A 56135-nucleotide genomic window follows, 5' to 3' on the forward strand; every position below is an offset into this window, starting at 1 on the left:
CCGAGACGCCGTCGTGGCGGGAGCGGCTGGCGCTGGCCGACCGGCTGCTCACAGCCCGCATCCATGAGGAGCCTCCGCTGGGACCCGAGGTGCCGTGGGCGTGGGCGCGGCTGCTGGCATCGGGCGGCCGGCTGAGCGCCGCTTCGCTGGCGGAGTCGCTCGGCTGGAGCCACCGGCACCTCGTGGCGCGTTTCCAGGACCAGATCGGGCTGCCGCCGAAGACGGCCGGGTGATCAGGTTCGGGCGGGCCATGCGCATGCTGCACTCCGGCACCCCCATCGCGCAGGTGGCGGCGGAGTGCGGCTTCTACGACCAGGCGCACATGAACCGGGAGTTCCGGGTGCTCGGGGACACGACGCCCGGTCAGATTTATCCAAGACCGGAGGGCGCCGGCCGAGCATCCTGAGCGTCATGGAGCGAACCGTTTACGCACTAGCCCGTTACGAGAACTGCCAGGCCGCGATCGACTTCCTGACCAGCGCGTTCGGGTTCCGGGTGCACGAGGCGTCCAAGAACGACGAAGGCAAGGTCAACCACGCCGAGTTGCTCGTCGGCAACGACCTGATCATGATCGGCGAAGGGCGGCCCGGCGGGCCCGGCATCTACGTCGCGGTCGCCGACGTCGACGCCCACCATGACCGTGCCAAGGCGGCGGGGGCCGCGATCACCATGGAGCTGGTCGACCAGCCGTACGGGTCGCGCGAGTACGGCTGCACGGACCCGCAGGGCAACTCCTGGTGGTTCGGGACGTACCGGCCATGAGCCTGCTCAAAGCGGAGGCGTTACTCGGGCGGACGGCCGGGCGGATGGAGGGGTCGTTCCTGGTCGCGGAGTGGAGCGACCCCGGCTCGACCCCCGGATACATCGCCCCGCCGCACCGGCATTTACGCGATGACGAGATCTGGTACGTGCTGGAGGGCACACTGAGGTTCCGGCTGGGCGACGACGAGGTGGAGGCCGAAGCGGGAGCGGCGGTGGTGGGGCCCGCGGGGGTGCCCCACACGTTCTGGAACCCGTCGCGCTCGCCGGCCCGATACCTGGTGGTGATGTCGCCGGGGACGGTGCGGCTGATCGAGGAGGTCCACTCGGTGCCGGACCGCTCGGGGGAACGGCTGCGGGAGCTCTTCGAACGGCACGGATGCGAGTACCTGCCGGACCTGTGGGCGGAGAGGGGCTAACGCGGGAAGACGATGGTCTTGTGGCCGTCGAGCAGCACCCGCTGCTCGGTGTGCCACTTGACCGCCCTGGCCAGGGTCACGCACTCCACGTCCCGCCCGATCGCGGCCAGGTCCTCGGGCGAGTGGCTGTGGTTGACCCTGGCCACTTCCTGCTCGATGATCGGCCCCTCGTCCAGGTCGGAGGTCACGTAGTGAGCGGTGGCGCCGATCAGCTTGACGCCACGGTCGTAGGCCTGGTGGTAAGGCCTGGCGCCCTTGAACGACGGCAGGAACGAGTGATGGATGTTGATCGCCCGCCCGGCCAGCTTCTCGCATAGGTCCTGCGAGAGCACCTGCATGTAGCGGGCCAGCACCACCAGGTCCACCTGATAGTGCTCGACCAGCGCCAGCACCTCGGCCTCCTGCTTGAGCTTGGTCCCCGCGGTGATCGGCAGGTGGTGGTAGTCGATGCCGTACGACTGCGTGAGCGGCCGCAGGTCGGGATGGTTGGACACGACGGCCACGATGTCGATGTCGAGAGTCTTGGCCTTGACCCTGTAGAGCAGGTCGTTGAGGCAGTGGTCGAACTTGCTGACCATGATCAGCACCCGCGGCTTCCTCGCCACGCCGCGCACCGTGAACTCCATGGCGAAGTCGGGCGCCAGCGCCGCGAAGGCCGCGTTGAGCTCGTCCTCGCCCAGCGGCCCGGCGAACTGCACGCGCATGAAGAAGCGCTGCGCGCCCCTGTCGCCGAACTGCTGGCTCTCGATGATGTTGCATCCGTGCCGAGCCAGCAGGCCGGAGACGGCGGCCACCACACCGGGCCGGTCGGGGCAGGACAGCGTCAGGATGTATTCGGCTGGGCTGGTCACTTCGTTCACTCTCGCGGACATGGGATCGTCGGGTGCCTTGCGGCTGATCTGGGCAGATTACCGGTCGCCCGGCCCGTCCGTCCGCCGCCTCCCCCGTTGAGCACCGGCGGTGGCGGCACGATCGAGCGTACCGGGCGCGACGCGGTGTCCCCGGCCATGGCGCTGATCTCCCGGATCTTGGGTAGTAGTCGGGCATTACGGACACTCACCGGGATTTTGGCGTGCCTTGCCACAACCGGGCGGGCGGGAAAGGAGCGCATGCTTGTGGAAGCCGCCGTTCTGATCGTGGTCGCGGGCTTGTTCGCGGTCGTGTCCGGGGTCAACGACGGGGGCGCCCTTCTCGCCACCGGGCTCAAGCTGCCCACGGTGCGCCCGGCCACCGGCATCCTCGCCCTGGTGGTGATGGTGGCGATCGTGCCGCTGGTCACGCACCAGGTGGCGCGGACATTCGTGACCAGGCTGGCGAGCTTCCAGGAGCCCGGCGGCAAGATCGCGACGACGATCGCGGTGATCGCGGCCCTGGCCGTGGCGGCGGTGCTCAGCGCGAAGGGCCGCCCGACCAGCCTCACGCTGGCCATCGTGGGCGGCCTCACCGGGGCCGGGCTCGGCTGGGGGCTGCCGGTCTCGCCGGGGTGGGTGGCGCTGGTGCTGGCGTTCGGCCTGGCGGCGCCCGCCGTCGGCGGGCTGCTGGCCTGGGTGCTCATCCGGGTGCTGGCGGCGGTGGCCACGGCGCGGGGGCTGGGGGGCTGGCATCGGGCGGGGTTCCTGCTCCAGACCCTCGCGTACGCGGCCAACGACGGCCAGAAGATGCTCGCCGTGTTCATGATCGCACTGGGCTTCCCGGGCGCGCCGATCGCGTACACGTCGCTGGTGGCCGCCCTGTTCGCGCTCGGCACCCTGTACGGGCTGCCCAAGGCCGGACGCACGCTCAGCCGCGAGATCATCGTCTTCCGGCCCACGCACGGGGTCGCCGCGGAGCTGGCGGCAGGCGTGGCGGTGATCGGCTGCGCGGCCGTGGGCATGCCGGTGAGCATGACGCAGGCGGTCGCCGGAGGACTCGTCGGCGCGGGCATCGCCCAGGGCGGCGGACGGGTCCGCTGGTACGCCGCCGTCAAGATCGGTACGGCCTGGATGCTGACCCTCCCGGCGAGCGCGCTGCTGGGCGGGGTGGGGGCTTTCGTGGTGAAGGGGATGACGCAGGGGTGAACGCGTACGGGAAGGTAGGCAGGCGATGAAGCGGCTCCGGCGGATCAGGGATCTCATGGCCGGCCGCATGGACAGCGCGGTCACCGAGGCCCTGCTCGGGCAGCTCAATGCCACCAAGGAGGGAGCGTGGCTGGCGATGGCCATGATCGGCGGCGAGGTGGGCCGTACGGGGGCGCACGAGCAGATGCGCTCGATCGAGCACCTCGGCGACGAGGAGCGTGCCCGCCTCATCGACGAGCTCAAGACCGCTCTCGTCACCCCCATCGATCCGGAGGACCTGTTCCGGCTGTCCCGGTCGATCGACGACGTGCTCGACTCGCTGCGGGACTTCGTCCGCGAGTCCCACCTCTACCGGGTGCCCGACCAGATCCGCTTCTCTCCCCTGCTCGACCAGGTCATCGTCGGCATCGACGCGCTCGAGAGCGCGGTCCGCGGCCTGGCCGCCCGGCCCTCCGGGGTGGCGGCCGACGCGCTGGAGGCGAAGAAGGCGGGCGGGGCCATCCGGCGGATGTACCAGTACGAGATCTCGCGGATCTTCTCTGGGGAGCTGACGGCGGACGTCATGAAGGAGCGGGAGCTGGTGCGCCGTCTGGAGATCGTCGGCATGGCCATCGGCGACGCGGCCGACGCGATCGCGGATGGGGCGATGAAGCGGTGAACCCCGTGGTCAGCGGATTGGGGCGAAGGCGTCGACGCCGGTCAGGCCGGCCGAGAGCCGCCACAAACGGGCCGCCTCATCCGGGTCGATCGCGTAGGGGCGCACTCCCCGCCCAGGGTTGTCTTCGATGGTCACCTCCGCGATCTCGCAGTCCTCGCAGTAGACGCCGCCCATGCCGGCCAGCTGCGGCGAGGTGGCCGCCCATACCTGGGTCGCCGCGCCCTGCTCGGGCGTCTTGAAGCTGGGGTCCAGCGCGTTGCCCGCCTCATCGATCCACCCGGCCGCCACCATCTCCTCCTTGGGCAGATGCCGCTGCAGCGGTGTGAGAATGGCACCGGGATGCAGCGAGAACGCCCGCACTCCCGCGTCTCGCCCGAGCGCGTCGAGCTGCACGGCGAACAGGATGTTGGCGGTCTTCGCCTGCCCGTATGCCAGCCACTTGTCATATCCCCGCTCGAACTGCACGTCGTCCCACCGGATGCCCGAATGGCGGTGACCACCGGACGAGACGGTCACGACCCGGCCCCGGCCGCGGGCGATAGCCGGCCACAGGCGGTTGACGAGTGCGTAGTGCCCGAGGTGGTTGGTCGCGAACTGCGCCTCCCAGCCAGGACCGACCCGCGTCTCAGGGCAGGCCATGATGCCCGCGTTGGCGATGACGAACTCGGCACTGCGACCGGTGGCGAGGAAACGCTCCGCGAACCGCCGTACGCTCTCCAGGTCAGCGAGGTCGAGCTCGTCCACCTCGACCCCGTCGATGCCCCCGACCGCCTCCTGAGCGGTGCCGGGACGGCGGGCGGGAACGACGACGCGGGCGCCGGCCCGGGCGAGCGCACGTGTGGTCTCCAGCCCAAGGCCGGAGTAGCCGCCGGTGACGATCGCCAGCTTCCCGGACAGATCGATCCCCTGGAGCACGTCGTCCGCGGTGCTCCTGGCGCCGAAGCCCGACCCGATCTTGTGTTGTGGCGTTGTCATGTCCCCACGCTACGAAGTGGAGCGCGCTCCAGGTCAACCCGCATGGCTCTACAGGGGCAGCGCAGGGGCGAGGTGAGCGAGCTGGGTGAGAGCGTCGGCGAGGTCCGGGGCGTCGGGCGACAAGGGCTGGATGGCGACGTGGTCGGCGCCGGCGTCCAGGTGGGCGCGGACCCGCTTGACGACGGCGTCCGCATCGCCCCAGGCCACGATGGCGTCTGCCAGGCGGTCGCTGCCCCCGTCGGCGAAGTCGGCGTCCGTGAAGCCCAGCGTGCGCAGGTTGTTGAGGTAGTTGGGCAGGGTCAGGTAGTAGGCCATGTGGGTGCGGGCGATCTCGCGGGCGCGGGCCGGGTCGGACTCCAGGACGACCGCCTGCTCGGGGATCAGGAGGCGGTCGGGCCCGAGGATGCGGCGGGCCTGGGCGGTGTGCTCCGGCGGCACGAAGTAGGAGTGGGCGCCGGCCGCCCGGTCCCGGGACAGCTCCAGCATCTTCGGGCGCAGCGCGGCCAGGATCCTCGGCGAGCCCGCCTCAGGCAGGCTCCGCGCGGCCTCGTCCATGGCCTCGAGGTAGGCCCGCATCGTGCTCAGCGGCTTGCCGTAATCGTGCCCGCGCCGTCCCACCAGAGGGGCGTGGCTGACGCCGATGCCCAGCAGGAAACGGCCCGGGTAACCATCGGCCAGCGCGACACCCGCCGCCGTCATGGTCATGGCGTCGCGGGCCCAGAGGTTGGCGATGCCGGTGCCGACGACGATGCGCTCGGTGGCGGCCAGCACGATGGCCGCCACCGTGAACGGCTCCTTGCTGCCCCAGCCTTCGTTGACCCAGACGGTGCCGTAACCCAGCTCCTCGATCCGGGCCGCCGCCCGCCGGGCCTCCTCGGCGGGGGCCTTGCCGATCATGGGATGCCAGACTCCGACGCGGCCGATGTCCACGGTCGCTCCCCTCGCGTAGGATGTTCGATCGAGATGGAACACTACACGAGTGTTCGACCGACGTCGAACAGAGCACGCGCCCTCACGCACACTTCTCCACTCGAGGTCTCCCTCCAAGCCGTCCTCGACGCCCTCGGCGACCCCGTACGCCGCAGCATCGTCCGCGAGCTGGCCGGCGTGCCCGACTGGACCCGTCCCTGCGGCACGTTCACGCACCTGCCGGTCGCCAAGTCCACGCTCAGCCACCACTTCGCCGTCCTGCGCAACGTCGGCCTGCTGGAGCAGCGTGACGAGGGCAGCCGCAGACTCAACCGCCTGAGGAGGGCCGAGTTCGAGGAGCGGTTCCCCGGGCTGCTGGCGCTGGTTCTGAGCGAGGAGCAGGCTCCCGATGACTGACCCGAGCGACCGCCCCGCAGCGCGCGTCGTCTGCCTGGACCGGGACGGCAGGGTGCTGCTGATGCACTGGTACGACCACGTCAGCCGCAGCGACGTCTGGGAGCCGCCGGGCGGCGGGATCGACCCTGGCGAGACCCCGCTGGAGGCGGCCAGGCGGGAGCTGGCCGAGGAGACCGGGCTGCCCGGCGAGGCCGTCCTGGACCACTGCGTCCAGGTCGAGCGGGATTTCACCTGGCTGGGCGTCCGTTACGTCAAGACCGAGCCCTTCTACCTGGCCAGGTTCGGCACACCCCGCCCGGCGGTCGATCCGGGAGAGCTCACGGAGGAGGAGCGTCAGGCATACCGGGGCTACGCGTGGGCCGAGGAGCTGCCCGCGGCGGTCGACCCGCCGGAGCTGGCGAAGGTCATCGACATGCTCACCCGAGATCGAGGGTGAGGCCGCCGGAGGCGACCGACAGCGGGCCGGAGTAGGAGCGGCCCGCCGCCGCGAGCGCGGGCTCCGCCGGAGTGTCCGGCCACAGGTGGGTGAGCAGCAACCGCGCCGCTCCGGCCGATGACGCGGTACGCCCCGCGTCCAGCGCGCTGGACAGGTAAGGCGCGTCCTCGTCGGGCACCTGTTGCGGGTAGGTCGCCTCCGCCACCAGCAGGTCGGCGTCCTTGGCCAGGGAGAGCAACTCGGCCGACGGCCCGGTGTCCCCTGTGTACGCGATCACCCGCCCGCCACCGCTCAGCCGCAGCCCCGCGTTGGGCACGTGATGCGGCAGGTCGAAGACGTCCAGGCGGAAAGGCCCGATCTCGACCGGCGTGCCGGGACGGAGCTCCTGTGAGGAGAAACTCCCCGCCAGCATGCGGCGGTTGTCCAGCGCGAGCACGGCGTCCAGCGCGCCCGGCGGGGCGTGGACCGGCAGCCTCGCCGCCGGCGCATCGGCCAGGGCGCGGGCGCGCAGCAGCGGGTTGAGGTCGGCGCAGTGGTCCGGGTGGCCATGGGTGACCAGCACCGCGTCCACCTTGCCGGCCCTCATCCGCTCCAGCAGCCGCGGCAGCACGGCGTAGCCGGGATCGATGAGGACGCGAAAGCCCTCGTGTTCCAGCACATATCCGCTGCACGCCTGACCGGCCGCGGGCCAGGCGCCACACCCGCCCAGCACGGTGAATCTCATCAGCCCCCCAGCTCCGCCAGCGTGGTCGCCATCAGCTCGCGCAACAGCGTGCCCGCGAGCTTTTCATGCGTGTGCTCCACGGACAGCCCCTTGGCCACGCGCTCGCGGTAGATCTCGCGCTCGCGTGCGTCAGTGTAGGGCAGCGCGGTCATTCCGACGATCACGGTGACCCGGGTGCCGCCCTGCGGCAGGACGGCGACGGCATGTGTACGCAGGCAGGTCTCGTCGGGCGCGCCGAACCAGCCGCACTTGATCCCGGCGTCGGCCGCCCCGAGCGCGTCCCGCACGCCGAACGCCTGCTCCGCGCCGACCTGCCGCATCCACTCCAGGACGGTCGCCGCCACCGGATCGCCCGCGACGGCGGACTGGGCGAACGCCGCGTAGGCGGTGGCGACCTCGTCGGCGGCCACCTCGACGGAGCCGAACCGCGACGGGTCACCGTTGGGCGGCGACCAGGCGACGCCGGTGCGCCGGCGGATGCCGTCGAGGATGACGCCGGGCCCGACGGCGAGCCAGAGGTTGAGCGTGTCGGCGTTGGACGACACGACGACGGCGGGCTCGGCGTGGCGGCGCCACCGGTCGGCGTCGGGGATGTGGTCCGCGCTCACCCACGCGTACAGAGGCTTGAGCAGCGAGGCGCAGCGCAGCCGCGCCAGACCGGATCTGACGCCGACCGTGCGGGCGGGCGGCCCGCCGTAGCCGCGCCTGATGCCGGCGGCCTGGACGCCGGCGCTGTGATCAAGGTCGTCGAGCAGCTCGTTGAACGCCACATACCCAACCGTAGACCTACGGGTGCCGTCCCCAACGGCCTTCGTACCACTCCAGGCTCGGTGGGTCGCCGGGCAGCTCCGTCCGCGCCGGCGCGCGCAGGCCGTCGAGCGCGATGGCCAGCAACCGCTGCTTGACCTGCTGGTGCTGCTCACTGGGCGGCCCGGGGGCCGGGCGGCTGAACTGCTCGATGAGCAGCGAGACGTCGAGCATGGTCACGTCGTTCCTGAGCACGCCGGCCTCGCGCGCCCGGCTGATCAGCCGGCCGGCCAGCTCCGTGGCCTTCCGCGAGGTCCGCCACATCTCGTCGGTGACCTCGATGGTGCCCGCGACGGGCGCCAGCGCGCCGGACCTGAGGCCCACGCAGGTGCGGACGTAGAGCTCCAGGCCGGCCCACGGGCTCTCCTCCGCGAGCGCGGCTTCGGCGGCCTCGACGACGCGTTCCATGGCGATCAGGCACAGGCGCTGGAGCAGCTCCTCCTTGGTCCGGTAGCGGCGGTAGAGGCTGCCCATGCCCACGCCGGCCCGCTTGGCGATGGCCGACACCGGCGCGTCGAACCCCTGCGTGGTGAACACCTCGTGCGCCGCCTGCAGCAGCCGCAGATCGTTGCGCGCCGCCTCGGCCTGCCTGCCGCGTGTCGCCATGCCGCTCAGGATAGCCCGGTTGCGGAGCGATCCGCTCCGATATAGATTTCGGAGCGGATCGCTCCGGATAACTGTGGAGGTATGTCATGCGTGCGGTGGTCTTGAGGCAGTACGGCGGGCCGGATGCGCTGGTCGCCGAGGAGGTGCCGGATCCCGTCGCCGGGCCCGGGCAGGTGCTGGTGGAGGTCGCGGTGGCGGGTGTCACGTTCGTGGAGACGCAGGTGCGCGCCGACCGGGGGCCGCGGCGGGCCGAGCTGCCCGCGATCCTGGGCAACGGGATCGCGGGCACGGTGCTGGCGGTGGGCGAGGGCGTGGAAGCGTCGCTGGTCGGCACGCGGGTGGTCAGCACGCTGGGCGGCTCCGGGGGTTACGCGGAGCTGGCGGTGGCGAGCGCCGGCGACCTGATCCCCGTGCCCGATGGCTTGTCGCTGGAGACCGCGGTGGCGCTGCTGGCCGACGGGCGTACCGCCGTGGGCCTGTCCAGGGCCGCCGCGCCCCAGCCCGGCGAGTGGGTGCTGGTGGAGGCGGCGGGCGGCGGCGTAGGCAGCCTGCTGGTGCAGCTGGCCCGCGCCGCCGGAGCGCGCGTGATCGGCGCGGCCAGCAGCGCGGGCAAGCGGGACCTGGCCGCGAGCCTGGGCGCCGAGCTGACCGTCGACTACACCGACCCGGAATGGACCGACGTGGTGCGCGCCGCGACCGGCGGCCTGGACGTCGTCTTCGACGGCGTGGGCGGCGACATCGGCGCGGCGGCCCAGGGGCTGCTGAAGGACAGGGGCAGGCTCAGCGTGTACGGCATGGCCGGCGGCCCCATGACCACCCCCGGCCCCCGCGTGACGGCCGTCCCCTGGCCTCAGACGGACCTGCGCGAGCTGTCGCGGGCAGCGTTGGCGGAGGCCGTGGCCGGTCGCCTGCGTCCCACGATCGGCGCCGTGCTCCCCCTGGAGTCCGCCGCCGAGGCCCACGCGGCCATCGAATCGCGCACGGTCACCGGCAAGACCCTGCTGCTGCCCGCACGGGCGCGGACCATCCTGGTCACCGGCGCGACCGGCAACCAGGGCGGGGCGGTGGCCCGTGAGCTGCTCGCCCGGGGCTGGTCGGTCCGCGCCCTGGTCCGCGACCCGGACTCCGCCCGCCTCCCCGCCGGCGTCTCACCAGTACAAGGGGACCTGAACGACGCGGACTCCGTACGCACGGCCCTGGCAGGCGTCCACGGCGTCTTCAGCATGCAGGCGTTCGCGTGGACGGAGGAAGAGCTGGCCGGAGAGGTCCGCCAGGGCACGACGATCGCCGACGCGGCCAAGGAGCTCCACGTGGCACACCTGGTCTACAGCTCGGTCGGCGGCGCCGAACGCGACACCGGGATCGCTCACTTCGCGAGCAAGTTCGCCGTCGAACAGCACATCGCGGCAGCCGGCGTGCCCGCCACGATTCTGCGCCCGACCTTCTTCATGACGAACCTGCTCTACTACGCCGACGCGCCGGACGGCGAGCGGGTGATCGAACTGCCGTTCCTCCCCGGGCAGCGCATGCAGATGATCGCACCCGAGGACATCGCGTACTTCGCGGCCGAGGCGTTCGACCACCCGGCCGATTACGTGGGCAGGCGGCTGGAGATCGCCGGCGAGGCCCCCACCGGGGACGAGATCGCCGAGGTGTACGAGCGGGTCACCGGCGTGGCCACCAGCTTCGCGCCACAACCGGCCGGCGGGGAGCGGATGTACGAGTGGTTCCAGGAGAGCGGCTACCAGGCCGACCTCGAGGCTCTCAGGAAGGAGCACCCGGGGCTCACGACGTTCGAGTCATTCCTCCGGAGCCGCCTCTGACCGGCGTTCCCCGGCGCCTCAGAGACCGGACCTCGCCAGCGACACGGCGAGCGCGACCGGCCCCAGGGCCACCAGCGCCACGGCCGCCGCCACCTTCCAGCGCCTGGCCACCCCCGCCTCCGTCACGAACGCCGCGACGGCCCCCGCGCCCGCGAACGCCGCCCCGGCGGCGACGGCGTCCGCCACCTGGGACGTCCACGACGGCAGCGTCTCCCCGGCCAGCCTGAACGCCACCAGCGCGCCGGCCGCCACCAGCGCCACCCGCCGCCCGGGCCGTACGTCCACCCGCTCCAGCACCAGCGCGGCCCCGGCGAGCAGGGCAAGCGAGATCACCATGACCACCCCCACGGCTGGGATCAGGCACCCCCAGTCCTCGCAGCCCACGCCCGCCCAGGCCAGGCGGACGGTCGCCCACCACAGCATCCCCAGGGCCGCGCACACCGCACACGCCCGCCCCATCCGCCCCGTCATGCCACCAATACTCCCACCAGCCGAAGCCCGGCACTCTGCTCTGTGCGGCCAGGCAGCCGCCGGCACCGTCAGGAGAACAGGCTCGCCCGGCGCTCGTCCGCGTCGGCATCGGCGTCGCGGCCCAGCGCGCGCAGGGCGATGGCCCGGTTGAGGAAGAGATCCGGCTGCGGCTGTACCTCGATGGCGCGGCTCAGGTCGTCGATCGCGCCCTCCAGATCCCCGGCCGTGTACCGCAGCACTCCCCGGTTCCCCCAGGCCGCCGCCAGCGTGGGCGCGCCCTCCACGGCCAGGTCCAGCGCCGCCCTGGCCTCGGCGAGCCGGCCGGACGTCGTCTCCAGCTGACCCAGGACCGTGAGCAGGTGCGGGTTACCCGGCACCAGCGCGAGCCCGGCCGTGACGTCGGCCATGGCCTCCTCGTCCCGTCCCACGGCGGCCAGCAGCCCGGCCCGGTTGATGTAGGCGTCCAGGTAGTCGGGGTCCAGCTCGATCACCCGGCCGAGGTCGGCCAGCGCGCCGCCGGTGTCGCCGCGCATGATGCGCAGCTCGGCCCGGTTGTAGTGGGCCTCGGGCAGCGGCGGCCCGGCGCGCATGGCCCGCTCGTAGTCCGCCAGGGCCTCCTCGTGCTGCCCGAGTTTGAACAGCAGGTTCCCGCGTTCCAGGTAGTAGTCGGGGAAGGCGGGGTCGATGGCGATCGCGGCCGCGTAGTCCTCCAGCGCCTCCTTGGTGTGCCCCAGCGCGGCCAGCAGCTGGGCCCGGTTGGCCAGCAGCACCATCCGGTGCAGCGGATGCCGCTCCCCCAGCTCACGGGCCAGCTCGATGGCCGACTCGACCAGCGACAAGGCGGAGCCGAGGCGCCCGAGCCGCAGCTCGATCAGGGCCAGCCCGTTGCGGTCGAAGCCGAGCTTGAAGGCCCGCTCGGCGGGGTCGGGCAGGATGGTGGAGATGGCGATCGCCTCGTTGATCCAGCGTCTGGCCCTGGCCAGGTCGCGCTGGGCGGGGTCGGGGTGGCGGGCGTCGAGCATGGCGGTGCCGTACGCACTGGCGGCGTGCATCGCCGGATCCTGGCTGACCGCGCGCACCCGGTCCCACACCGCAAGAGCCTCCGCGGTGCGTCCGAGCCCGCCGAGCGCGGTCGCGGTGCGCTGGGCGAAGGCCCACCACCGCGCCCCGCCCGGCTCTGTGCCGGCCATGCCGCGCTCCCCCAGCTCGACGACGGCGTGCAGGTAGCCCTCCCGCATGGAGCGATCCACCGTCGCCCACAGCTCGTCGGCGCCGCGGATGTCGGGGGCGGGCTCGGGTCCGTCCGAGTACAGCATGATCGCCAGCGTGGCCGGTGTGATCCGCCGCACCATGACATCGAGCAACTCCATGTCGGTCGGGTCGGCCTCGGCCACGTTGCACACGGCCAGCGCACGCCCCGGGGACACGGCGTCGCGGACGAACTCCGTGATTCCGTTGGCCAGCCGCAGCGTACGGCGGGGCGCCGGCACGAGGATGCGCTCGTCGTCGGCCAGTCCCGCGTCGATCGTGACCCGCCCGGCAGGGACCAGATCGGCCAGCTCGGGCGCCGCCGCGAGGATCTCGATGTCATGGGCCCGCACCAGATCGGCGGATCGTTCCAGGACCTGCGGAACCAAGCGGCGCAACAGGGCCGCGGCGACGGTGTAAGGGCCGCGCGCCCGCCGATGCCCGTCTATCGGTGGCATCAGCAGCCGCGCGGCCCCCCAATTGGAAGGTGGTTCGCCCTGGACCCTGAGATGGGACCTCGCCTCAGTCACCCCTTGTGAATGACGCTGGAGATCCCTGCGAGCCTCGCGGTTCCAGGCTTGCGGACGACGATGCGCTTCATGACGCGTACCTCTCCACTCGGGGGTGATTCCCCATTATTAGGGCACCCCTACGAATATCAAGGTTCGCGGTGAATAAGCCCGAGGCGCATGGATAAGAAGCAGTTGCCTTTTGATTGGATAATGTAACCTATTTGGTCCGAAACCAGCGGAGCAATCCGGTGCTACGCCCCTGGTCGGATTCTCCCATCAAGTCGCACAGGCAGCGACCCAGCAGCGTGACCGACCGGCAGCAGCCGGGCCCCGGCAGATTCTTGGCGCGGATGATGAGGGTGGCCCGTTCGATCAGCCGCTCCACGCTCGGCTCCCCGCCGCCCTTGAGCGAGCGGGTGTTCCAGGGGCACGACGCGACGTCCGTGCAGGCGCCCTTGGCGACATGCGGCGCCGCCGTCCCCCTGTCGAGCCGGAGCGGGTCCGTACGTTTGACCTTCAGGTCGGCCAGCGCCTTGGCGGCCGCGCGGGAGACGACGAGAAGATCGTGGTTCTTGCGCTTGCGTTCCGTGCCGCGCGCAGTTTCCCGGGACGGCAGCGCGAGCAACATCGCCCCCGCCATCAGCCCGCCGCCCACCATCATGCTCCAGCCCACCTGCTCGTTGAACCAGATCACGGCGATCATCGCCACCCAGAGGGGCTGCGACGACATCATGATCGCGCTCGGCACGGGAGGAACGTGCGCCTGGCCGTACGAGCGGGCCAGGAAGCCCAGTGCGCACGAGATCACGGACAGATGCGCCAGCAGCAGCCAGTCCGGCGCGTCGGCCGGCAGCGTGATCCCGTCGCGCGCCCCGACGACCCCCGTCAGGAGCCCGATGGTGAAGAGCTGGATCACGGTCAGCGCGTAGGGGTGGAACGTGCCGCGCTTGGACAACTGGCCGAGCATGAGCGTGTGGCCGGCGTAGAGCCCCGCCGCGAAGAGCGTGGCCGCGAGCGCGATCAGTGAGAACTCGTGCTGTTCGACCCCGCGCATCAGGGTGAACGCGGTCATTCCGGCCAGGGCCAGCGCCACGCCTGCCCAGATCCGGCGCGGCACCCTGGACTTGAAGAGGATGAGCGCCAGGATCGGCGTGATGACGACACTGCACCCGACGGCGAACCCCGACACGGCCGACGGCAGGCTTCCCAGCGCTATGGCCTGGGCGGTCTGCCCGATCCCGAACATGACCCCGAGAACGGCCCCGTTGATCCACGTGCCCCGTGGAAGCCCCCGAAAGCAGTTTGGCTTGATGAGGAGAAGCGTCAGCGCGGCGATCAGATAGCGCTCGGCGAGCAGATCCTCCACTGGTAACCGCTCGATGAGATCCTTCATCAGTGGGAACGCCGACCCCCAAGCGGCGCTGACGAACAACAGAAGCACGGCTCCCAGGAGGGGGCGGGGAGCAGGCACGACTGTCATGCGCAAAAGCATCTCACTACAATTTGCAGCCGGTGATGTACAGGGAGCAGCCGGTGAGGTTCCTCTACCACTCGGAGTTAAGACCCTCACCCACGGGCTTGCACATCCATACCAGGAGACGGCCTGAGCCGCGGATTTTCCATCATGTCCCGTAAATGGGAAATGAGTTCTTCCTGCGGGAAATGCACCGAGAACAAGTCACGCCGTCTGACGGCGGAGATCGGCGGGGACGTCACGCCGGGGGTATCCGGGGGTGATCACCGGGGGTGCGGCCCCAGGAGGGGGTCAGTGGGGCCGTTCGGGAACTGCGGGGATCCCGTCCACAGACGTCGTCTATGGGCGGTCAGAGCTCGAGGACGGCCGACAGGACCAGACGTTTCTCGAGGTAGACGACGGTCAGGTCGCCCACGCGCCGCCTGGACAGCTCTCGCCAGCCCTGGCGCTCGTACAACGCGAGCGCGGCCTCCTGGTTGAGTGTCGTGTCTCCGATGACGGTGTGAAACCCGAGCTCCACCGCGCGCTGCTCGAGCGCGACGAGCATGGCCGCGCCGAAGCCACGCCGCTGGAACTCGGGATGGACTCTCAGCCGGCAGATCTCCGCCGTCATGGTGTCCACGGGTTTCAGGCCACCCATGGCGACGACCCGCGAGGACACCTCGCCCACGAGGAAGTCCCCGCCGCATGCCAGGTAGATCTCCTGGATGCGCGGGAAGTCGTCGTCGTAGTAGACGCCGTCGCCGGGGACCAGGCCGACCTGAGCGAGACAGATCTGATGGAGCGCGAGGATGGTGTCCAGATCGGACCAGCGATAGCGCCGGATCGTCACCTTCATGCACCGCCCCCTTTCACTTGGTTCTTGGACCGCCGCAACGCGGACCGGAAATCTTCGAGTCCTGGAGCGTTGGCGTTCTTGGACAAGATCGCCTGCTCCAGCGCCAGGGCCGGACGCACGATGAAATCGGTCAGGTATTCGTCGCCCACCAGCCGCAGCGCCTTGGTGCCGATGGAGAGCGCCTCGTCGACGTCGCCGTCGATCAGTCGGCACTGCGCCTGGTCGAGCCTGATCAGCGTCTGGTCGACGATGTGGTCCTCGTATTTGGTCAGGGCCTGGTCGAGGACCAGCTCCGCCTCGATCGTCTGGCCCAGCTTGGTGAGCACGTCGCCCTGGTAGAAGAAGAGCTGCTTCTCGGTGTAGCCGAACGCCACGTCCTCCTGGTCCTCCTCGCGCATGTGCGAGAAGGCGTTCCTGGCCCGGGCCAGCGCGCGCTTGGCCTGGTCGACGACCTCTTTCTTGCTGTCCGCCCCGGACATCATGGCCAGCGCCCTGGCCTCGACGACCGGCGCCATGGCCTGTGCCGGGCACGGCATCGAGCCGGCCAGGTCCCGGCTCTTCTTGGCCAGGTGCAGCGCCTCACGGGCGTCGCCGAAGTAGAGGGGGACGAGGGACTCGCGGGCGCACACCCACGCACGCAGCGCGCGGTCGCCCGTCTCGTCGGCCGCGGTGCGCCCGGTGCGGAAGAACGCCCGGGCCAGCCGATGATCGCCGAGGTTGATCAGAATCATGCCGCTCAGCCCGGACAGCTGGGCGGCCATCCTGCACAGCCGTTCGGCCAGGTCCGTCGGCTGGCGGCGGGACATGGCCGTGCGCACGGCGCTGAGCTCCAGCAGCACGTCGCACAGCAGTCGCAGCGGGGCCGTCGTGGTGTATTGGCGGCCGAAACTGCTCGTCGCCTCCTCCCACTGGTCCAGCATCGCCGCCGACACGGTGGCCGACACGAGGGTCTCGTCCATCCGGCGCCTGATGCCCTCGCAGGCTCCGAGAACGGGACCGTCGAGCTCCGCCAGGGGGGAGGTGTCCACGTTGAGAAGATTTAAGAGCATGCGGCGAAGAATGTTCTCGTCTTCCTGGGCGTCCGGGTCGGGCCCCATCGGATGGATGACGAGCTCGCGCTCCATCGGCACGAGCGGGGCGCGTTCGCGCACCTCACCGTTCAGGGCAGGCATCCGATGGCCGTGGCCGCAGATGCACGGCCCCTCGTAGCCGAGCGAGGCCGGCTCGACGCGGTAGACGGTGCACAGGTAGTGCAGGTATTCGGGTCCGGGACGCTTGAGCCCGCTCTCGTACGCCGACAGGAGCGTCTCGCCGATCCCCGGCATCGGCTTCTTGTCACGCTCGAACAGGGCTCTGACCTGCTCGATGACATCGGCCAGCGCGATCCCTTGGGACAGACGGTGCGCCTTGATGCGGGTCGTGCTGAAGTGGGTCGTGCACGCCTCATGGATTTCATCAGCTATCTGGGCCGACGTGCGCCCGGCGGCCAGGCCCGCGGCCCGGATCCGTCGCGCGATCTCCGTCTCCCTGTGCTGCCTGCCGGTCATCCCGGCCCCTCTCAACGCAAGTCTCGACCGGTCCACAACTGGTGACTGATGGTAGTCGCCAGGTTGCTGTGCGCCTACCCATGACTATGAAGCAATGAGGGCGGCTTGGAAACGCCGTTCTCCAGATTACGGTTAAGGATCGTCCTCCGAGGGGCTGTTTCTTACAACCTACGAGGGAAAAGCAACTCCCTGTAGCGAAGAACCACGCGTTGCGTCCGCCGCCGACATGAGACATCTTGGGCCCACCAGCAGCGATCGTAGGGAGGACGAGAACGGTGGGGGACGACGACTTCGAGCTATTGGAGCGTCTCGTGGCCGAACTCGGCGCGCTCGGCTTGCTCGCACGAGTGGTCAGAGCGCAGAGCGGGCGCCGGTTCGTACGGGTGATCAACCCGAACGCGACCAGCCTGTCCGAGAACGTGACCTGTCGGCCGACAGCCGTGTCCGACATCCCGGACTGGTGGTACTGCTGGTCCTGGGGCGAGCGGATGCACACGGCCGACGACCCGGCCGGTGCGGCGACGAAGGTCGCCCGCGTGCTCGCCGCGGTGGGAGAGTGACGACGCGGTGATCCGGGTGGAGCGCAGCCACCGCGGCTCACCGCACCCACCGCGGCCATACGGAGCCGGCGGGGTGACCGGTGCGGAGGGTCCTGGTATGCCGGGGCCCTGGTCACTCCGCCGGTTCCGCTTTTCATCGCGTCACCTTCCGTACGGCTCGCACCCGTACGCACCAAGCCACCCGACCGGTCCGCCGGGCGGGTGTTCGAGGGATCCCTCTCGGAACCGGCGCAGGACATGCTTCCGGGTGTGTGTCCTGCTCCGAGCCGTCCGTCACCGGAGCGCCGGCTCTCTCCCTCCGCGGCCCAGAGAGCAGGCGACCCCGTCTTCCCCGGCGTGATGTGACGGCGGGCGGTTCGGCCGGCGGTATTTTGGATCGAGATCGAAACGGTCCAAGCAGCCGGGCCGAACCGCTTCCGGAGGGGGATCCACTCAGTGTTACTGCTGGTGACGCCGGCGCCACCGCCCGAGTCCACGCCATCAAGCCTCGACATGGACAAAGTGGCTCAGCAGATGGCCATGACCTGCACAGACGACCCGCTTTGCTCTAGCCTGGTCGGGATGTTTGGGAATGCGCCTTGGGCGGGGTTGGTGTCGAGCGCGATCGTGATCGTGCTGATCGTCGTGCTCGCGTTCGTGATCCGCAAGATCGCCCACAAGGTGATCGCGCGGGTGGTCAGTCGCGCGGCGACAGGTGGCTCGCTCACGAACAGATTCCGCAGAGCCGCCGCGACCGACGGCATCGACGCGCTGCTGCACGAGCGGCGCAAGCAGCGGGCCGAGACGATGGGGTCGGTGCTCAAGCACGTCGCCTCGATCGTCATCATGGGCACCGCGGCGCTGACTGTGCTCGAGCGGCTCACCGTCCCGATCGCGCCGCTGCTGACCAGCGTCGGCATTCTCGGCGTGGCCATCGGCTTCGGTGCTCAGGAGCTGGTCAAGGACTTCATCGCGGGCATGTTCATGTTGCTGGAGGACCAGTACGGCGTCGGCGACGTGATCGACGTGGGGCCCGCCGTGGGCACGGTCGAGGCCGTGACGCTGCGCGTCACCAGGCTGCGCGACGTGGACGGCCGCGTCTGGTATGTCCGCAACGGCACGATCACCAGGGTCGGCAACGAGTCGCAGGGCTGGTCGCGGGCGTACATGGACGTGCCTGTGCCCTACGACACCGACGTCGTGACCGTGAAGGTGCTGCTGGAGCACGTCGCGGAGGAGATCTGGGCCGACTCCGAGCTGCGCGAGGCCAAGATCGTGGAGCAGCCGCAGGTGTTCGGCGTGGAGCAGCTGTCGGACAGCTCGCTGGTGTTCCGCATCACCGCCAAGACGTTGCCGTCCGCTCAGGCGGAGGTGGCCAGGCAGCTCAGGCTCAGGGTCAAGGCCGCGCTGGACGCCGCGGGCGTCACGATGGTCCCCACGGCATAAGCTAATGAGCGTGACTGAGACCTCCTTCTACGACGCCGTCGGAGGCGAGGAGACCTTCCGCCGCCTCGTGCACCGCTTCTACGAGGGAGTCGCCGAAGACCCGGTGCTGCGGCCGCTCTACCCGGAGCCCGACCTGGCGGGCGCCGAGGAGCGGCTGCGGGGCTTCCTGATCCAATACTGGGGTGGCCCCAAGACCTACAGCGAGCAGCGCGGCCACCCGCGGCTGCGCATGCGGCACATGCCGTTCGTGATCGGCGAGCCGGAGCGGGACGCCTGGCTGCGGCACATGCGGGACGCGGTCGACTCGCTCGATCTCCCGGACGAGCTGGAGACCAAGCTCTGGGACTATCTGGTCTACGCGGCCCACAGCCTGGTGAACTCAGCCGTATAACGGGGCATGAGACGCCACATGGATATCCCCTGGTGGCGTGATGCCGTCGTCTACGAGATCTATGTTCGCAGCTTCGCCGACGCCTCGGGAGACGGCGTCGGCGACCTGGCCGGGGTGCGGCACCACCTGCCGTACCTGCGACGGCTGGGGGTCGACGCCATCTGGCTGACGCCGTTCTACCCCTCCCCCATGGCCGACGGGGGCTACGACGTGAGCGACTACCGCGGCGTCGATCCGCTGTTCGGCTCGCTGGCCGACTTCGACGCGCTGGTCGCCGACGCGCACGGGCTGGGGCTCAGGGTGCTGGTGGACATCGTGCCCAACCACAGCTCCTCCGAGCATCCCTGGTTCCAGGCGGCGCTGCGGGGCGAGGGCCGTGACCGATACATCTTCCGCGACACGATCAACAACTGGCAGTCCACCTTCAGCGGCCCCGCCTGGACGCGGGTGGCGGACGGCCAGTACTACCTGCATCTGTTCGCTCCCGGGCAGCCCGACTTCAACTGGCGCAATCCCGAGGTGCACCGGGAGTTCCTGGACATCCTGCGGTTCTGGCTGGACCGGGGCGTGGACGGGTTCCGCATCGACGTGGCGATGGGCCTGTACAAGGCGGCGGGCCTGCCGGACGTCGGCGACCAGTCGTTCAAGGCGGTCTCCCCGGTGTGGGGGCAGCCCGAGGTCCACAATGTCTACCGCGACTGGCGGCGGCTGCTCGACAGCTATCCGGGCGAGCGCATGGCCGTGGGCGAGGTGTGGACCGACAGCTCCGAGGACCTCGCCCTCTACGTGCGTCCCGACGAGCTGCAGCAGAGCTTCAATTTCGCCTGGCTGCAGGCGCCGTGGTCGCCGACGGCGTTCAAGAAGGTCATCGACGACACGCTCGGCACCGTGCCGTTCGCGACCTGGGTGCTGTCCAACCACGACGTCGTACGGCACCGCACCCGCTACGAGACGGCCGACCCCGGCACCGGCCTCGCGCGGGCCAGGGCGGCGCTGCTGACCATGCTGGCCCTGCCCGGCTCCGCCTATCTCTACCAGGGCGAGGAGCTGGGGCTGCCCGAGGTGACCGACCTGCCGGAGGAGGCCAGGCAGGACCCGGTGTTCTTCCAGTCGGAGGGCAAGCTGCCCGGGCGGGACGGGTGCCGGGTGCCGATCCCGTGGACGGTGGACACGCCCTCGTACGGGTTCGCCCCGGGCGGGGTGGAGCCGTGGCTGCCGCAGCCGGCGACGTTCGCCGAGCTGAGCGTTGAAAAGCAGGAGGGGGACGCCGACTCGACGCTCGAGTTCTACAGGCGGGCGCTGGCCTGCCGCCGGGACTTGGTGAGGGAGATTCCTTACACCCTGGAATGGCTGGACTCTCCCGAGGGTGCACTTTTCTTCATCCGCGGCCGGTTGATCTGCGCGATCAACTGCGGCACCCGGCCGGTACGCCTGGTCGGGCACGACACCGTGCTGCTGGCGAGCGGGCCGCTCAAGCGGGACCTGCTGCCGCCCGACACGGCCGTGTGGTTGTCGTCATAAGCCCTTCGGGCGCTCGCCGCGGACGGGGACGACGGGCACGGACAGCAGTGTGAACGCCAGCCCCGCCGCGAAGCCCGCCCAGAACCCCACGCTCTCCATCAACACCCCGGCCAGCGGAGTGGCGACCAGGGAAACGGAGTTCTGGATGGTGTTGTGGGTGCCGAGCACCCTGCCCGCCGACGCGGGGCCGGCGAGCTCGCCCGCCGCCAGGTAGGCGAGCCCGTTGCCGGCCACGGTCATCACCGCGGCCAGCGCGAGCATCGCGGGCCCGAGCCAGGTGCGGGTGAGCGTGCCGCCGGCCAGCAGCGCCAGCACGCCGACGTTGGCGAACGTGATCAGCAGCAGGGGCCGCATGCGCAGCCCCGTCCGGTCGGACCACCGCCCCGCCGCGATGCGGATGACGGCCCCGCCGATCGCCGCCACGCCGAACAAGCGCCCGGCCTCCACATCGTCCCAGCCGTAGAGCTCGACCAGGCAGCTCACGCCGTACGTGCTGACCACGATCTGGGGCACCACGTGCAGCGCGCTGGTGGCGTGCACCCGCCACAACGCCGGTTGCCGGTACGGCGAGCCCGCCGGCGACGTGCCGCGGCCGGCGAGCTCGTGCGGCGGCTCGGCCAGGAAGATCGCGGCCAGCACGGCGGCGAGCAGGCTCGTGCCCGCACAGACCAGGAGCACGCCGGGCAGGCCGTGCGCCCGGGCGACGGGCGGCAGCGTGAACGCGCCGACGGCCATGCCGAGCGTGAAGGAGACTTGGCGCAGGCCCATGGCGACGCCGCGCTCCGGGGGCTGGAACCAGCGCAGCACGATCCGCCCGCCACCGACCATCGCGGCCGAGCCCGCCGCACCGGCCAGGGCGAGCAACACGACCACGGCCCATGCCCGGTCGACGAACGCGACGGCGGCGAATGACACGGCGGCCAGACTCACGCCGATGCCCAGGACCAGCCGCTCGCCGTGCCGGTCGGCGAGCGCTCCCCAGGCGACGAGGGCGAGCAGGATGCCAAAGGCCGGGGCGTTCGCCATGATTCCCGCCACCGTCAGCGACACACCGAAATGTCGCATGATTTCCGGCATGACCAGGGGCAGGGCGAACAACCCCAAGGTGACACTGGCATGGGCGTTGACGCCCAGCGCCAGCATCCACCAGCGCCTCATACGGAGAAACGTTTGAGGTAAGCCAGCTCACTCTCGCTGAGCCTGCGCGGGGCGGCCCGCTCGACGTCGTAGGCGGCGATGACCGACATGGCCGTGACGTAGACCTGGTCGTCGTCGCGGATCTCGTAGCGCAGGGTGAACCGTACCGGTCTGATCTCCTCCACCCAGGTCTCCACCCGCACCGGGTCGGGGCGGAAGCCGAGCGGGCGGCGGTAGTCGATCTCGTGTCGGGTCACGACCAGGCCTTTGAACGGCTCCTCGCCCGCGTTGTGGAGGTCGATGGCGAACATGCCGAAGCGGGCGTCCTCCAGGTAGTCGAGGAAGCGCACGTTGTTCACATGGCCTTGGGAGTCGATGTCGGCGAATCTCACCGTGCGGGGATAGATGTGCCGCTGGGCCGGGGTACGTTCAACCACGTCCGCCACCGTACCGGCCCTCCACCCTCGGCCTTCCCCCGCCTCCCCTGCCCTCGCGCCCTCGACCCTCGGCTGCCCGGCCCCGGCACTCCTCCCGCCTAGTCGGTGCCGAGCCCCGTCAGCGGCGACCATGCCGCCCCCGGCGCCTGACCGTCCCCCTCAGCCGTGAGCGCCTCAGCCCAGGAACGCCGCTGTCCTCCAGCTGGGCTTGGCCGTGCCGGCCGCGGCCACGCCGGCCCGGGTGGGCGGCGGGGCGCGGGAGCGGCGGTCAGCCGTCTTCGAGGACTTTCAGCGGGTCGAGCCGGCGGATCAGGGCCATCGCGGCCTCGATGACCTCGCGTGCCTCGCCCTCCGTGTCGGAGGTGGCGACCTCGCGGGCGGCCTCCCCGATGATGCTGGTCAACACGGCCACGGTGAACCGGTCGAGCGGATCCCCACCGGCCCCGAGCAGCACGGCGTTCTGGCGTACCCACTCCCGCCCTCTGGTCCGGCGGATCAGCTCGAACCCGGGCGGCCCGTCCCCGTCGATGAACAACCTGACCAGGTCCCGCCGCTCCCAGGCCCCGTCGAGGTACGCCCTCGCCCCCGCGATCAGCAACTCGACCGGATCGTCCACCCCGGCCTTCTTGGCCGCGGCCACGCTGGCCGCCGACGCCTGCTCGTGCGCCGCCTGGTGGTCCTCGTAGAGCGCGAGGAACAACTCTGTCTTGCCGCCGAAGTGGTGGTAGAGGCTGCCGACGCTGGACCCGGCGCGGGCGACCACCTCGGAGACGCTGGAGTCGGCGAATCCGTGCTCGCTGAAGACCTCGCGTGCCGCCTGGAGCATGCTCTTGCGGGTCTGTGCCGTACGGCTCCACTCCCACGAGGACTTACGTGCCATGAGGGGATCGTACCGCTGACGAATTCTAGAATCCCGCTCTACTTCCGGTAGGAGGATCATGGCATGAAGGGCCGGCAAGCGCCCATGAGCACGAACGGAAGGACGGCATTGACCACGATCTTCGACAAAGTCGCCTGGATCCACCTGGAGGACCGGAAGATCCTCAGCACCCGATCGCGCGGCAAGGACGTCTACTACCTGCCCGGCGGCAAACGGGAACCGGGTGAGAGCGACCTCGACACGCTGGTCAGGGAGATCGACGAGGAGCTCGCCGTCGCCATCGTCCCGAGCAGCGCGGCGCACTTCGGTACGTTCGAGGCACAGGCCGACAGCCACCCTGACGGGGTCATCGTGCGGATGATCTGCTACACCGCCCGGCACCAGGGCACTCCGACGCCGAGCAGCGAGATCGACGAGGTGGTCTGGCTCACGTACGCCGACCGGGACCGCGTGGCCCCGGTCGATCAGATCATTTTCGACCAGCTCCACCGGAGCGGCCGGCTCCTTTAGCGTGCTATTCGATCTCGACGGGAACTTCGTAGATCTCGTTCGTCGGGTGCCCGGCCTGCTCGTGCACCCGCAGGACCGCCTCCTTGGACGGCCCGGTCGACAGGCAGAACACCTTGCCCGACTCCGGGTCGAGCCAGGCGTGCTCGAAGTGCACGCCCTCGGATTCCTCGATCGCCAGGTCCCGCTCGTGCTCCTCGCGCAATTTCTCCATTGTCGCGCCGGAGAAACCGCTGTGCACGTCCATGAACTTCGCCATCGTGTATCCCTCCCCCTTGTGTGACCTTTCCCGGAAAGGCGCTCCAAATCATTCCATCGGGGGGCGGGTCGGACCCGGGGCTATCGAGGGCTGCGGACGTCGTTTCCGTTCCTGCCGCGGCCAGTCAGCACGTCCTCCAAGGTCGGACGCCAGTCACCGCCCCGGCCCCGGGTGAGCTCGAAGAAGCTGTCGAAGAAGGTCGAGTCGGAGTTGATTCGCGCAACTCAGTCGCGGTGCAGCTTCCGGTAGGTCACCCGATGCGGGCGCGCCGCGTCGGCGCCGAGCCGTTCGACCTTGTTCTTCTCGTAGTCGGCGAAGTTGCCCTCGAACCAGAACCAGTTGGAGCCTTCCTCCCACGCCAGGATGTGCGTGGCGATGCGGTCGAGGAACCACCGGTCGTGCGAGGTGATGACGGCGCAGCCCGGGAAGTCCAACAGGGCGTTCTCCAGCGAAGACAGCGTCTCCGTGTCGAGGTCGTTGGTGGGCTCGTCGAGCAGCAGGACGTTGCCGCCCTGCTTGAGGGTGAGCGCCAGGTTGAGCCGGTTGCGCTCGCCGCCCGACAGGACCCCCGCCTTCTTCTGCTGGTCAGGGCCCTTGAAACCGAACGCCGCGATGTACGCCCGCGACGGCATCTCCACGTTGCCGACCTTGATGTGGTCGAGCCCGTCGGAGACGACCTCCCAGACATTCTTGTTCGGGTCGATGCCGCCGCGGCTCTGGTCCGCGTACGAGATCTTGACGGTGTCGCCGACCGTGACCGACCCCTTGTCGGGCGTCTCGCCACCAGTGATCATGCGGAACAGCGTGGTCTTGCCGACGCCGTTGGGGCCGATGATGCCGACGATGCCGTTGCGGGGCAGGTCGAACGTCAGCCCCTCCATCAGCAGCCGGTCACCGAAGCCCTTGGTGAGCTCGTCGGACTTGATCACCGTGGTGCCCAGGCGCGGGCCCGGCGGGATCTGGATCTCCTCGAAGTCCAGCTTGCGGTATTTATCCGCTTCGGCCGCCATCTCCTCGTAGCGCTGGAGGCGGGCCTTACTCTTGGTCTGGCGGGCCTTCGGGTTGGACCGGACCCACTCGAGCTCGTCCTCCAAGCGCTTCTTGCGCTTGACGTCCTTCTGCCCCTCGACCTTGAGCCGCTGGGCCTTGAGCTCCAGGTAGGTGGAGTAGTTGCCCTCGTAGGCGTAGGCGCGGCCGCGGTCCAACTCCAGGATCCAGCCGGCGACGTTGTCGAGGAAGTAGCGGTCGTGGGTGACGGCCAGGACGGTGCCGGCGTATTTCTCCAGGTGCTGCTCCAGCCACTGCACGCTCTCGGCGTCGAGGTGGTTGGTGGGCTCGTCGAGCAGCAGCAGGTCGGGCGCCTCCAGCAGCAGCTTGCACAGCGCGACCCGGCGCCGCTCGCCACCGGACAGCTTGGTCACGTCGGCCTCGGGCGGCGGGCACCGCAAGGCGTCCATCGCCTGCTCCAGCTGGCTGTCAAGATCCCAAGCGTTGCGGTGCTCCAGCTGATCCTGCAGCTTGCCCATCTCGTTCATCAGCTCGTCGCTGTAGTCGGTGGCCATCTGCTCGGCGATCTCGTTGAAGCGATGAAGCATCGCCATCGTCTCGGCTACGCCCTCCTGGACGTTGCCGAGGACGGTCTTCTCCTCGTTGAGCGGCGGCTCCTGCTGGAGCATGCCGACCGTGAAGCCGGGCATGAGCCGGGCCTCGCCGTTGGACGGCTGCTCCAGGCCGGCCATCATCCGGAGCAGCGTCGACTTCCCGGTGCCGTTCGGCCCCAGGACACCGATCTTGGCTCCGGGCAGGAACGACAGCGTGACGTCGTCAAGGACAACCTTGTCGCCGTGCGCCTTGCGCACGCGCTGCAGCGTGTAGATGTACTCCGGCATGTCCTCTAGCTTAGGGGCTCCCGACCCGGGCTTCCGCCGCTCCTCCCCAGGAGCGCCCCAGGCCCCGACACGACCAGGCCAGACGCTGGGCGACACCGTCAGATGTCCAGCACCAGGCCACGGAATGGCACCGCAGCGCTGCGGCCAGACTCCCTGCACCAGGCCACGGGGCTGCACCGCAGCGCTGCGGCGCGAACGCCGGCCTTCAACCGGCGCGCGCGAACGTCCGCCCGCGAGACCTGGCCGGACCTGTAGGGACAGGTGCCGGCGCGGTCAGCAGGGTTCCTCGGGGAGGGGGCGGGGCGGGGGGTGGACGGCTGGGATGCAGACGCGGTCGCGGCCCAGCTCCTTCGCTCGGTACAGCGCCAGATCGGCGGCGGCCAGCAGATCGATCAGCTCATCGCCGTGGACGCTCATCAACGCGACACCCGCCGAAATGGTGACCTTGACGAGGGTGTCATCGGCAGGGATGGCCATGTGGCCGATGCGGGTGCGCAGGCGCTCGGCGACCTGCCGGGCCTCGTGAATGTCGGCGCCGGGCAGCAGGACGACGAACTCCTCACCGCCGAAACGCCCCACCACGTCGTAGTCACGCAGTTGGCTGCGCAACGCGGCCGCCACCCCGACCAGGACCTGATCGCCGACCAGGTGGCCGTGCGCGTCGTTGACGCGTTTGAAGTGGTCGATGTCGATGATCAGAAGCGCCAGCGTGTCACCGGTGCGGCGGGCGCGGACGATCTCCGTGTCGGCCTCGCGTTGCCAGGCGGCGGCGTTCAGCAAGCCGGTTTTCGCGTCCGTACGTGCCGCCGCCTGGAGCTGGGCATGCAGGAGGCTGCGTTGCAGGAGCACCACCGGCGGGAGAGCGAGCAGCAGCAGGGCGAGGTTGAGGCCGCAGGCGATCGAGACCGTAACCCCCAGGCACAGCTCGACGATGTCCAGCAGCACGCTCTCCCGATCCCACAGCACCTCCGGCCAGGTGATGTCCGGGTTGGCCATGTGGGCGGCGATGGCGATAAGCGCGATGTTGAGCAACGAGAAGAGCACGGCGGCCGCCACCGCGTACATGATGGGCGGGCCACTGCCGCGCGACAACGCCGACGGGTCCGGGACGAACCCGTGGAACAGGACCGATGCCGAACACCCGGCCAGGCCGATGGCGGCCGAGGTGAACACCCGGCGGTGCAGCACCGTGGCCCGGACTCGTAGCTGCAGCAGGACCTGCAGCACGATCGGCGCGAACAGCGCGTAGACGGGGGGCAAGAGCAAGGCCACCGGCAGCCACCAGGCCGACAGCAGGTCCCGCGAGACCCCGGCGGGCATCCCCAGGCGTCTGGTGGCCTCGATGCAGACCATGCCACACCCCATGAGGGCAGCAAACGTGCCCACATCCGGCCACCGGAACTCGGTGCTGGACGCGAACACCATGATCGCGACGAGATCGAGAGCCACTATCGCGCACAAGTAGATCACGAGTGGGCGGCGTTGCCCTAGCAATGGCCAGCGGTCGACCAGTGTTGACACACCGTTGCGAGACTTTATCGAGGCGTGACTGGTCGCCGCCATCTCGTCTCCTCCCTGACTAACGATGTGTAACACAATAATTGCGGAGTGTGCGTTGCGCGATGGGAACCGATACGTTGACAGAGACCACACCTGCTCAATCCGCGAGCGGGCCGTGCTGGAAAGGAGCAGCCATGGTGCGGGGCGTGATTTGGGCCTGACAGATGCGGTCGCGATCTGACGCGGGCCGCCACACGGGTCAACGCCATCGGCCGCCCTCGGGGCGATCAACGGGATTTCGGCCGGTGCCCTCTCCCCTCCTCCTCCCCCCTCCCTTAGCCAACTCCCCTGCGCGCATTATCAACGGCTCAACCGCCTGCGCCTTAGCGACCGTCCCGACGCCCAACACCTCAGCGCCCCCATAGTCAGCGCCGTCACATGTCACCGCTCCCAACTCTCCAGCGTCTCAGCACCTCAGTGTCTTCAGCGCCCCAGCGCCCTCAGCCTCAACGCCCTCAGCGCCCTCAGCGCCCTCAGCGCCCTCAGCGCCCCAGCGCCCCAGCGCCCCAGCGCCCCAGCATCCCAGCCCCTTCAGCACCTCAGCGCCCCGAAGCACCAGGGAGCACCGCATGTGGCCGACGGCGCCCCCTGTTCGCTCGGTGTTCTACGCTGCCGCACGCTCCTCGGTCGTCAGCGGCTCGACGTTCTGGTCGTCTTCATCGCCGGCGCTGTCGCTCGCGCCCTCCGGCCCAAGCACCCGGACAGGGTGGCTTTCGGTCGGCGCGGCGCCGGGGCGAGGGAGGGAGCGGAGGGGCCGGGAGCCCATGGCCCAGTCCTGGGTTTCCTCGTCGAGGCGGTCACGCATTTCCTTGCTCATCGAGGTCACGCCGGCGCCCCGCTCCGGCTTGGTGAAGACTCCGGTGCCCCAGCGCAGGTCGTGGCCCACCGCGCTGGCCTCTATCTCAGGCATGAAACGGCGGTCGCCTTCCTGGCCGAACTCGCGGATGCGGAGCCTGCCCGACACCACCACAGGCTGCCCCGCCCGTACGGACGTGGCGACGTTTTCTCCCAAGGCGCGCCAGCAGCGGACGGTGAAGCAGACCCGCTCGCCATCGGTCCACTGGCCTGTCTTCTTGTCGAAGTAACGGTGCGAAGTGAGCACCTTCAGCGAGGTGACCCTGAGGCCGTCATCGAAGGTGTATTGCCGGGGCTCTGCTGCGACATTGCCGGTGAGCGTGATGTAGATGTCGTTCATCCCGTGCCTCCCCATGCGGCGGGCGGGCTGCCCGCGACCTGGCCCTACGGTGCCGTGAGAGGGCGGGTGCAGGGGCGGGTGAACGGGATTCTGTGGATGAAGGTGTCGGCGCGGGTCGAGCCTGTGGACACAATCCACGACCCCGAACATCCGCCCGCCCCAGCACGTAAGCCGAGAACATCCGCCCGCCACAACCCGCAGGCCGAGACGCCGGTCCGATCGGCAAGAGGGCGCAGGATGAGGTGTCAGCCGGACAGATCGCGCAGAGCCGTGTAGAAGGCGTGGTGGCGGGTCAGCTCGCGTTCGACGGGCTCCACGACCATCGTCGCCGACACGGCGGCGACCCGGCGCCTCATCTCGCGCTCGAGCCGTTCCCGCTCCTTCGACGCCCCCAGCTCCACGAAGTTGCGGGACGCGATGCCCGACAGCGCGCCCAGGCCCAGCACCGAAGCCATCATGAGCCCCACCCACGGCAGCGCCGCGCTGTCGCCCAGCAGCTCCAGTCCCGCAGGCAGCCGGCCGGGCATGATCAGGCCGACCGCCAGCCAGGCCGCCCCGGCCAGAAATGCCGCCACCAGGAAGTATTGCCACACCTTGAGCAGCCGCCACCACCCCGGCACCCGGTCGAGCTGGGGCGCCACCTCGGTGAGGTCCTCGGTCAGGGCCTGTGGCAGCTGGCCCGCGCGGGACCTGGCCGCCTGGTGCACCGCCGTACGCCACACCGGGTGCATGCCCATGGACAGCCCGTCGGCCAGCGCGTGCACGGCGTTGGCCACCTCGGCCGACTGGGCGCTGACCGAGCCCGCCGTGATGCCGCGGATCTCATCCCCTACGTCCTCAAGACGCAGGCTCTTCAACGGATCGGAGCGGAACTTGTCGAACCACCGTGGATACGGCCACCCGACCCACTGGCTGGACCGCTCCGCGTAGACGTTCTCCATGGCCTCGCCCACGGCCGGCACGCCCACCGCGTCGCACAACGCGTCGGTCAGCCCCATCCTGCGGGCCTCGTCGACCGACGACGGGGCGGTCAGGGACTCGCCCAGCGGCATGGCCTCGGCCAGACGCTGCTCCAATCGGTGCAGGTCCGCCTCGAGCTTCTGGATGGCGGCACGCCGGCGGGCGACGGCGGTCGCGATGACGCTCTTGAGGCTCTCGATGCCGCGCCCGCTGACCGACGAGGTGGGCACGACGCTCGGATGCTCGACGCCCTCACGGCGCAGCAGGTCGTTGAGGTCGATGACCAGCTCGGCCAGCTCCTCGGTCGTGAGCCTGTCGGCCTGGTTGAGCGCGAACACCGTCACCGCGTCATGCCCCGCCAACTCCGTCACGTAGCGCCGGTGCGTGGAGGCGTCGGCGTACTTCTGCGGGTCGAGCACCCACACCACCAGGTCCGCCAGCCCGATGAGCCGGTCGGCCTCGGTGTCGGTCAGTGCCCTGATCGAGTCGTGGTCGGGCAGGTCCAGCAAGATGAGCCCGTGGAGCTGGCTGTCGCCCTTGTCGAGCGCGCTGGCCCGGGAGAAGCGGTGCCGCCACTGGATCTGCAGCCAGTCGAGCAGCGGCGCCGCGCCCTCCAGTCCCCAGACGCAGGCGTGGGTGCGGGCCGTGGTCGGCCGGCGTACGCCGGTGGGCGACAGCTCCAGCCCGGAGATCGCGTTGAACAGCGACGACTTCCCACTGCCCGTGCCGCCCGCGAGGGCGACGACGGTGTGCTCGGACGACAGCTTGAGGCGTTCTCCGGCCCGCTGCAGCAGCGCGTTGGTCTCGTTGAGCAGCTTCCTGTCGAGCCGCCCCGGGCCCAGCTCCACCACCTTGGTGAGCGCGGTCAGCCGCGCGGCGAGGCCCGGCCTGGTGGTCATCGTGGTCATCGAGCGACCTCAAGGTTGTACGTTGCCTGGTAAAGCCGAGTCGCGACGGACTCGTCGGGAATGCCCGCGGAATCGAGCGCCTGCGCGTAACGCAGCGCTTCCTGGTCGAACAGCATGCCGATCCTGGCCCGCAGGTCGCTCAGCGCCTTGGCACCGATGCCGCGCAGCGACTCCGCGCCCAGCAGGGCGTTGACCAGCCGATGCGGCACTCCTTCGCCGTTGCTGCCGTGGAACATCGCGACCATGAAGATCAGTGACAGCGAGTCGGGATCGAACGACACCAGCTTCGACACCGACCGCTTGGCCACACCCTCCGTCCGCACCAGCTCGCTCAGGTGCTCCTGCCAGGACGCGATGGCCCGGCTGGTGTGCCGTACGAGATCGTCCGAAGGCCTGTCGAGGCCCTCGCCGAGCTTGGCCCCCAGCTCCGAGCGGTGCCGCCAGCGCGCGGCCACCTCCTCGGCGGCACGGTTGGCGGCGGCCACGATCACCGACTCCAGGCCGGTGCGGATCGCCGCCTTGAACGCCAGCACCCGTTCGGGTGCCTGCCTGGCGGCCCTGCCGCGCTTGCGCAGCCGCAGCGAGCGCATCAGATCGCCCGAGCCGGCGAAGTCCTGCCAGCGGGCCAGCACCTCGCCGTGCAGCAGCGAGCCGTTCTTCGACGCCTTGTCGATCGCGCTGAGCGCGCTGAAGAAAGCCGCCTCCACGTCGCTGCGCAGCTCGGTCCTGAACGCGGCCTGCGCCTCCAGATGCTTGGCCAGCGCCGGTACGCGGGTGCGGAAGCTGTCGAGCACGCCGTTGAGCGTCTCGCGTACGGCCTGGGCGCGCCGCTCTTCGTCCACCGACAGCTCGGCCAGCCACATTCGCAGGTCGGTGACCTCACTGTCGGGCAGCCTGCCGTCCTCGACCTTCGACTCGTGAATCACGAACCGGTCGATCTCGCCCAGGCCGTATTCGGTGAGCATCCGGACGAAATGCTTCAGCACCACGTCGGCGGACCTCTGCTGTACCCGCGACAACACGATGGCCAGGCGGGCGCCGCGCTCCTTGGCCAGCTTCAGCAGGTTCCAAGCGGGGGCGTCGGCGTATCGGGCCGCCGTGGTCACGAAGATCCACAGGTCGGCGGCGTCGAGCATGCGGTGCGCGACCTCGTGGTGCTCCTCGACCACCGAGTCGATGTCGGGGGTGTCGAGCAGCGCGACGCCCTGCGGGAGCTTCTCCGTCGCGACGATGACGATGCCGCGCATCCCGGAGTTCGGGGAGGGCTTGTCGAGCCGCTCCAGGTTGCCGAGCAGCTCGCCCCCCGTGAACCAGTCGCGGTCCTCGGGGTGGCAGACCAGCACGGGGGTGCCGGTGGTCGGGCGGCGTACGCCGGTGCGCGAGACGTTGCGCTCGGCGAGGGAGTTGATCAGGGTGGACTTGCCCGCGCCCGTCGAGCCCGCGACCACGATGAGGGCGGGGGCAGTGCTGGTCTTGACCCGGGGCAGCACGTAGTCCTCGAGCTGGGTCAGCAGGTCGGCCTGCGCTTGCCTGGCCTCCTCGGCACCGGGCAGGTCCAGGCCGAAGCGGAGGTCGGCGACGCTTTCCCGCAACGTGCCGAGTGCCGCCGCGAGTGCCTCCGCTGCCTCTGCCGGCAACGCCTCGGTACGGGTCGCCGAGGCCTCGCCAGAGCCTTCGTTCCCGTCGGCTCCCAAGCTGCCGGCCTCAGGCTCATGGGCTTCGGGCTCGTGCGTTTCGGGCTCGGGGGTTTCGGGCTCGTCGGCGCCGGGTCCCTCAGCGGGCGGATCGCCGGCGGGCGGCTGCTCTTCCGCTGCGACCGGCTCATCCTCGGGTGACGGCCGATCCTCGACATGCGACTCATCAGCGTCATGCGATTCGTCAGCGTCCCGCGATGCCTCAGCGTCCGATGCCTCAGCGTCCGGCGACGCCTTCGCGTCGGCCGTTTCCCCGGCAGACGGCTCCTGAGAGTGCGGCTCCTCGCCGGGCGCCTCCGCATCGCCTGGTGGCTCGTCAGACGGTCCCGCGTCCACCGGCTGCTCGGTGTTCAGCAGCTCGCCGTCCGATTGCTCGGCGCCCAGTGCGGTCGCCGGCTCGTCACGGGCGAGCGTCTCCTGCTCGGCGGAGGTCTCGTCGACGGCCGGGCCGTCGAGTGCGGCAGGTTTCACGAAAAGGGAGGGCCCACCGGACGGGGCCGAGTCGGCGGGAGCCTCGGGCTTCCTCGGCTCCGGACGGGGCCCGGGAGCGACCGGCGCTTCAGGCTCAGAAGCGGCGGGCGTCTTGGGCTCGGAAGCGGCCAGCGTTTCGGGCTCGGAAGCGGACGGCGGCTCCGCTGTGGAACGCCCCGCGGAGGCGGGCGGCGGCTCCGGTGCGGAGCGGCCGGTGGCGGGTCGGCGGGGAGCGAAGAAGTTCACGGACTCGGCTGGCTTCTGGGCGCCGGAACGGTCGGTGACGGCCTCGCCCTGGGGGGACACACCAGGCGCGCCCGCCTCCTGGGCCCGTGGCTCCTCGCGGCCAGCCCGCCCATCACCAGCCGACGGCTCGGCCCGGCCGGGCCGGCTGTCCTCGGGCGCCGGCTCCTCGCGCTCGCCCCGACCGCCGGCCGGACGTGGGTCGTCACCCCGCCCGCCAGCCGGGGCGAAGGCGTCGAACGTGTCGTCGTCGTCCCGCACTGGCCGGAAGCTCAACGTCTGCTCCCCCAGCGACTCCGGTCGTCCGTCATCCATGGCCGTGTTCACGGCAAGCGCTCCGCTCGAACCATCTCGACCTCCTGGCCGACCCTGACGACGTCGCCGACGATGACGATCGCCGGCGGCCGTATCCCAGCCGCGGACACGCGGTCGGCCACGGTGGAAAGCGAGGCGATAACCGCCCGCTGGGTCGGAAGGGTACCGTCCTGTACCACCATTACGGGAGTCTCCGGAGAACGTCCGTCGCGAACGAGTGCCTCAGCCACCTTCGCCAACCGCTCGACCGCCATCATCAGCACCAGCGTGCCCTCGGAACGGGCCAGAGCGGGCCAGTCGACGGTCGACTTGGGATCGTCCGGCGCCACGTGCACGGAGATGACGTGAAACTCCTGGCTGACCCCGCGATGCGTCACCGGCACCCCGGCCGCCGCGGGCACCGCCACGGCGCTGGTGATGCCGGGCACGACCAGCACGGGGATGCCGGCCCGGGCGCAGGCGATCATTTCCTCGCCGCCCCGCCCGAACACGAACGGGTCGCCGCCCTTGAGCCGGACCACGAACTTGCCCTGCCTGGCCCGGTCCACGAGCAGCTCGTTGATCGTCTCCTGGGACAACGACCGGCCATAGGGCACCTTGGCGGCGTCGACCAGCTCGACGTCGGGTGCGAGCTCGTCGAGCAGGGCGCGGGGGGCCAGCCGGTCCGCCACCACCACGTCGGCCTGTGCCAGGAGCTGCCGCCCCCGTACGGTGATCAGGCCGGGGTCGCCGGGCCCGCCGCCGACCAGGGCCACGCCGACCGGTTTCGTACGGTTGCGCCGGGCCTCGACCGTGCCGTCACGCAGCGCCTCGACAACCGCGTCCCTGATGCCGGCGGCTCTGCGCGGGTCGCCGCCCGCGGTGACGGCCACGCTGATCTCGTCGACCCGCCCCGAGGCGGGCGTCCAGGCGGCGGAGGCGTCCTTGTCATCGGCCCGCACGCACCACACGCGCTTGGCCTCCGCCTCGGCGGCGACCGCGGTGTTGACGGATCTCTCGTCGGTGCAGGCCTGGACGAGCCAGGCCCCGTCGCAGTCGCCGACCTCGTAGGGCCGGGCGTGCCAGGTGACCCGCCCGGCGGCGATCAGGTCGTCGAGCGCCGGAGTCACGCTCGGCGACACGATGGTGACCTCCGCACCGGCCTCTAGCAGCGCGGGGACACGCCGCTGCGCGACGCGGCCGCCGCCCACGACGAGCACCCGGCGGCCGGAAAGCCGCAGGCCGAGGAGGTAGGGACCCATGAGGGGAATCTCCCATTCGCGAAGGTTGTGTTTAGGAGGTAAACCTACCGGCTCTCAATCCTTCATTTGCTGCGCCTGGGTTAACGACCATCGAGAAGTGGCCGGCGGGGATCCCAGCGCGGCCCGCCCTCATCGTCCTTCCGGCGTCTGGCCATCGCTGACAGCGCCTCAAGAATAACCCGGTTCCCAAGGTACGCGGTGATGTCCGCATGATCATACGGCGGCGCCACCTCCACCAGCTCCATCCCCGCCACAGGAAGCTCGTAGCAGATCCTGCGCACCGCGTCGAGGAGCTGCCGGGCCGTGAGTCCACCCGGCTCGGGCGTGCCGGTGCCAGGCGCGTGGCCGGGGTCGCAGACGTCGATGTCGACGGACAGGAAGACCTGGTCGCATTCGTCGAGCGCGATCTGGAACGACTCCGTCAGCACCTCGTCGAGCCCGCGCGCGACGACCTCGGTCATCTCGTACGAGCGCATGTTCCGCCGTGCCATCCATTCGAGCGTCGCGGGCTCGGGCCAGTAGCCGCGCAGCCCGATCTGCAGGAACCGGTCGCCGCGGATGGCGCCCGACTCGATGAGCCGCCGCATCGGCTGGCCGTGGCCGTACAGGTGGTGGCCGAAGGTGTGGTCGCCGGTGTCGGCGTGCGCGTCGAAGTGGATCATCGAGGTGCGGCCCGGCGCGTGAGCCCTGGCCGTGCCGCGCGCGTCGGGCAGCGCGATCGTGTGGTCACCGCCCAGCACCAGCGGGATCGCGCCCGAGGCGGCGACGCGGTGCACGGCCTCCTCGATCGCTGTCAGCGAGCCCTCGACGTCGCCCGAATAGCACTCCACGTCACCGGCGTCGAGGACGCGCAGGTCCTTCAGCGCGTCCACGCGCAGCGCCAGGCTCGGCCTGGACCCGTCGTGGGGCAGGTAGCAGGCCTGGCGCAACGCGTTCGGGCCGAACCTGGCGCCGGGCCGGTTGGAGGTGCCGCCGTCGAACGGAGCCCCGATGATCACCACCTCGGCGCCCTCGTAGCTCGCCGGGTCGCCGACGTCGCAGCGGTCCACGCCCAAGAACGTGACATCCGGGCCATACATCGCGCCATAACGGGACAAACCCGACCTCCATCACTCCGGTTTCTCGGTCACTCCTGCCGAGTCGAACGTGGCCACATCGTGCATCACCCGCACGGCCGCGCACACCATCGGATGGGCGAGCAGCCCGCCGGTGCCCTCGCCGAGCCGCATCTCCAGGTCCACCAGGGGGCGCAGCCCGAGGTGGGTGAGCGCGGCGGCGTGGCCGGGCTCGGCCGAGCGATGCCCGGCGACGCAGTGGTCGGGCGCGGCCGGGTCCAGCGCGGCGGCCACGAGGGCGGCGGCGCCGGCGATGACGCCGTCCAGGATCACCGGGACGCGGGCCGCCGCGCCGCCCAGGATGAAACCCGCGAGGGCGGCGTGCTCGTAGCCGCCGACGGCGGCCAGCGCGCGCAGCGCCTCGCTCGCGGAGGACACGTCGGCCGGCAGCCCGTTCATCCGCAGGGAGTCGCGGACGACGGCCACCTTGCGGGCGTGCGTCTCGTCATCGATCCCGGTGCCCCTGCCGGTCACCTCGGCCGCGTCCTTGCCGGTGAAGACGGCGATCAGGGCGGCGGAGGCGGTGGTGTTGGCGATGCCCATGTCGCCGGTGATCAGGCAGCGCGCCCCCGAGGCCACCAGGTCGCGAGCCACCGTGATCCCGGCCTCCAGCCCTCTGACGGCCTGGTCGACGGTCATGGCGGGCCCCTGCGACAGGTCGGCGGTGCCGTACCCGATCTTGTGCTTGACCAGGCCGGGCGCGTCGGGCAGGTCGGCGGCGACGCCGACGTCGACCACGGTCACGGACACGCCGGCCTGGGCGGCGAAAGCGTTGGCGACCGCGCCGCCGGCCAGGAAGTTGGCCACCATCTGCACCGTGACCTCCTGCGGCCACGGGGTGACGCCGCGGGCGTGCACGCCGTGGTCGGCCGCGAAGATGGCCAGCGCCGCGGGAGCGGGCATGGGCGGCGGGCAGAGGCCCGCAGCGCCCGCGAGGCGGATCGCGAGCTCCTCGAGGGCGCCGAGCGAGCCGCGGGGCTTGGTGAGGCGATCCTGATGAGCACGGGCCTCGGCGACCGCCACCGGATCGGCGGGGCGGATCGCGGCGAGCGTCTCAGCGAGCATGGCGTACCTCCACTGACAGGCCTTCGGGGTGGGAAGGCTGAGGGGATGAGGTCGGAAGGCCTACGGAACGAACTGGAGCGCTTCCTCGTATCGGTCGATCACGACGTCGGCCAGGGTCTCGCAGTCGCCGATCACCTCGGCGCAGCGGATGTCGAGATCGGGATGTCCCGCGCCGTAGGCCAGCGCCTGCGCCCACACGCGCTCCAGCATGCCGCCCGCGAACAGCAGGTAGGGCACGACGATCACCCGCTTGGCCCCCAGGCGGCGGCAGCGCTCCAGCCCGCCGGGCACCCCCGGAGGAGTGACCGACACGAACGCGGTCTCCACGGTCATGAAGTCGTAGGCGTGCATCTCCCAGAACAACCTGGACACCCGGTGGACCTCGGCGTTGGCGGCCGCGTCCGTCGAGCCCTCGCCCACCAGGACGACAGCGGTCTCGCCCGGCTCCACGTGCAGGGACTCCTCGACCAGGGTGTCGACGGCACGCAGCCGGGGCCGGGCGCCCACGAGCTCGAGCGGGCGCGCCGGCTTGGAGATCTCGGCGGCGGCCTCGTTGAGCCGCTCGGCCAGCAGCGCGAGCACCCGGGGGTCGGGCCCGAGCGGGCGGCCGTAGTCGTACATCAGCGTCGGGTGCCGCTTCTGCTCCAGCTCCATGGCGGCGCTGAAGTCGTCGCTGACCCGGCTGAGGCTCAGCGGCAGCGCCACCAGGCGGTGATGCCCCCTGGCGACCAGGGAGGCGACGGAATCACTCAGCCGCGGCGTGGCCCGCTCCAGGTAGCCGCCGGAGACATCGGCGGCCAAATGGTCGAGGCGGCAGCGGAGACGGTGGACGAACCTACCGAACTCCGCAGCGTAGGCGTCATCGTGCGAGCCCTGCCCGATCAGCAGGAGCGGCGGCTTCATCGTGAGGGAATCTCCATTGCGGGGGACAAAGTCACGAGAGGATAACCGATAGGCCCCGGTACGGAACAGGTCACGCTGCGTGCAATGGCGTCGCATGCACCACGAACACGGGGTCCGCGGTGGTCAAACGGTGCGAGCCGTCGGGGTTGAGCGTCAGCTTCGAGGCCAGGATCTGGGTGCCCTCGCCCCGGTAGCCCTGCTCGCGCAGCCGCTCCAGCACGGCCGAGACCTGCTCGATCTTGTTGAGCGCGCACACCAGCGAGCGCGGGCGGCGCGCCGCGCAGGCCACGACCACGTCCGGCCCGCCGCCGCCCACGAACACCGCGTCCGGGTCGGGCAGCGGCTCCAGCGCCGGCGGCGCCTGTCCCCTGGTCAAGGCCACCTTCACACCGTGCTCGAGCACGTTGGCGCGCAACTTGGCGCACAGAGACTCCTCGCGCTCGACGGCCACGACGGCCGCGCCCATCCTGGCGCATTCCACGGCGATCTCGCCGACGCCGGCGCCCACGTCCCACACCAGGTCACCGAGCCGGGGGCCCAGCTTGGCCAGGATGTACGCCCGCGCCTCCGCCGGGATCCTACTCTCGAACGGCAGCGCCCACTCGGCGGGACCCGGCTGCGCCCCGGCCACCCAGCTGTGCTCCTTGGGCTGGTGCAGCGGGTCGATGACGAGCACCACGTCGGGATCCTTCCACGGCCGGGTCGTGGCCTCGCCCATGCGGCTGTGCGTGACCCGCTCGTCGGGGCCGCCGAGGTCCTCGCAGACGATCAGCGCGCGGGGCGTGGTGGGGGCCAGTTCCCTGGCGATCTCACCGGGGCCCACGCCCGGCGCGACGAGCAAGGCGACCTTGGGATGGGCCCGGCAGGCGTTCACCGCGCGGTTGAGCTGGTGCGGGCCGGCCGGGGCGACGACGAGCGCGTCCTCCCAGTTGAGCCCGGCGCAGGCGAAAGCCCGCGTGACCAGCGCTTTCGCGGGCAGCACCTCGGGTTTGATGCCGTGCGCCCGCAGCGTGCGCACGACGCCGAAGAAGCCGGGATCGCCCTCCGCGATCACGACGGCGGATCCTTCGCCCTGTTCGAGGTGGTCGTCGAGTGTCTGGAGCAGCGACTCGTCGGCCGCGGTCTGCGCCGTCAGCGTGAGCTGCCCGACGATGGCGTCGGGGCCCACAACGAGCCTCGCCTCGTGCAGCCGGTCCACCGCCTTGGCCGACAGCTCGGATCCGTCCCAGCCGACAACCGTGATCATGGCGCCTCACTCTCCTCCACCTCAAGGGTGACGGTTGCGGACGGGTTTCACAAAGGGTGCAAGGGTCAGTCCGGTATGCCCCCGGGCCAGGTCGGAGCGGAGAGCGGTAGCTTGCGTAACCAGCGGAGCCCCGTGCGAGCGCGACCATACACACAGAGCGGCCGCTCGCCCTAGACGAGATCGGAGGGGACGAGGCTGAAGACGACGAGGTCCTCGCCGGCGAGGCTGGCGCGGGCGACGCCCTCGCGGGTGAACCCCGCCTTCTCGGCCACCCGCTGGGACTCCGGGTTGCCGACGGCCGCGCGCAGCTGGAGCCGGTCGAAGCCCTGGCTCTCGAACAACCAGCGGGCGACCGCCAGCACGGCCTCACCGGCGTAGCCGCGGCCGCGTGCCCATGGGGCCGTCATGTAGCCGACCTCGGCTGTCCGGTTCGTCCAATCGATGTCCCTGAGGTCCACGTTCACGGCGAACCGACCGGTCTCGACATGCACGGCCGCCCAGCCGATGCCCGCGCCCCGCAGCCGGAGCCGCTCGACGCTCTCGATGAACGTCCGCGCGTGCTCCTCGGTGTAGCCGCGCGGCACTCCCGTCCTGGCCTGGGTGAGCGGGTCCGCCGCGGTGGCGGCCAGGTCGGGCACGTCGGCGGGCGCGAGCGGGCGCAGCAGCAGCCGCCGGGTACGCAGCTCCGCCCGGGGCAGCGTGGGAGCCGGGCGGCGGCCGTCGCTGCGCAGCAGGCCGAACACGACCAGATCATGCGGGCCGTCGTCCTCCATGACCGCGGAACGCAGCACGCCTTCCCAGGTGAAGCCCGCTTTCTGGGCCACCCGCAGCGAGGCGGCGTTGTCCAGGTTGGCCGTCAGGTCGATCCTGCGCAGCTCGGTGGTCTCGAACACCCACTCGACCAGCCCGCGCACCGCCTCGGTGGCCAGGCCGCGGCCCCGGTAGAGGGGGTGCACGCCGTACCCGACCTCGGTCGTGCCTACGCTCCATGAGGTCTTGAACAGGCTGATGGCGCCCACGACGACCCCGTCGACGTCCGTCATGGCCAGATGGACGCCCTGACCTGACTTGCGGAGCTCGTGCACGCCGTGCGCCAGCCACGGGGCGACGCCGGAGACGTGGAAGGGGGCGCCGGGCGGGAGGAACCGTACTCCGGACTCCACGATCGACCGGATCCGGGCGGCGTCCTGAGGGCCGAACGGCCGCAGTGTGAGCCGGGCCGTCACGATGCTGACGTCGGGATCGAACACGGTCGGCAGGGTACACACTCGCGATGTTTGCCCACGAAAGCGGGGGTAGGGGCGCAGTTGAGAGGAGTGAGGGAACGATGGAACAACGTGGGAGCGACAAGCACGGCCCCCGTCTGGACGACCAGCAGAAGCACGAGACCAAGGGCATGGTCCGCGGCGGCGGCACGACGCACGCCGAGGAATGGAAGGAGCCCGAGGACATGCCGGCGCCCGGTGAGAGGTCGGAGCAGTCGTACCCGCCCGGTCACGAGCCCGGCACCCCCGAGGGAATCACCCAGCGGGGCGTCGACGTCCGTAGCGACCTGGCCAAGTGGCTCAGCGACTGCAAGTGGCCCGCGTCGAAGGACGACCTGGTGAGCCATGCGGAGCGTGCGGGCGCGCCGGACCGGGTGGCGGACATGGTCGGGTCCCTCCCCGATCGCCGGTACGCCAACGTGGCCGAGGTGGCGAAGGCACTCGGGCTCGGCGTGGAGAAGCGGAGGTGGTGACCGGTGCGGCTGGACTTCATCCGACCGCTGTACGAGAGGCGTGGCCCATACGCGTCGGTGTACCTGGGTGCGCTCACCGGTGCCGAGCGGGAGAAGCAGTGGCGTGCCATGCGCGACCAGCTCGACGGGGCCGACTCGGCCACGCTGGACGCGCTGGAGGTCGAGGCGAAGCAGGCCGCGGCCGGGCGGGCCTTGTTCGCCACGCACGGTGAGGTGGTACTGGCCGAGTCGCTGTTGCGGGCGCCGTACGAGCTGGCCGTGTGGTCGCCGCTGCCGCACGTCACGCCCATGCTCATGCAGCGGGGTGAAAACGTGCCGCACCTTCGCGTGATCGTGGACCACGCGGGCGCGGAGGTGACGGTGTTCGGGGGCGGGTCGCCGCGCCGGACCATCGTCGAGGCCGAGGAGTGGCCGCTGCAGAAGACCGCGCAGGGCGGCTGGTCGCAGAAGCGGTACGAGCGGGCGGTCGACGAGACGTGGGAGAAGAACGCGGTGGCCGTCGCGCACGAGATCGACGAGCAGATACGCCGGATCGGCGCGGACCTGATCCTGGTGGCCGGCGAGCCGAAGTCACGCTCGTACCTGCTGCACCATCTCGGCACCAAGTCCGCCGACCGCGTCCTGATGGTCGAGCACGGCAGCCGCGCCGACCACGGCCAGTTCGAGAAGGACGTGGAGAAGGCCCTAGACGACTGGCTCGACCGCAGGCGGGCCGAGCTGCTCGAACGCCACCAGGAGGCGTCGGGCCCAGTGGGTGTGTCCCGCGTCGCGCACGCCCTGCGCGAGGGCCGGGTGCACGCGGTGCTCTCGCCAGGCGAGCTGCCGAAGCCCGTCTGGACCGGCGAGGGCGGCACCCAGCTCGCCACCGACCCGGAGGAGCTGCGCCGCTGGGGCGTGGACGACCCGGTCCAGGAGCGCGCGGACTCGGCGCTGGCCAGGGCGGCGGCGATGACGGACGCCGAATTGTGGTTCACCGACGACGTCAAGGACGTGGCGGCCGTACTCAGGTACTGATGATCACTTCCAGCGTTCGGGGGCCGTGCACGCCCTCGACCCGGTTGAGCTCGATGTCGCTGGTGGCCGACGGGCCGCTGATCCAGGTCAGCGGGCGTGCCGGGTCGAGCCTGGCGATGGCCTCGGGAACGCCGGAGACGATCTGGTCGGCCCTGACCACACATAGGTGGTAGTCGGGGACCAGCGTCTGCGCCCTGGCCCCCTGGCCGGGGCCGTGGTCGAGGACGATTGTGCCGGTCTCGGCGATCGCCACGGCGCAGCTGGTCACCACGCCGTCGGCGGTGTTGAGATCCTCCCACCCGTCGCCGCCGGGCCTGATCACGCGCCGTCCGGCGACGAGTTCGTCGATCTTGGCGGGCACCTCCGCCGCGGGCAGGACGTGCACGATCGCCCGGTAGTCGTCCACGCGCTCGGCGAACAGGCCAACGAGATCCTCCACCTGCTGCGTCGTACGGTAGCCGCGGGGAATCTCGACGTCCTGCGCCCCGGCGACGGCTCTGCCGATCCTGGCGAGAATCTCGTCACGCGCGCTCATTCCGCTCCCACCAGTCTCTGAAGGATTCTTCCGGGATGTCGGGGATGTCCCTGGTGTCGGTCCACGCCGACAGCGGGCCCGGCAGCCGTTTCGGCACCAGCTTGCGCAGCCGGGTGGCCGCACGCTGGGCCTTGGCCAGCCGGGTGTGGTCGTTGAAGATCCAGCCGGCGACCTTCATGCCGGCCCGCTCGGCCGCCGCGTGCGGGGCTTTGGCCCGCAGGTCCACCAGGACCTCCGGGATGTCGATGGCCACCGGGCAGACCTCGTAGCAGGCGCCGCACAGGCTGGAGGCGTACGGCAGCGAGGCGTCCAGGTCCGAGCCCATGCCACGCAGCTGCGGCGTGAGGATCGCGCCGATCGGGCCCGGATAGACCGAGCCGTACGCGTGACCGCCCGCCCGCTCGTAGACCGGGCACACGTTCAGGCAGGCCGAGCAGCGGATGCAGCGCAGCGCCTGGCGGCCGACCTCGTCGGCGAGCACGTCGGTGCGGCCGTTGTCGAGCAACACCAGGTGGAAGTCCTGACCCTCCACCGCCCCCGTCCACATGCTCGTATAGGGATTCATCCGCTCGCCTGTGGAGCTGCGCGGGAGGAGCTGGAGGAACACCTCCAGGTCCCGCCAGGAGGGCAGGAGCTTCTCGATCCCGACCACGCTGATGAGCGTCCGCGGCAGGGTCAGGCACATGCGGCCGTTGCCCTCCGACTCCAGCACCACGAGCGTGCCGGTCTCGGCGACCATGAAGTTGGCGCCGGAGATCGCGACTTTGCTCTTGAGGAACCGTTCGCGCAGGTGGAGCCGGGCGGCTTCGGCCAGGGCGGGCGGGTCGTCGGTCAGGTTGTCCGGGACCTTGGGCATCTTCTCCAGGAAGATCTGCCGGATCTCCGAGCGGTTGCGGTGAATGGCGGGGACCAGGATGTGGCTGGGGAAGTCGTCGCCGAGCTGCACGATCAGCTCCGCCAGGTCCGTCTCGTACGCGGTGATGCCCTCCGCGGCGAGCGCGTCGTTGAGGTTGATCTCCTGGGTGGCCATGGACTTGACCTTGACCACCTCGGTCTCGCCGGTGGCCTTGACCAGGTCCGCGACGATGCGGTTGGCCTCGGCCGCGTCCCTCGCCCAGTGGACCGTGCCGCCCGCCCTGGTGACGGCCTCCTCCATCTGGACCAGGTAGCGGTCGAGGTTGCGGAGCGTGTGGTCCTTGATCGCCTTGCCGGCCGCGCGCAGCTCCTGCCAGTCGGGCAGCTCGCCGACGACGCTCGCCCGCTTGCCGCGAATGGTATGGGTGGCTTTGCGGAGATTGAAGCGGAGCTGAGAGTTCTGTACAGCTTTTTCAGCGTTTTTTGGGAAATTTCCGGGCATGCCGAGGAACGTGGCGCTCATTGGGCCTCCTCCGTTGATGCGAGGATCTCGGCCAGGTGCATCGTCCTGACCCCGGTCTTCTGGCGGCTCAGGGTGCCGCCGATGTGCATCAGGCACGAGTTGTCCGCCGCGCACAACACCTCGGCACCCGTGTCCAGGATGCTGCGGGTCTTGTCGGCGCCCATCGCGGCGGAGACGGCCGGATTCTTGACCGCGAACGTGCCGCCGAAGCCGCAGCACTCCTCCGCCCCGGGCAGCGGCACCAGCTCCAGGCCCCGGACGTGCTGGAGCAGCCGCGTCGGCCGGTCACCGAGGCGCAGTCCGCGCAGCGAATGGCACGTCGGGTGGTATGTCACCCGGTGTGGGAAATATGCGCCGACGTCCTCGACCTTCAGCACATCGATCAGGAACTCGGACAGCTCATGCACCTTGGGCACGACCTCGGCGATCGCCGCCGCCCCCTTGCTGCCCGGGCGCGCCAGCTTCGGGTACTGCTCGCGCACCATGGCCGCGCACGAGCCCGACGGCGCGACGACGGCGTCGTAGCCGGCGAAGACTTCGGTGAAGTGCCGCGCCAGCCGCACGCCCTCCGCGCGGTAGCCCGTGTTGACGTGCATCTGGCCGCAGCACGTCTGGGCGGCGGGGAAGTCCACGTCGCAGCCGAGCCTGCGCAGCAGCGACACGACCGCCTTTCCGGTGCCGGGGAAGAGCGTGTCGTTCACGCACGTGATGAACAGGGCGACTCGCACGGCTCTCCTTCCAAGGTATGGTCTGACCACAGTATGGTCCGACCATATCAGGAGGCTCTTGTGGAGGGCTGGCGGCCGGTCAAGCGCACGCGGACGTTCGAGGACGTGCTCGCGCAGATCGAGCGGCGCATCGCCGAGGACGGCCTGACGGCCGGCGACCGCCTGCCCGCCGAGCGCCAGCTCGCCGAGCAGCTCGGCGTCAGCCGCTCGTCGGTACGGGAGGCCATGCGCGTGCTGGAGACGCTCGGCGTCGTGTCCTCGCAGGTGGGCCGGGGCCCGGACGCGGGCGCGGTGCTGATCTCGCGCCCGGACTCGGCACTGACGGACCTGCTCAGGCTGCATCTGGGGCTGGCGAGCCTGGAGCTGCGCGAGGTGATCGACACCCGGCACATGATCGAGCAGTGGGCGGCCTCCCGCGCCGCCGCGGCGCGGGCCGACACCTCGGCGCTCGCCGCCGCCCTTTCCGGGATGGACGAGGCGCGGACGGCGGAGGAGTTCGTGGAGCACGACACGGCCTTCCACTGTGCGATCGCGGACGCGTCGGGCAACCGGCTCATCGCCGCCATCATGCGCTCGCTCCGCGACTCGATGCGAAGGTATGCGGTCGAAGCGGTCGAGCGGCTGGGCGACACGTCGATCCTGCGCGCCGACCACGTACGCATCCTGGAGGCCATCGAACGGGGCGAGGCGGACGAAGCGGCCCGAGCCGTCTCCGAGCACCTGGCGCACGCGTACCCATCCCTGTTCTCGGGCGGCCGCTGACGCTTCCGGACGATCCATGCTGGATCCGGTCGCTGTCGTGGCAGGCGGAGATCATGGGGGTGTCATTCCCGCATGTCGGCCTGCCTACAGCTCACCCCCGAGCACGCCACCATCCCCGCCAGCCGCCCATCAAGACCGGTCAGCAGGGCGGGATCGGCGCTGCCCGCCAGGTTCCGCAACTGGTACGGATCCGTCTGCAGGTCGTACAACTGCCGCTCCCCCGTGTCGTACCGCACATACGTGTACCGATCGGTCCGCAACGCCTGATAAGCCGGCACAGGCGTCTGCTTGGCCGACGCCCGGTTGGTCGGCCTGGTGAACTCGACCAGCACGTTCTTGCGCCACTCTCCCGGCGACCGGCCCCGCAGCAGCGGCACCAGCGAGCGCCCCTCCGCGAACGCCGGCACCGCGGCCTTGCCGAGCTCAGCGACCGTGGGCGCCAGGTCCACTGTGGCCCCCATGCGCGAGATCGTGGAACCCGGCGCGACACCCGGGCCGCGCACCACGAACGGGATCTTGATCGCCTCCTCGAACGGGGTGGTCTTGCCCTGCGCGAGCCGATGCGTCCCGAGATGGAAGCCGTTGTCCGAGGTGAAGATGATGTAGGTGTTGTCCAGCCGCCCGGCCTCCCGCAGCGCCTCGACGACGGCACCGACGAGGTCGTCCACGCCGAGCATGGCCCGCAACCGGGCGCGGAAGCGCTCGTCGATCGCGTCGATCCTCGGCTGGTCGAGCAGGGGCAGGCTCTGCATCCACAGCGGCTCGGCGCTCACGTCCTGCTGGTTGAACGACGGCGTCCGCGGCGCCATGGCCAGCGGGAACGCCCCCGCGTGCTGCCAGGCGGGGTTGGCTGGGTTGTGCGGGGCGACCGGCCCCAGGTACAGGAAGAACGGGCCCTCGGACTCGGCGATGAAGTCGCGGCTCTTGCGGGCCAGCACGTTGGACAGGTAGTCATCCTCGGTCCAGCCGTAGTCGGCCAACGCGCCGTTCTCGTTGAGCCGGTAGCCGTACTCCTCGTAGAGGTTGCGCACCGGCACGGCCCACTCGTCCCAGCCGGGCGGCACGTACGTCTCCTCCGCGGCGCTGCCGGGGTAGTGGTTGAGGAACTTGCCCATCAGCGCCGTGCGGTACCCGGCACCCTGCATCCACGTCCCCAAAGTAGAACGTTCCAGACCTTGGGCATGGAAGCGGTCGAAGCCCCCTTCCGGCGCGGTATTGGTGAGAACTCCATGGCTGTGCACGTACTGGGAGCGCAGGATCGACACCCTGGACGGACAGCACCACGAGTTCGTCACGAAGAACCGGTCGAACGAGGCGCCCTCGCGCACCAGGTGCTGGGTGATGTTGGGGAAGTACGCCAGCGTGCCCGCCTCGAGGTCGTCGACCACGATGACGACGACGTTCGGCCTGGACACGCTCGCGGCCGCAGGCGGCTCGGCCGCCGGGAGCAGCAGAAAGAGCGAGAGCAAAAGGCAGGCAACGCGACAGAGACCCTTGACCACGGAGTGTGACTTCCCCGGAAGATCCTCCATTGACACCCGCGCCCGCCACAGCCGTAATAGAACTTAATTCCGGAGGTGTCCTATGAAGCTCGGGCTCCAGTTGGGTTACTGGCAACGCCACGCCGACGACGCGACCGAGACAGTGCTCGCGGCCGAGCGGCTCGGCTACGACTCGGTGTGGACGGCGGAGGCGTACGGGAGCGACGCGTTCACGCCGCTGGCCTGGTACGGAGCGCGTACCAGCCGCATCAAGCTCGGCACGTCGGTCGCGCAGCTCTCCGCCAGGCCGCCCGTGACGACGGCGATGACCGCGATGACCCTCGACCACCTCACCGGCGGCCGCCTGCTGCTCGGCGTGGGAGCCTCGGGCCCGCAGGTCGTGGAGGGCTGGTACGGGCAGCCGTTCGCCAAGCCCCTGGCCAGGACGCGTGAGTACGTCGAGATCATGCGCAAGGTATGGCGCCGCGAGGAGCCCGTGACGAGCGAAGGCCCGCATTACCCGCTGCCGCTGGCGGGCGGCCTGGGCAAACCGCTCAAGCTCATCACGCATCCGCTCCGCTCGGACATCCCCGTCTATCTCGGGGCGGAGGGCCCGAAGAACGTCGCCCTGGCCGCCGAGGTGGCCCAGGGATGGCTGCCGCTGTTCGCGTTCCCCGCCAAGATCGAGGAAATGTACGGGGAGTCGCTGGCGGGGGCCTCCGAGGGCTTCGACGTGGCCGCCATGGTGATGGTGATCGTCTCCGACGACGTGCGGTCGGCGCTGGACGGCGTGAAGCTGATGCTCACGCTGTACATCGGCGGCATGGGCGCCAAGCACCGCAACTTCCACGCCGACATCATCGGCAGGATGGGCTACGCCGAGGCCGCCGAGCACATCCAGGCGCTCTACCTGGCCGGGCGGAAGGACGAGGCGTTCCGGGCGATCCCGGACGAGCTGGCCGACGGCATCTCGCTCGTCGGCCCGCCCGGCCGGATCAAGGAACGCCTCGAGTTGTGGCGCAAGAGCCCGGTCACGAGCCTGCTGGTGATGGGACCGCGCGACGAGCACTCGCTGAAGCTGATCCGCGACCTCGTCCTGGGGTAGCACCGCGTCAGTCCTGGGCGAGGCCGGGGCGTGGGTCCGGGGTCAGTCGGGGCGCGGAGCCGGGTCGGCGGTGACCGATCTGAGCAGCGGCCTGCTCATGGCCCCCGCCCCGATCACCCCGGCGAACCCGGCGACGACGCACGTCACCAGCGTGATCACCCCGACCGCGCTGACCTGGCCCATCATGAACGGCGTGGCGCAGAACGCCCCCACCAGGATCGCCCCGCCGCCCATCACGGCCAGCGGGATGAGCGTCTCCGCCCGCCGCGCCCGGTCGAGCACCTCCAGCGGGGTGCCGGCCAGCCGCAACAGCCCGTACGTCTGCCGCCGGTCCAGGATCGACGACGCAGCCGTGATGCCCGCGCTGGCGATGGCCACCAGGAACGACACCGACAGCACGACGATTGTGCCCACGCGGACGTCGGCCAGGATGCCGATGCCGAACCGCTGGTCGTCCGTCTCCGTCGTGGGCGTGCGGCCGGGGACGAGCCCGGCGAGCGCGGTGCGCGCCCGGTCCACCGTTGGCGCGTCCGCGGAGCTGCCCAGGGCGGCGACCACGGTCTGCTTCGACGCCTGCACGGTGGCCGGCACCTTCGCCGCCGCCAGCCGCTCGCGCGCCTGCTCGGTCACCTGCTCCGCCCGCCCGGCGGGCGCCGTGACGCGGAGCTGGGGAGGCGCGGCGGCATCCCCGGTGAACGCGTCCGGGCTGAGCAGGCCGAGGAAGCCCGCCACGAAACCGGTCAGCGCGACGCCGCTCACCGTGCGCCAGGCCGAGCGCGGGTCGTCCACCAGCCTCCGGCCGGCCAGCAGCCGGGCCGGGCCACGTGCGGTGCCCGCCGTGATCCTGCCGATCAGGCCCACCACCCAGGGGCCGACCAGGTTGACGCACAGGAACGCCAGGGCGAGCGCCACGGCGACGATCGCGACACTGGTGCCCCTGGTCAGCATCGGGAAGACGGCCAGCACCACGAGCAGGACGAGCACCCGTACGAACCGCAGGGCGGGCGGCGTCTCCCGCTTGGCCACGCCGAGCGGGCTCACCACGACCCGGCGCAGCCCGGCCACCGCCGACAACCCCACCAGCAGCGGCACCGCGACCAGCACCCCGGCGAGGACGAGCGGGCTCGGGAACAGGTCGCCGGCGAACCACGGCCCGCCCTGCATCTCGATCCCGGCCAGCAACGGCACGGCCAGGGCGAAGGCCGCGGCGCCCGCGAGGGCGCCGGCCAGCGCCACGATCATCGCCTCGGCCACCGTCATCGCCACGACCTGCCCCGGCGTCGCGCCGACCAGCCTGAGCGCGGCGAGGCGCTGGTCGCGCCTGGCCACCGTGAGCCTGGCCGCGGCGCCGCCGAACACCAGCAGCGGCACCACCATGAGCACGCTCGCGACGAGCGCGAGCGCCTTGTACGCCTCCGCGTCCTCGCTCGGTGTGCCGGCCAGGCTCGACACCCTGGTCGGCGGCTTGGCGATGATCCAGTCATCGCTGCGGGGCGCGGTCATCTCCAGCGCGTCCGGCGCGTGGCCGACGACCGCGACCAGCTCGTCCGGGTGGACCAGCGCCTCGTCCCCGAGGATCCCGCGCGGATCCGGGTAACGCTTGGCGAGCTGGTCGGCGGGGAGCTGCCTGGCCAGCTCGGCGAGCGCGGGCGACAGCCACACCTCGCCCGGCTGCGGGAAACGCGGCATTCCGGGCGGAGCGGGCACACCTGGTTTCATGGCGGCCAGGTCGACGACGGTGATCACCTGGTCGCGCACGTAGTCGAAGCGCGACGCCTCGATGGCGACCGCCCCCGACGCGGCGGGGACCGGGTTGCGCCAGGCGCCGCGTTCGGCCCTGGCGTCGAAGGCGGAGTTCGCGGCCACGGCGAACAGCAGCAGCGCCGTGGACACCGCGACCGCGCCCAGCGTGAGCCAGGTGCCCAGCAGGCCCCTGCGACCGCCGCCTTTGAGCAGCCGCCAGGTCAGCTCGAGGTTCACGCGGCCCTCCCGCCCGCCGCTCGCGCCCCGTGCGGTACGCGGGTCATGCGCGTGCTCCGGTCGCCAGGAGCAGGCCGTCGCGGACCTCGACCGTGCGGTCGCACCAGGCGGCCACGTTCAGGTCGTGGGTGACCACGATCAGCGAGGCGTCGTTGTGCTTCGTGGCCTCGACCAGCAGGCGCATCGTGTCCTGCCCGGTCTGCTGGTCGAGCGCACCCGTGGGCTCGTCGGCGAACACCACGGCCGGCCTGCTCACCAGCGCCCTGGCGATCGCCACCCGCTGCGCCTGGCCGCCCGACAGCTCGCCCGGGCGCCTGGACTCCATCGTGTGCAGGCCGAGTGGCGCGAACCAGGCGCGCGCCTGCCGTACCGCCTGGGCCCTGGGCACGCCGCCCAGCATGAGCGGGAGCGCCACGTTCTCCTCGGCGGGCAGCTCGGGCAGGAGCTGGCCGAACTGGAAGACGAAACCGAAGCGAGTACGGCGCAGCGCGCTGCGTTTCCGCTCGCCCATCGCGTCGATGCGCTGCCCCAGCAGGTGCACCTCGCCCACGTCCGGCTTCATGATCCCGGCCAGGCAGTGGAGCAGGGTCGACTTGCCGGAACCGCTCGGCCCCATGATCGCCACGGCTTCACCGGCCCGTACCGTGATGTCTACGCCGGCCAGGGCGACCGTCTGCCCGAACCGCTTGGCCAGGGCTCGTCCAACAAGCACATCGTTCATGACGTCCAGGGTCCCGGCGGGCCGGGAGCGGGGGATCGGCCGTGCGTCCATACCGTCATCGGCCGAACGGCTGATCTCTAGAGTTGGGGCGTGACTATTCGGGTTCTCATCGCCGACGATCAGCAACTGGTACGCACGGGCTTCCAGATGATTTTGGACGCTCAACCTGACATGGAGGTGGTCGCGGCGGTGGCCGACGGAGCCGAGGCCGTCGCCGAGGCGAGACGGCTGCGGCCGGACGTGTGCCTGCTCGACATCAGGATGCCCAAGCTCGACGGGATCGAGGTGACCAGGATCCTGGCCGGTCCAGGGGTGGACAATCCGCTGCGGGTGGTCATCGTCACGACGTTCGATCTGGACGAGTACGTGTACGGGGCGTTGCGCTCGGGCGCGACCGGGTTCCTGCTCAAGGACAGCGGGCCCACGCTGCTGATCGAGGCGGTCAGGGCGGCCGCGGCGGGTGACGCGCTGGTGTCGCCGTCAGTGACGGTACGGCTGCTGCAGCATCTGACCCAGCCCCGGCGCGCCATGCTCCCGGCGAACGACCCGCTGACCGACCGCGAGCTGGACGTCGTGCGGCTGGTGGCCAGGGGACGCACCAACCAGGAGGTGGCCGCGGAGCTGTTCGTGTCCCTGTCGACGGTCAAGACGCATCTGGGAAACGTCCAGGCCAAGCTCGGTGTCAGAAATCGGGTGGGAATCGCAGCTTGGGCGTGGGAATCCGGCGTGGTGAGCTGATTAACGACGGGGCTCCCGGGATAGAAGTGAATGAGAACCTCAGCGCATGGCCCGGGGGGAGAACATCGTGCGCTACACCCAGGCATCGCCTACGAGAGCCGCCTCTGCCGTATACGTGACGCTCGCCGCGCAGGTCCTCTCCCTCGCCGCTCTCGTGATCTTCGAACACACCCGCGGGCACCGGCTCGCCGCCCAGCTCGCCGAGTTCGGCGGGCGGCCGCACGGGGCCGACGCGGAAGCGGTAGTGGGGGCCGTGACGGTGTTCGCGCTGCTGATGATGCTGGTGGCGGGCACGTCGATCGCGGCGGGCGCCGCCTACGTGACGTGGCTGGTGCGGGCCAGGCAGGCCAACGACCGCTCGGCCCCGACAGGTCCGGTCGCGGCCGCGTGGCTGATCCCCGGCATGAACCTGTTCGCTCCTGTGGTGCTGGTCGACGAGGTGTGGCGGGGCGCGAGGCCGCCCGCAGGGCAGCGAGGGCGATGGTTGTCGCTGCTCGCGGCGTGGTGGCTGAGCTGGCTGGCGATGCTCGCGCTGATCACCGTCCGGCTGCCGCTCGACGCGTCCGCCGGGGATCTGACAGGGGTGGGGGTGCTGGAGCTGGGGTGCGCCGCTGTGGCGGCCGTCTTGTGCGCGTGCACGGTGCGGGAGCTGACCCGGCTGCAGCGTGCCGCCCGCTCTCCGCTCGCCACCATCCGCACGTTCTCCCACGAGTCCCATCCAGCCCCGGGCTCCACATCGCTCGGTCGCACCAGCTGACCGCCGCCAGGTGCGGCACTGCGCCGATACCGCCTTGTTGGCCGATCTCGATGACCGGCTGGCGGGGATGGTGGCGCGCTCGGGCTGCCCTCCGGGCACGTTCCCGTGCCACCTCATGGTTAGCGAAGGGAAAGTCCCGGCCGAGGTGCTTGTCGTAGTCCTTGATGTGGTTCCTGAGCTTGCGCCCGACTCTGACCTGGTCACAGGCGGTGACGCAGTCCTCGAAGTGATAAAGAATCCATAGCTCGAAGCAAGGCAGGGAGACCGCTAGGTTGACGTGCCCTCTACGCGCCGTGATCAGAGCCTGCTCGAGAGTCTTGTGTTCGTCGACGTCGACGACGCACCACGCCTCGTCGTAGGTGATGTTGGCATCCCGCTGAGCGCGCGCTTCTTACACTTTCACACGGCTCTACGAAGAGATTCCCTGCAAGTCGGCGTCTAAGCGCGTGAGGGTGCCAGAACTCCGCACCGAGCGGTTCTCGGCGAGATCAGGCGGCTGAGGGGCCGGAACTGCCTGGGCTGGCGTGCCACAGTCGCCGGGGCGGCGTGACGATGGCCGGGCCGAGGTCGGAGTAGGGCGACAGGCGGAAGCCGTTGGGGTATTCGATGCTGCGCCCGCTGACCCCCTCCAACTGCTCGTGCTCCTGGGCGAGCAGCGCGCGGACCGCGTCGATCCCCTGGGCGCGCCACAGCGCGTCCAGGTCCGCCAGGTTCCAGCAGTCCACCGCCCGCATCGACACCGCCCGCGTGCCCGTGCGCCGGACCACGCCCTTGGCCAGCAGGAGCCACGACCCGAAGACGGTGGCCGCGCACCGCCCCTGCACCGACTCGAAGAACGTCAGGTCGATCGGCCCGGTCGAGTCGTCGAGCGTGGTGAAGATGACGCGCTGGCCCGAGCGCACGGCAGGCGTCTGCGTCGCCACCTTGACCCCCGCCACCAGCACCTCAGCCCCGTTGCGCTGCGCGAGAAGATCCTTGGAACGTACCACCCCGAGCAGGTCGAGCAGCTCGTCGTGGAAGCTGATGATGTGCCGGCTGACGTCGATGCCGAGGATCTCCAGCTCGGCCTGGACCATCTCCGCCTCCGTCATCTCGGGCAACTCCCCCGGCGGCAAGTGCTCGGTGAAGCCCAGTGGGAGCTGCACGGAGGGCTTCTCCGGCGGGGAAGGGGGCGCGGAGGTGTAGCGCTTGGACGTGCGCGGACCGGACCGCACGCCGCTCGACGAGGCCCGCTCCAGCGCGCCGACCTGGGCGATCAGGTCGCGCCTGGTCAGCTCGCCGGGCCGCCAGCGCGGCCCGCCCGGGTGCAGGTCGTGCAGCGCGTCCAAGCCGCCGACCTGGACGATCCGCTCGATCGTGGGCCGCGAGGGGCGGGCGCGGTCCCAGAAGTCGGCCAGCGACGTGTACGGCTGCCCGGCGACCATCCGCTCGACCTCCGCCTCGCTCACCCCCTTGATCGCCGAGAACGGCACGCGCAGCGCGTACCCCTTGCCGATCTCCCCGATCCTGAACTCCACCCGCCGGCCTTCCGAAGAGCGCGCGCGGACGCGGGCGCGCGGCCCGAGCCGCTCCACCTGCCAGTCCTTGCCCGACTTGTTGATGTCGAGCGGAAGGATCTTGATCCCGCACTGCCTGGCCTCGTCGATGATGACCCGCGGCGGGTACATGCCGGGCTCGTGCGTGAGCACCCCGGCGAAGAACGCCGCCGCGTGGTGCCGCTTCAGCCAGGCCGACTGGTATGTGGGCAGCGCGAACGCCGCCGCGTGCGCCTTGCAGAACCCGAACGCCCCGAACGCGTCCAGCACCTGCCAGGCCCGCTCCACGGCCGCGTCGTCGAAGCCGTTGGCCTGGGCCAAGGGCACGAACGCCCGGCGCACCCGCGCCCGCCCCTCCGGCGTGTCCAGGGTGCGCCGCAACATCTCGGCGTACGACAGGTCCCGCCCGGTCATCTCCGAAATGATCTTCAGGACCTGCTCGTGGAACACCACGACGCCGTGCGTCTCCTTCAGCGCCTCCCGCAGCCGCTCGTGCGGGTAACGCGGCTGCCGCCACCCGTGCCTGGCCTCCAGGTAGGGAGTGACCATGTCGGAGTTGACCGGCCCCGGCCGGAACAGTGAGATGTCCACGATCAGGTCGTGCAGCGTGCGCGGCTCCAGCTTGGCCACCAGCTCCCGCTGGCCCGGCGACTCGATCTGGAAGCAGCCGAGGGTGCGGGCGGCGCAGATCATGTCGTAGGTGGTCTGGTCGTCGTGCGGGACGTACTGGATGTCGGGAGCGTCGCCGCGCGGGGTGTCCAGCTCGACCACGACGTCGTCCACGCGTTTGATCTCGTTCAGCGCGTACGCCATCGCGGACTGCATCCGCACGCCCAGCACGTCGAGCTTGAGCAGCCCGGCCTCCTCCACGTCGTCCTTGTCGAACTGCGACATCGGGAACTCCAGCAGGCTGCGCTCCACCGGCGTCCGGTCCCGCAGCCCCATGTTGCCGATCAGCACGCCGCACGGGTGCAGCGCGATGTGCCTGGGCAGGCCGTCGAGCTTCTCCGCCAGCCGGAACACCCGGTCCAGGCCCGCCTCGTTGAGCCGGCTGTCGCGCAGCTCGGGCAGGTCGTGCAGCGACGCGGTGATCTGCTTGGCCCTGATGTGCGGGAACGCCTTGGCGACCGCGTCGATCTCGTGCGGGGGCAGGCCCATCGCGGCGGCGACGTCGCGGATGGCGCTGCGCGCCCGGTAGGTCTCCATCATGGACACGCAGGCCACGCGGGCCTCGCCGTATTGATCGAAGATGGCCTTGTAGCAGTCGAGGCGGCGGGCCGACTCCACGTCGACGTCGATGTCGGGCAGCCCGATGCGGCCTTCGGACAGGAACCGCTCCATGAGCAGGCCGTGGTCGAGCGGGTTGACCTCGCCGATGCCGATGAGGTAGTTGACCAGGCTGCCGGCGCCCGAGCCGCGGATGGCGCAGCGGATGCCCATGCCGCGGATCATGTCGGTGATGCCGGCCACGGCGATGAAATATCCGGACAGGCGCTTCTTCTCGATGATGGCCATCTCGTCCCGGAGACGCCGCTCGGCGTCGGCCGAGCGGTCGAGGCCACGCCTGATCAGCCCGTCCTCGACGCGGTGGCGCAGCAGCGGCACCGGGTCGCGGCCGATCTCGGGCAGGTGCAGGTTCGGCGGGTCGTTGCGGAGCGCGAGCAGGTCCAGCGGCTCCATCGAGCACGCCTCGGCCAGCCGCCTGGTCGTGTACAGCAGCCGCCCCACCCGCTCCTGGTCCGCGCCGCAGACCTTGGCCGCCACCTGCCACATCTCCTTGGTGCTCTTGAGGTAGGCGTGCGAGGTGGTGCGTTCGAGGTGGCGGGGGTGCAGCGGGACGAGCTGGCGGGCCGCGTCGAGCACGTCGCCGACCTGGTGATCGGCCGGGTCCAGGTAGCGCGCCGCGTTGGTCAGCACGGCGGGCACGCCCATGGACTCGGCCAGGCCGAGCATGCGTACGGCCGTGCCGGCGTCGCGGTAGCCGTATTGGTCGACCAGCTCGATCACGACGCCGGGCACCGTGGATCGCCACAGGCCGAGCAGCGTCCTGGCCTGCTCGTCGCGCCGCTCTGCCACCGCGCGGCCCACATCGGACCTGGGGCCGAGCAGCACGACCAGGCCGTCCTCGGCGCCGAACCCGTGGTCGCCGGCCTCGCCGGCCCATTCGCCGATCAGCTCGCGAGTGACCTCCGGCTTGCCCCGCTCGCCCGCGTGGTGGGCGGCCGTGACCAGGCGGCACAGGCGTGACCAGCCGCGGCCGCGGGCCAGCACGGTGATCCGGTCCTCGGCGTTCGGCCCGGTCTTGGGGCGGGGGGCGGGAATGCCGGGAAGCAGCGACGGGGGCGGGGTGGTGAGCGCCAGGTTCACACCGAGCACCGGGGCGATCCCGGCCGCGGCGCACGCGAGGGCGTGCTTGATGGTGCCGTAGAGGCCGTCGCGGTCGGTCAGCGCCAGGATGTCCATGCCGAACTCGGACGCCCGGCTCACCAGCGCCTGCGGGAAGGCGGTGCCGTAGCGCATGGAGTAGGCGGAGCACACGTTGAGGTGCGGGAACGGGGGCGCCATCAGTCCCACGCCCTCAGCAGCAGCCAGCCGTTGCCGGCGGTGTCGTAACGCAGCTCGTAGGAGCCGACCTCGCGTCCCGGGCTGGCCTCCACCCGCCAGAACTGGCGCTCACCGGGATCGCCCTCGCCGGTCTTCCACCACTCGCGCGCGACCACCCAGTGGTCCAGGACACGGCGAACGAGATAGAGCCGGTCGCGCCAGACGAACTGGGTCGGCTCCCCGTCCCTGGTCCACACCTCTATCGGATCGCCATAGAGTCTGCTCAAGTCGCTTCTCCCCGCGGCTCTGGTCCTCTGTCTGAGCCACCCGGGGGAAGGCGGGCGCTTATAACTCGAACATATGTTCTCCGGCCCTAGATCGCAAGTCGATCGCCTGCCGCACGAGCGGGTTCGCGCCGATCGAGTTGCGGATGCTGAAGGCCACGCTGCCTGCGCGGTAACGGTCGTCGGAGGTCTCCACGGGGCGGCCCTCGTGGGTGGTGGTGGTCCTGCGCTGG

At 70.6% G+C, this 56135-nt stretch carries 55 protein-coding genes and 1 pseudogene (2 of these 56 only partly in view); 20 read left to right on the top strand and 36 right to left on the bottom strand.

Annotated elements, in window-relative coordinates:
• The 4 genes in view from ACTWQA_RS28880 to ACTWQA_RS28895 are tightly spaced (at most 5 nt apart) and all read left to right on the top strand, a layout consistent with a single transcriptional unit that may run on beyond the window.
• Positions 1-233: the 3' end of a DUF6597 domain-containing transcriptional factor gene (locus ACTWQA_RS28880; protein WP_443162203.1), read on the top strand. Its footprint begins 382 nt before the window's first position; 233 of the gene's 615 nt are visible here — the last part of the coding sequence; its start codon lies beyond the left edge, outside the window; the stop codon is at positions 231-233.
• Positions 230-406: a helix-turn-helix domain-containing protein gene (locus tag ACTWQA_RS28885; protein WP_443162204.1), complete on the top strand. Its 177-nt coding sequence runs from the start codon at positions 230-232 to the stop codon at positions 404-406. Before ACTWQA_RS28880 ends, ACTWQA_RS28885 begins: the two co-directional genes overlap by 4 nt.
• A gap of 5 nt (positions 407-411) precedes the next feature.
• On the top strand, positions 412-762 hold the full coding sequence (locus ACTWQA_RS28890) for a VOC family protein (protein WP_443162205.1): 351 nt from the start codon (positions 412-414) through the stop codon (positions 760-762).
• Positions 759-1178 (top strand): cupin domain-containing protein, encoded by a 420-nt coding sequence (locus tag ACTWQA_RS28895; RefSeq protein ID WP_327590059.1) that lies wholly within the window; start codon positions 759-761, stop codon positions 1176-1178. Before ACTWQA_RS28890 ends, ACTWQA_RS28895 begins: the two co-directional genes overlap by 4 nt.
• On the opposite strand, the gene purU is transcribed toward ACTWQA_RS28895, so the two are convergent.
• Complete coding sequence (purU, locus tag ACTWQA_RS28900) at positions 1175-2029, bottom strand: formyltetrahydrofolate deformylase (protein WP_443162206.1); 855 nt, start codon at positions 2027-2029, stop codon at positions 1175-1177. The two genes, ACTWQA_RS28895 and purU, sit on opposite strands and share 4 nt — an antisense overlap.
• Before the next feature lie 258 nt (positions 2030-2287).
• On the opposite strand from purU, the gene ACTWQA_RS28905 reads away from it, so the two are divergent.
• The gene (locus tag ACTWQA_RS28905) at positions 2288-3235 is read left to right on the top strand and encodes an inorganic phosphate transporter (protein ID WP_443162207.1); all 948 of its coding nucleotides are present in this window, start codon (positions 2288-2290) and stop codon (positions 3233-3235) included.
• A gap of 25 nt (positions 3236-3260) precedes the next feature.
• Positions 3261-3893, top strand: a complete 633-nt coding sequence (locus tag ACTWQA_RS28910) for a DUF47 domain-containing protein (protein ID WP_443162208.1) — start codon at positions 3261-3263, stop codon at positions 3891-3893.
• Positions 3894-3902: 9 nt separating this feature from the next.
• On the opposite strand, the gene ACTWQA_RS28915 is transcribed toward ACTWQA_RS28910, so the two are convergent.
• Both ACTWQA_RS28915 and ACTWQA_RS28920 read right to left on the bottom strand, forming a co-directional pair.
• The gene (locus ACTWQA_RS28915; protein WP_443162209.1) at positions 3903-4868 is read right to left on the bottom strand and encodes an SDR family NAD(P)-dependent oxidoreductase; all 966 of its coding nucleotides are present in this window, start codon (positions 4866-4868) and stop codon (positions 3903-3905) included.
• A 48-nt stretch (positions 4869-4916) separates the two neighbouring features.
• Positions 4917-5798 carry an LLM class F420-dependent oxidoreductase gene (locus ACTWQA_RS28920; RefSeq protein WP_443162210.1) on the bottom strand — a complete coding sequence of 294 codons (882 nt, stop codon included), beginning with the start codon at positions 5796-5798 and terminating at the stop codon, positions 4917-4919.
• 33 nt (positions 5799-5831) lie between these two features.
• On the opposite strand from ACTWQA_RS28920, the gene ACTWQA_RS28925 reads away from it, so the two are divergent.
• Both ACTWQA_RS28925 and ACTWQA_RS28930 read left to right on the top strand, forming a co-directional pair.
• On the top strand, positions 5832-6194 hold the full coding sequence (locus ACTWQA_RS28925; RefSeq protein ID WP_443162211.1) for an ArsR/SmtB family transcription factor: 363 nt from the start codon (positions 5832-5834) through the stop codon (positions 6192-6194).
• Entirely contained in the window at positions 6187-6630 is a 444-nt protein-coding gene (locus tag ACTWQA_RS28930; protein WP_443162212.1) for an NUDIX hydrolase, read from the top strand. Before ACTWQA_RS28925 ends, ACTWQA_RS28930 begins: the two co-directional genes overlap by 8 nt.
• Here the strand turns inward: ACTWQA_RS28930 and ACTWQA_RS28935 are convergent.
• The 3 genes from ACTWQA_RS28935 to ACTWQA_RS28945 are packed head-to-tail and all read right to left on the bottom strand — an operon-like array spanning position 6611 to position 8767.
• Positions 6611-7354: an MBL fold metallo-hydrolase gene (locus ACTWQA_RS28935; protein ID WP_443162213.1), complete on the bottom strand. Its 744-nt coding sequence runs from the start codon at positions 7352-7354 to the stop codon at positions 6611-6613. The two genes, ACTWQA_RS28930 and ACTWQA_RS28935, sit on opposite strands and share 20 nt — an antisense overlap.
• Entirely contained in the window at positions 7354-8124 is a 771-nt protein-coding gene (locus ACTWQA_RS28940) for a hypothetical protein (RefSeq protein ID WP_443162214.1), read from the bottom strand. The genes ACTWQA_RS28935 and ACTWQA_RS28940 overlap by 1 nt, the downstream gene beginning before the upstream one ends.
• Positions 8125-8140: 16 nt before the next feature.
• Positions 8141-8767 carry a TetR/AcrR family transcriptional regulator gene (locus ACTWQA_RS28945; protein WP_443162215.1) on the bottom strand — a complete coding sequence of 209 codons (627 nt, stop codon included), beginning with the start codon at positions 8765-8767 and terminating at the stop codon, positions 8141-8143.
• Between the two features lie 86 nt (positions 8768-8853).
• Between ACTWQA_RS28945 and ACTWQA_RS28950 the strand changes: the two genes are divergently transcribed.
• Positions 8854-10590, top strand: a complete 1737-nt coding sequence (locus tag ACTWQA_RS28950) for an NmrA family NAD(P)-binding protein (RefSeq protein ID WP_443162216.1) — start codon at positions 8854-8856, stop codon at positions 10588-10590.
• Between the two features lie 18 nt (positions 10591-10608).
• On the opposite strand, the gene ACTWQA_RS28955 is transcribed toward ACTWQA_RS28950, so the two are convergent.
• From ACTWQA_RS28955 to ACTWQA_RS28975, 5 genes are all read right to left on the bottom strand, one after another.
• Entirely contained in the window at positions 10609-11061 is a 453-nt protein-coding gene (locus ACTWQA_RS28955) for a hypothetical protein (RefSeq protein WP_443162217.1), read from the bottom strand.
• 68 nt (positions 11062-11129) lie between these two features.
• A complete protein-coding gene (locus ACTWQA_RS28960) occupies positions 11130-12767 on the bottom strand; it encodes a tetratricopeptide repeat protein (protein ID WP_443162218.1) in 1638 nt (545 codons plus the stop codon).
• A gap of 271 nt (positions 12768-13038) precedes the next feature.
• Positions 13039-14301 carry a DMT family transporter gene (locus ACTWQA_RS28965; RefSeq protein ID WP_443162219.1) on the bottom strand — a complete coding sequence of 421 codons (1263 nt, stop codon included), beginning with the start codon at positions 14299-14301 and terminating at the stop codon, positions 13039-13041.
• A gap of 343 nt (positions 14302-14644) precedes the next feature.
• The gene (locus tag ACTWQA_RS28970) at positions 14645-15133 is read right to left on the bottom strand and encodes a GNAT family N-acetyltransferase (RefSeq protein WP_443162220.1); all 489 of its coding nucleotides are present in this window, start codon (positions 15131-15133) and stop codon (positions 14645-14647) included.
• Positions 15130-16680 (bottom strand): XRE family transcriptional regulator, encoded by a 1551-nt coding sequence (locus tag ACTWQA_RS28975; protein ID WP_443162221.1) that lies wholly within the window; start codon positions 16678-16680, stop codon positions 15130-15132. Before ACTWQA_RS28975 ends, ACTWQA_RS28970 begins: the two co-directional genes overlap by 4 nt.
• Positions 16681-16955: 275 nt before the next feature.
• Between ACTWQA_RS28975 and ACTWQA_RS28980 the strand changes: the two genes are divergently transcribed.
• From ACTWQA_RS28980 to ACTWQA_RS28995, 4 genes are all read left to right on the top strand, one after another.
• Positions 16956-17240, top strand: a complete 285-nt coding sequence (locus ACTWQA_RS28980; protein ID WP_305915202.1) for a hypothetical protein — start codon at positions 16956-16958, stop codon at positions 17238-17240.
• A 561-nt stretch (positions 17241-17801) separates the two neighbouring features.
• The gene (locus ACTWQA_RS28985; RefSeq protein ID WP_443162222.1) at positions 17802-18665 is read left to right on the top strand and encodes a mechanosensitive ion channel family protein; all 864 of its coding nucleotides are present in this window, start codon (positions 17802-17804) and stop codon (positions 18663-18665) included.
• A 10-nt stretch (positions 18666-18675) separates the two neighbouring features.
• On the top strand, positions 18676-19056 hold the full coding sequence (locus tag ACTWQA_RS28990; protein ID WP_443162223.1) for a globin: 381 nt from the start codon (positions 18676-18678) through the stop codon (positions 19054-19056).
• An 18-nt stretch (positions 19057-19074) separates the two neighbouring features.
• On the top strand, positions 19075-20577 hold the full coding sequence (locus tag ACTWQA_RS28995) for a glycoside hydrolase family 13 protein (RefSeq protein WP_443162224.1): 1503 nt from the start codon (positions 19075-19077) through the stop codon (positions 20575-20577).
• On the opposite strand, the gene ACTWQA_RS29000 is transcribed toward ACTWQA_RS28995, so the two are convergent.
• From ACTWQA_RS29000 to ACTWQA_RS29010, 3 genes are all read right to left on the bottom strand, one after another.
• Positions 20572-21735, bottom strand: a complete 1164-nt coding sequence (locus tag ACTWQA_RS29000; RefSeq protein ID WP_443162225.1) for an MFS transporter — start codon at positions 21733-21735, stop codon at positions 20572-20574. The genes ACTWQA_RS28995 and ACTWQA_RS29000 overlap by 6 nt on opposite strands.
• On the bottom strand, positions 21732-22151 hold the full coding sequence (locus ACTWQA_RS29005) for an acyl-CoA thioesterase (RefSeq protein WP_443162226.1): 420 nt from the start codon (positions 22149-22151) through the stop codon (positions 21732-21734). The genes ACTWQA_RS29000 and ACTWQA_RS29005 overlap by 4 nt, the downstream gene beginning before the upstream one ends.
• A gap of 268 nt (positions 22152-22419) precedes the next feature.
• Positions 22420-23031, bottom strand: coding sequence for a TetR/AcrR family transcriptional regulator (locus ACTWQA_RS29010; protein WP_443162227.1), 612 nt, complete (start codon positions 23029-23031; stop codon positions 22420-22422).
• Positions 23032-23094: 63 nt separating this feature from the next.
• Between ACTWQA_RS29010 and ACTWQA_RS29015 the strand changes: the two genes are divergently transcribed.
• On the top strand, positions 23095-23541 hold the full coding sequence (locus ACTWQA_RS29015; protein WP_443162228.1) for an NUDIX hydrolase: 447 nt from the start codon (positions 23095-23097) through the stop codon (positions 23539-23541).
• 4 nt (positions 23542-23545) lie between these two features.
• Here the strand turns inward: ACTWQA_RS29015 and ACTWQA_RS29020 are convergent, their stop codons facing one another.
• From ACTWQA_RS29020 to ACTWQA_RS29075, 12 genes are all read right to left on the bottom strand, one after another.
• A complete protein-coding gene (locus ACTWQA_RS29020) occupies positions 23546-23797 on the bottom strand; it encodes an SCO4226 family nickel-binding protein (protein ID WP_443162229.1) in 252 nt (83 codons plus the stop codon).
• Between the two features lie 224 nt (positions 23798-24021).
• Positions 24022-25686 (bottom strand): energy-dependent translational throttle protein EttA, encoded by a 1665-nt coding sequence (gene ettA / locus ACTWQA_RS29025; protein WP_443162230.1) that lies wholly within the window; start codon positions 25684-25686, stop codon positions 24022-24024.
• A gap of 273 nt (positions 25687-25959) precedes the next feature.
• Positions 25960-27135 (bottom strand): GGDEF domain-containing protein, encoded by a 1176-nt coding sequence (locus tag ACTWQA_RS29030; RefSeq protein WP_443162231.1) that lies wholly within the window; start codon positions 27133-27135, stop codon positions 25960-25962.
• A gap of 715 nt (positions 27136-27850) precedes the next feature.
• The gene (locus ACTWQA_RS29035) at positions 27851-28441 is read right to left on the bottom strand and encodes a single-stranded DNA-binding protein (protein WP_443162232.1); all 591 of its coding nucleotides are present in this window, start codon (positions 28439-28441) and stop codon (positions 27851-27853) included.
• Between the two features lie 245 nt (positions 28442-28686).
• Positions 28687-30309, bottom strand: a complete 1623-nt coding sequence (locus tag ACTWQA_RS29040; protein WP_327590033.1) for a GTP-binding protein — start codon at positions 30307-30309, stop codon at positions 28687-28689.
• Positions 30306-33032, bottom strand: a complete 2727-nt coding sequence (locus ACTWQA_RS29045) for a dynamin family protein (RefSeq protein WP_443162233.1) — start codon at positions 33030-33032, stop codon at positions 30306-30308. The genes ACTWQA_RS29040 and ACTWQA_RS29045 overlap by 4 nt, the downstream gene beginning before the upstream one ends.
• A gap of 8 nt (positions 33033-33040) precedes the next feature.
• Positions 33041-34273, bottom strand: a complete 1233-nt coding sequence (gene cobA / locus ACTWQA_RS29050; RefSeq protein ID WP_443162234.1) for a uroporphyrinogen-III C-methyltransferase — start codon at positions 34271-34273, stop codon at positions 33041-33043.
• A gap of 80 nt (positions 34274-34353) precedes the next feature.
• A complete protein-coding gene (gene speB, locus ACTWQA_RS29055) occupies positions 34354-35370 on the bottom strand; it encodes an agmatinase (RefSeq protein ID WP_443162235.1) in 1017 nt (338 codons plus the stop codon).
• A 12-nt stretch (positions 35371-35382) separates the two neighbouring features.
• Positions 35383-36453: a nicotinate-nucleotide--dimethylbenzimidazole phosphoribosyltransferase gene (cobT, locus tag ACTWQA_RS29060; RefSeq protein WP_305915219.1), complete on the bottom strand. Its 1071-nt coding sequence runs from the start codon at positions 36451-36453 to the stop codon at positions 35383-35385.
• A 60-nt stretch (positions 36454-36513) separates the two neighbouring features.
• Complete coding sequence (locus ACTWQA_RS29065) at positions 36514-37356, bottom strand: sirohydrochlorin chelatase (protein WP_443162236.1); 843 nt, start codon at positions 37354-37356, stop codon at positions 36514-36516.
• 70 nt (positions 37357-37426) lie between these two features.
• Positions 37427-38602 (bottom strand): bifunctional cobalt-precorrin-7 (C(5))-methyltransferase/cobalt-precorrin-6B (C(15))-methyltransferase, encoded by a 1176-nt coding sequence (locus ACTWQA_RS29070; protein WP_443162237.1) that lies wholly within the window; start codon positions 38600-38602, stop codon positions 37427-37429.
• 170 nt (positions 38603-38772) lie between these two features.
• Positions 38773-39852, bottom strand: a complete 1080-nt coding sequence (locus ACTWQA_RS29075) for a GNAT family N-acetyltransferase (RefSeq protein ID WP_443162238.1) — start codon at positions 39850-39852, stop codon at positions 38773-38775.
• A 77-nt stretch (positions 39853-39929) separates the two neighbouring features.
• Here ACTWQA_RS29075 and ACTWQA_RS29080 point away from each other — a divergent pair, with 77 nt between their 5' ends.
• Entirely contained in the window at positions 39930-40340 is a 411-nt protein-coding gene (locus ACTWQA_RS29080) for a DUF2795 domain-containing protein (RefSeq protein ID WP_443162239.1), read from the top strand.
• Positions 40341-40343: 3 nt separating this feature from the next.
• Positions 40344-41354, top strand: coding sequence for a baeRF2 domain-containing protein (locus ACTWQA_RS29085; protein ID WP_443162240.1), 1011 nt, complete (start codon positions 40344-40346; stop codon positions 41352-41354).
• Here ACTWQA_RS29085 and ACTWQA_RS29090 read toward each other — a convergent pair.
• The 3 genes from ACTWQA_RS29090 to ACTWQA_RS29100 are packed head-to-tail and all read right to left on the bottom strand — an operon-like array spanning position 41344 to position 43995.
• Positions 41344-41889 carry a LutC/YkgG family protein gene (locus ACTWQA_RS29090; RefSeq protein WP_443162241.1) on the bottom strand — a complete coding sequence of 182 codons (546 nt, stop codon included), beginning with the start codon at positions 41887-41889 and terminating at the stop codon, positions 41344-41346. The genes ACTWQA_RS29085 and ACTWQA_RS29090 overlap by 11 nt on opposite strands.
• Positions 41876-43267: a lactate utilization protein B gene (locus ACTWQA_RS29095; protein ID WP_443162242.1), complete on the bottom strand. Its 1392-nt coding sequence runs from the start codon at positions 43265-43267 to the stop codon at positions 41876-41878. Before ACTWQA_RS29095 ends, ACTWQA_RS29090 begins: the two co-directional genes overlap by 14 nt.
• Positions 43264-43995 carry a (Fe-S)-binding protein gene (locus tag ACTWQA_RS29100; RefSeq protein WP_443162243.1) on the bottom strand — a complete coding sequence of 244 codons (732 nt, stop codon included), beginning with the start codon at positions 43993-43995 and terminating at the stop codon, positions 43264-43266. Before ACTWQA_RS29100 ends, ACTWQA_RS29095 begins: the two co-directional genes overlap by 4 nt.
• A gap of 60 nt (positions 43996-44055) precedes the next feature.
• Here ACTWQA_RS29100 and ACTWQA_RS29105 point away from each other — a divergent pair, with 60 nt between their 5' ends.
• The gene (locus ACTWQA_RS29105) at positions 44056-44757 is read left to right on the top strand and encodes a FadR/GntR family transcriptional regulator (RefSeq protein ID WP_443162244.1); all 702 of its coding nucleotides are present in this window, start codon (positions 44056-44058) and stop codon (positions 44755-44757) included.
• Between the two features lie 62 nt (positions 44758-44819).
• Here the strand turns inward: ACTWQA_RS29105 and ACTWQA_RS29110 are convergent, their stop codons facing one another.
• Positions 44820-46226, bottom strand: a complete 1407-nt coding sequence (locus tag ACTWQA_RS29110; protein ID WP_443162245.1) for a sulfatase family protein — start codon at positions 46224-46226, stop codon at positions 44820-44822.
• A 115-nt stretch (positions 46227-46341) separates the two neighbouring features.
• Between ACTWQA_RS29110 and ACTWQA_RS29115 the strand changes: the two genes are divergently transcribed.
• Positions 46342-47343, top strand: coding sequence for an LLM class F420-dependent oxidoreductase (locus ACTWQA_RS29115; RefSeq protein WP_443162246.1), 1002 nt, complete (start codon positions 46342-46344; stop codon positions 47341-47343).
• A 42-nt stretch (positions 47344-47385) separates the two neighbouring features.
• On the opposite strand, the gene ACTWQA_RS29120 is transcribed toward ACTWQA_RS29115, so the two are convergent.
• Positions 47386-49323, bottom strand: coding sequence for an FtsX-like permease family protein (locus ACTWQA_RS29120; protein WP_443162247.1), 1938 nt, complete (start codon positions 49321-49323; stop codon positions 47386-47388).
• Between the two features lie 43 nt (positions 49324-49366).
• Positions 49367-50044, bottom strand: a complete 678-nt coding sequence (locus tag ACTWQA_RS29125) for an ABC transporter ATP-binding protein (protein ID WP_443162248.1) — start codon at positions 50042-50044, stop codon at positions 49367-49369.
• A 90-nt stretch (positions 50045-50134) separates the two neighbouring features.
• Between ACTWQA_RS29125 and ACTWQA_RS29130 the strand changes: the two genes are divergently transcribed.
• Positions 50135-50782, top strand: a complete 648-nt coding sequence (locus ACTWQA_RS29130) for a response regulator (RefSeq protein ID WP_443162249.1) — start codon at positions 50135-50137, stop codon at positions 50780-50782.
• 46 nt (positions 50783-50828) lie between these two features.
• On the top strand, positions 50829-51539 hold the full coding sequence (locus tag ACTWQA_RS29135; RefSeq protein WP_443162250.1) for a DUF4328 domain-containing protein: 711 nt from the start codon (positions 50829-50831) through the stop codon (positions 51537-51539).
• Between the two features lie 91 nt (positions 51540-51630).
• Here the strand turns inward: ACTWQA_RS29135 and ACTWQA_RS29140 are convergent.
• From ACTWQA_RS29140 to ACTWQA_RS29155, 4 genes and pseudogenes are all read right to left on the bottom strand, one after another.
• A pseudogene (locus tag ACTWQA_RS29140) lies at positions 51631-51906 on the bottom strand (RloB family protein); the annotation flags it as partial.
• Between the two features lie 121 nt (positions 51907-52027).
• Positions 52028-55639 (bottom strand): DNA polymerase III subunit alpha, encoded by a 3612-nt coding sequence (locus ACTWQA_RS29145; protein ID WP_443162251.1) that lies wholly within the window; start codon positions 55637-55639, stop codon positions 52028-52030.
• Entirely contained in the window at positions 55639-55905 is a 267-nt protein-coding gene (locus ACTWQA_RS29150; protein ID WP_305915238.1) for a DUF6504 family protein, read from the bottom strand. The genes ACTWQA_RS29145 and ACTWQA_RS29150 overlap by 1 nt, the downstream gene beginning before the upstream one ends.
• Positions 55906-55963: 58 nt before the next feature.
• Positions 55964-56135 carry the end of a GntR family transcriptional regulator gene (locus ACTWQA_RS29155; protein WP_443162252.1) on the bottom strand. The gene runs 596 nt beyond the window's last position, so 172 of the gene's 768 nt are visible here — the last part of the coding sequence; its start codon lies beyond the right edge, outside the window; its stop codon occupies positions 55964-55966.

This window comes from Nonomuraea sp. 10N515B (genome assembly GCF_052245915.1).
Taxonomy (GTDB): Bacteria; Actinomycetota; Actinomycetes; order Streptosporangiales; family Streptosporangiaceae; genus Nonomuraea.

Bases quoted from the DNA above. Each gene is read 5' to 3' on its own strand.
- ACTWQA_RS28890 (WP_443162205.1), top strand. From the start codon at position 412: ATGGAGCGAACCGTTTACGCACTAGCCCGTTACGAGAACTGCCAGGCC.
- ACTWQA_RS28895 (WP_327590059.1), top strand. From the start codon at position 759: ATGAGCCTGCTCAAAGCGGAGGCGTTACTCGGGCGGACGGCCGGGCGG.
- ACTWQA_RS28905 (WP_443162207.1), top strand. From the start codon at position 2,288: ATGCTTGTGGAAGCCGCCGTTCTGATCGTGGTCGCGGGCTTGTTCGCG.
- ACTWQA_RS28910 (WP_443162208.1), top strand. From the start codon at position 3,261: ATGAAGCGGCTCCGGCGGATCAGGGATCTCATGGCCGGCCGCATGGAC.
- ACTWQA_RS28915 (WP_443162209.1), bottom strand. From the start codon at position 4,868: ATGACAACGCCACAACACAAGATCGGGTCGGGCTTCGGCGCCAGGAGC.
- ACTWQA_RS28925 (WP_443162211.1), top strand. From the start codon at position 5,832: ATGGAACACTACACGAGTGTTCGACCGACGTCGAACAGAGCACGCGCC.
- ACTWQA_RS28930 (WP_443162212.1), top strand. From the start codon at position 6,187: ATGACTGACCCGAGCGACCGCCCCGCAGCGCGCGTCGTCTGCCTGGAC.
- ACTWQA_RS28935 (WP_443162213.1), bottom strand. From the start codon at position 7,354: ATGAGATTCACCGTGCTGGGCGGGTGTGGCGCCTGGCCCGCGGCCGGT.
- ACTWQA_RS28945 (WP_443162215.1), bottom strand. From the start codon at position 8,767: ATGGCGACACGCGGCAGGCAGGCCGAGGCGGCGCGCAACGATCTGCGG.
- ACTWQA_RS28950 (WP_443162216.1), top strand. From the start codon at position 8,854: ATGCGTGCGGTGGTCTTGAGGCAGTACGGCGGGCCGGATGCGCTGGTC.
- ACTWQA_RS28955 (WP_443162217.1), bottom strand. From the start codon at position 11,061: ATGACGGGGCGGATGGGGCGGGCGTGTGCGGTGTGCGCGGCCCTGGGG.
- ACTWQA_RS28960 (WP_443162218.1), bottom strand. From the start codon at position 12,767: ATGCCACCGATAGACGGGCATCGGCGGGCGCGCGGCCCTTACACCGTC.
- ACTWQA_RS28965 (WP_443162219.1), bottom strand. From the start codon at position 14,301: ATGACAGTCGTGCCTGCTCCCCGCCCCCTCCTGGGAGCCGTGCTTCTG.
- ACTWQA_RS28970 (WP_443162220.1), bottom strand. From the start codon at position 15,133: ATGAAGGTGACGATCCGGCGCTATCGCTGGTCCGATCTGGACACCATC.
- ACTWQA_RS28975 (WP_443162221.1), bottom strand. From the start codon at position 16,680: ATGACCGGCAGGCAGCACAGGGAGACGGAGATCGCGCGACGGATCCGG.
- ACTWQA_RS28985 (WP_443162222.1), top strand. From the start codon at position 17,802: ATGTTTGGGAATGCGCCTTGGGCGGGGTTGGTGTCGAGCGCGATCGTG.
- ACTWQA_RS28995 (WP_443162224.1), top strand. From the start codon at position 19,075: ATGGATATCCCCTGGTGGCGTGATGCCGTCGTCTACGAGATCTATGTT.
- ACTWQA_RS29000 (WP_443162225.1), bottom strand. From the start codon at position 21,735: ATGAGGCGCTGGTGGATGCTGGCGCTGGGCGTCAACGCCCATGCCAGT.
- ACTWQA_RS29010 (WP_443162227.1), bottom strand. From the start codon at position 23,031: ATGGCACGTAAGTCCTCGTGGGAGTGGAGCCGTACGGCACAGACCCGC.
- ACTWQA_RS29015 (WP_443162228.1), top strand. From the start codon at position 23,095: ATGAAGGGCCGGCAAGCGCCCATGAGCACGAACGGAAGGACGGCATTG.
- ACTWQA_RS29020 (WP_443162229.1), bottom strand. From the start codon at position 23,797: ATGGCGAAGTTCATGGACGTGCACAGCGGTTTCTCCGGCGCGACAATG.
- ettA (WP_443162230.1), bottom strand. From the start codon at position 25,686: ATGCCGGAGTACATCTACACGCTGCAGCGCGTGCGCAAGGCGCACGGC.
- ACTWQA_RS29035 (WP_443162232.1), bottom strand. From the start codon at position 28,441: ATGAACGACATCTACATCACGCTCACCGGCAATGTCGCAGCAGAGCCC.
- ACTWQA_RS29040 (WP_327590033.1), bottom strand. From the start codon at position 30,309: ATGACCACGATGACCACCAGGCCGGGCCTCGCCGCGCGGCTGACCGCG.
- ACTWQA_RS29045 (WP_443162233.1), bottom strand. From the start codon at position 33,032: ATGGATGACGGACGACCGGAGTCGCTGGGGGAGCAGACGTTGAGCTTC.
- cobA (WP_443162234.1), bottom strand. From the start codon at position 34,273: ATGGGTCCCTACCTCCTCGGCCTGCGGCTTTCCGGCCGCCGGGTGCTC.
- cobT (WP_305915219.1), bottom strand. From the start codon at position 36,453: ATGCTCGCTGAGACGCTCGCCGCGATCCGCCCCGCCGATCCGGTGGCG.
- ACTWQA_RS29065 (WP_443162236.1), bottom strand. From the start codon at position 37,356: ATGAAGCCGCCGCTCCTGCTGATCGGGCAGGGCTCGCACGATGACGCC.
- ACTWQA_RS29070 (WP_443162237.1), bottom strand. From the start codon at position 38,602: ATGATCACGGTTGTCGGCTGGGACGGATCCGAGCTGTCGGCCAAGGCG.
- ACTWQA_RS29080 (WP_443162239.1), top strand. From the start codon at position 39,930: ATGGAACAACGTGGGAGCGACAAGCACGGCCCCCGTCTGGACGACCAG.
- ACTWQA_RS29090 (WP_443162241.1), bottom strand. From the start codon at position 41,889: ATGAGCGCGCGTGACGAGATTCTCGCCAGGATCGGCAGAGCCGTCGCC.
- ACTWQA_RS29095 (WP_443162242.1), bottom strand. From the start codon at position 43,267: ATGAGCGCCACGTTCCTCGGCATGCCCGGAAATTTCCCAAAAAACGCT.
- ACTWQA_RS29115 (WP_443162246.1), top strand. From the start codon at position 46,342: ATGAAGCTCGGGCTCCAGTTGGGTTACTGGCAACGCCACGCCGACGAC.
- ACTWQA_RS29125 (WP_443162248.1), bottom strand. From the start codon at position 50,044: ATGAACGATGTGCTTGTTGGACGAGCCCTGGCCAAGCGGTTCGGGCAG.
- ACTWQA_RS29135 (WP_443162250.1), top strand. From the start codon at position 50,829: ATGGCCCGGGGGGAGAACATCGTGCGCTACACCCAGGCATCGCCTACG.
- ACTWQA_RS29145 (WP_443162251.1), bottom strand. From the start codon at position 55,639: ATGGCGCCCCCGTTCCCGCACCTCAACGTGTGCTCCGCCTACTCCATG.